This is a genomic window from Rhodococcus sp. IEGM 1306, assembly GCF_036541985.1.
Taxonomy (GTDB): Bacteria; Actinomycetota; Actinomycetes; order Mycobacteriales; family Mycobacteriaceae; genus Rhodococcus_F; species Rhodococcus_F qingshengii.
On sequence record NZ_JAZHFF010000001.1, the window covers coordinates 672,722 to 730,392 of the forward strand.

The 57,671-nt window shown below is 62.2% G+C and carries 48 protein-coding genes, 1 pseudogene and 2 riboswitches (2 of these 51 running past the window's edge); of the genes and pseudogenes, 17 read left to right on the forward strand and 32 right to left on the reverse strand.

Annotated elements, in window-relative coordinates; translation table 11 throughout:
* The 5 genes from V3587_RS03385 to V3587_RS03405 all read right to left on the reverse strand — a co-directional run.
* Window positions 1–97, reverse strand: the 5' portion of a protein-coding gene (locus V3587_RS03385) for an organic hydroperoxide resistance protein (RefSeq protein WP_003939720.1). Its footprint begins 332 nt before the window's first position; 97 of the gene's 429 nt are visible here — the first part of the coding sequence; the start codon lies at window positions 95–97; its stop codon lies off the left edge, out of view.
* The gene (locus V3587_RS03390) at window positions 94–555 is read right to left on the reverse strand and encodes a MarR family winged helix-turn-helix transcriptional regulator (protein ID WP_003940568.1); all 462 of its coding nucleotides are present in this window, start codon (window positions 553–555) and stop codon (window positions 94–96) included. The genes V3587_RS03385 and V3587_RS03390 overlap by 4 nt, the downstream gene beginning before the upstream one ends.
* 78 nt (window positions 556–633) lie before the next feature.
* Entirely contained in the window at window positions 634–2,016 is a 1,383-nt protein-coding gene (locus V3587_RS03395; protein WP_050654765.1) for a condensation domain-containing protein, read from the reverse strand.
* Window positions 2,016–3,482, reverse strand: coding sequence for a condensation domain-containing protein (locus V3587_RS03400; RefSeq protein ID WP_283376121.1), 1,467 nt, complete (start codon window positions 3,480–3,482; stop codon window positions 2,016–2,018). The genes V3587_RS03395 and V3587_RS03400 overlap by 1 nt, the downstream gene beginning before the upstream one ends.
* Window positions 3,415–4,929: a condensation domain-containing protein gene (locus V3587_RS03405; protein ID WP_081558339.1), complete on the reverse strand. Its 1,515-nt coding sequence runs from the start codon at window positions 4,927–4,929 to the stop codon at window positions 3,415–3,417. The genes V3587_RS03400 and V3587_RS03405 overlap by 68 nt, the downstream gene beginning before the upstream one ends.
* A gap of 470 nt (window positions 4,930–5,399) precedes the next feature.
* Between V3587_RS03405 and sthA the strand changes: the two genes are divergently transcribed.
* Both sthA and V3587_RS03415 read left to right on the forward strand, forming a co-directional pair.
* Window positions 5,400–6,812 (forward strand): Si-specific NAD(P)(+) transhydrogenase, encoded by a 1,413-nt coding sequence (sthA, locus tag V3587_RS03410; protein WP_050654762.1) that lies wholly within the window; start codon window positions 5,400–5,402, stop codon window positions 6,810–6,812.
* A 151-nt stretch (window positions 6,813–6,963) separates the two neighbouring features.
* Window positions 6,964–7,866, forward strand: a complete 903-nt coding sequence (locus tag V3587_RS03415; protein WP_003940348.1) for a hypothetical protein — start codon at window positions 6,964–6,966, stop codon at window positions 7,864–7,866.
* A 325-nt stretch (window positions 7,867–8,191) separates the two neighbouring features.
* Here V3587_RS03415 and V3587_RS03420 read toward each other — a convergent pair whose 3' ends face one another.
* The 3 genes and pseudogenes from V3587_RS03420 to V3587_RS03430 form a co-directional block, all read right to left on the reverse strand.
* Complete coding sequence (locus tag V3587_RS03420) at window positions 8,192–8,449, reverse strand: hypothetical protein (RefSeq protein WP_054827151.1); 258 nt, start codon at window positions 8,447–8,449, stop codon at window positions 8,192–8,194.
* Between the two features lie 50 nt (window positions 8,450–8,499).
* Window positions 8,500–9,012 carry a helix-turn-helix transcriptional regulator gene (locus V3587_RS03425; protein ID WP_283376122.1) on the reverse strand — a complete coding sequence of 171 codons (513 nt, stop codon included), beginning with the start codon at window positions 9,010–9,012 and terminating at the stop codon, window positions 8,500–8,502.
* A 125-nt stretch (window positions 9,013–9,137) separates the two neighbouring features.
* Window positions 9,138–9,341, reverse strand: a pseudogene (locus tag V3587_RS03430) (helix-turn-helix domain-containing protein); the annotation flags it as partial.
* A gap of 523 nt (window positions 9,342–9,864) precedes the next feature.
* Between V3587_RS03430 and V3587_RS03435 the strand changes: the two are divergent.
* A complete protein-coding gene (locus V3587_RS03435) occupies window positions 9,865–12,384 on the forward strand; it encodes a helix-turn-helix transcriptional regulator (protein WP_283376123.1) in 2,520 nt (839 codons plus the stop codon).
* A gap of 6 nt (window positions 12,385–12,390) precedes the next feature.
* On the opposite strand, the gene V3587_RS03440 is transcribed toward V3587_RS03435, so the two are convergent.
* Window positions 12,391–13,146 carry a MerR family transcriptional regulator gene (locus tag V3587_RS03440; protein WP_030535291.1) on the reverse strand — a complete coding sequence of 252 codons (756 nt, stop codon included), beginning with the start codon at window positions 13,144–13,146 and terminating at the stop codon, window positions 12,391–12,393.
* A gap of 321 nt (window positions 13,147–13,467) precedes the next feature.
* On the opposite strand from V3587_RS03440, the gene V3587_RS03445 reads away from it, so the two are divergent.
* Window positions 13,468–16,923, forward strand: a complete 3,456-nt coding sequence (locus V3587_RS03445; RefSeq protein ID WP_042921773.1) for an indolepyruvate ferredoxin oxidoreductase family protein — start codon at window positions 13,468–13,470, stop codon at window positions 16,921–16,923.
* Between the two features lie 94 nt (window positions 16,924–17,017).
* On the opposite strand, the gene V3587_RS03450 is transcribed toward V3587_RS03445, so the two are convergent.
* The 3 genes from V3587_RS03450 to V3587_RS03460 all read right to left on the reverse strand — a co-directional run bounded on the left by V3587_RS03450 (window position 17,018) and on the right by V3587_RS03460 (window position 20,705).
* A complete protein-coding gene (locus V3587_RS03450; protein WP_003940243.1) occupies window positions 17,018–17,677 on the reverse strand; it encodes an LppP/LprE family lipoprotein in 660 nt (219 codons plus the stop codon).
* 93 nt (window positions 17,678–17,770) lie between these two features.
* Window positions 17,771–19,438, reverse strand: a complete 1,668-nt coding sequence (locus V3587_RS03455) for an amidohydrolase (RefSeq protein WP_283376124.1) — start codon at window positions 19,436–19,438, stop codon at window positions 17,771–17,773.
* A gap of 16 nt (window positions 19,439–19,454) precedes the next feature.
* A complete protein-coding gene (locus V3587_RS03460; protein WP_003940508.1) occupies window positions 19,455–20,705 on the reverse strand; it encodes an MFS transporter in 1,251 nt (416 codons plus the stop codon).
* 216 nt (window positions 20,706–20,921) lie between these two features.
* On the opposite strand from V3587_RS03460, the gene V3587_RS03465 reads away from it, so the two are divergent.
* Window positions 20,922–21,551 (forward strand): TMEM175 family protein, encoded by a 630-nt coding sequence (locus V3587_RS03465; protein WP_003940262.1) that lies wholly within the window; start codon window positions 20,922–20,924, stop codon window positions 21,549–21,551.
* Here V3587_RS03465 and V3587_RS03470 read toward each other — a convergent pair.
* Window positions 21,548–22,132, reverse strand: a complete 585-nt coding sequence (locus tag V3587_RS03470) for a CGNR zinc finger domain-containing protein (RefSeq protein ID WP_283376125.1) — start codon at window positions 22,130–22,132, stop codon at window positions 21,548–21,550. The genes V3587_RS03465 and V3587_RS03470 overlap by 4 nt on opposite strands.
* Before the next feature lie 102 nt (window positions 22,133–22,234).
* Between V3587_RS03470 and V3587_RS03475 the strand changes: the two genes are divergently transcribed.
* The 4 genes from V3587_RS03475 to V3587_RS03490 all read left to right on the forward strand — a co-directional run bounded on the left by V3587_RS03475 (window position 22,235) and on the right by V3587_RS03490 (window position 27,399).
* Complete coding sequence (locus V3587_RS03475) at window positions 22,235–23,137, forward strand: NAD(P)-dependent oxidoreductase (RefSeq protein WP_283376126.1); 903 nt, start codon at window positions 22,235–22,237, stop codon at window positions 23,135–23,137.
* Window positions 23,134–24,333 (forward strand): MFS transporter, encoded by a 1,200-nt coding sequence (locus tag V3587_RS03480; RefSeq protein ID WP_283376127.1) that lies wholly within the window; start codon window positions 23,134–23,136, stop codon window positions 24,331–24,333. Before V3587_RS03475 ends, V3587_RS03480 begins: the two co-directional genes overlap by 4 nt.
* A gap of 12 nt (window positions 24,334–24,345) precedes the next feature.
* Window positions 24,346–24,861 (forward strand): hypothetical protein, encoded by a 516-nt coding sequence (locus V3587_RS03485; RefSeq protein WP_019745018.1) that lies wholly within the window; start codon window positions 24,346–24,348, stop codon window positions 24,859–24,861.
* Window positions 24,862–24,975: 114 nt separating this feature from the next.
* Window positions 24,976–27,399 (forward strand): ATP-dependent Clp protease ATP-binding subunit, encoded by a 2,424-nt coding sequence (locus V3587_RS03490; protein ID WP_007733608.1) that lies wholly within the window; start codon window positions 24,976–24,978, stop codon window positions 27,397–27,399.
* Between the two features lie 50 nt (window positions 27,400–27,449).
* Here the strand turns inward: V3587_RS03490 and V3587_RS03495 are convergent, their stop codons facing one another.
* The 5 genes from V3587_RS03495 to V3587_RS03515 all read right to left on the reverse strand — a co-directional run bounded on the left by V3587_RS03495 (window position 27,450) and on the right by V3587_RS03515 (window position 33,432).
* Entirely contained in the window at window positions 27,450–29,342 is a 1,893-nt protein-coding gene (locus V3587_RS03495) for an FAD/NAD(P)-binding protein (RefSeq protein ID WP_317829730.1), read from the reverse strand.
* A gap of 4 nt (window positions 29,343–29,346) precedes the next feature.
* Window positions 29,347–29,440, reverse strand: a riboswitch (SAM riboswitch).
* A gap of 78 nt (window positions 29,441–29,518) precedes the next feature.
* A complete protein-coding gene (gene fahA / locus V3587_RS03500) occupies window positions 29,519–30,709 on the reverse strand; it encodes a fumarylacetoacetase (protein WP_151098149.1) in 1,191 nt (396 codons plus the stop codon).
* Window positions 30,706–31,575 carry a hypothetical protein gene (locus V3587_RS03505; RefSeq protein WP_283376129.1) on the reverse strand — a complete coding sequence of 290 codons (870 nt, stop codon included), beginning with the start codon at window positions 31,573–31,575 and terminating at the stop codon, window positions 30,706–30,708. The genes fahA and V3587_RS03505 overlap by 4 nt, the downstream gene beginning before the upstream one ends.
* The gene (locus V3587_RS03510; RefSeq protein WP_030535304.1) at window positions 31,572–32,771 is read right to left on the reverse strand and encodes a homogentisate 1,2-dioxygenase; all 1,200 of its coding nucleotides are present in this window, start codon (window positions 32,769–32,771) and stop codon (window positions 31,572–31,574) included. Before V3587_RS03510 ends, V3587_RS03505 begins: the two co-directional genes overlap by 4 nt.
* A gap of 109 nt (window positions 32,772–32,880) precedes the next feature.
* Entirely contained in the window at window positions 32,881–33,432 is a 552-nt protein-coding gene (locus tag V3587_RS03515) for a MarR family winged helix-turn-helix transcriptional regulator (RefSeq protein ID WP_003939926.1), read from the reverse strand.
* Window positions 33,433–33,536: 104 nt separating this feature from the next.
* Between V3587_RS03515 and V3587_RS03520 the strand changes: the two genes are divergently transcribed.
* Window positions 33,537–34,151 carry a TetR/AcrR family transcriptional regulator gene (locus tag V3587_RS03520; protein ID WP_003939912.1) on the forward strand — a complete coding sequence of 205 codons (615 nt, stop codon included), beginning with the start codon at window positions 33,537–33,539 and terminating at the stop codon, window positions 34,149–34,151.
* A gap of 174 nt (window positions 34,152–34,325) precedes the next feature.
* Window positions 34,326–35,924 carry an ABC transporter substrate-binding protein gene (locus V3587_RS03525; protein ID WP_063315878.1) on the forward strand — a complete coding sequence of 533 codons (1,599 nt, stop codon included), beginning with the start codon at window positions 34,326–34,328 and terminating at the stop codon, window positions 35,922–35,924.
* 58 nt (window positions 35,925–35,982) lie between these two features.
* Here V3587_RS03525 and metE read toward each other — a convergent pair whose 3' ends face one another.
* The 7 genes from metE to V3587_RS03560 form a co-directional block, all read right to left on the reverse strand.
* Window positions 35,983–38,247, reverse strand: coding sequence for a 5-methyltetrahydropteroyltriglutamate--homocysteine S-methyltransferase (gene metE / locus V3587_RS03530; protein ID WP_283376130.1), 2,265 nt, complete (start codon window positions 38,245–38,247; stop codon window positions 35,983–35,985).
* 159 nt (window positions 38,248–38,406) lie between these two features.
* Window positions 38,407–38,631: riboswitch (cobalamin riboswitch) on the reverse strand.
* Window positions 38,632–38,712: 81 nt separating this feature from the next.
* On the reverse strand, window positions 38,713–39,150 hold the full coding sequence (locus V3587_RS03535) for a helix-turn-helix domain-containing protein (protein ID WP_003940179.1): 438 nt from the start codon (window positions 39,148–39,150) through the stop codon (window positions 38,713–38,715).
* A gap of 219 nt (window positions 39,151–39,369) precedes the next feature.
* Window positions 39,370–39,999, reverse strand: a complete 630-nt coding sequence (locus V3587_RS03540) for a response regulator transcription factor (RefSeq protein ID WP_003940330.1) — start codon at window positions 39,997–39,999, stop codon at window positions 39,370–39,372.
* Window positions 39,996–41,120: a sensor histidine kinase gene (locus tag V3587_RS03545; protein ID WP_054831249.1), complete on the reverse strand. Its 1,125-nt coding sequence runs from the start codon at window positions 41,118–41,120 to the stop codon at window positions 39,996–39,998. The genes V3587_RS03540 and V3587_RS03545 overlap by 4 nt, the downstream gene beginning before the upstream one ends.
* Window positions 41,121–41,915 (reverse strand): ABC transporter permease, encoded by a 795-nt coding sequence (locus V3587_RS03550; protein ID WP_019745005.1) that lies wholly within the window; start codon window positions 41,913–41,915, stop codon window positions 41,121–41,123.
* Complete coding sequence (locus V3587_RS03555) at window positions 41,915–42,871, reverse strand: ABC transporter ATP-binding protein (RefSeq protein WP_042921758.1); 957 nt, start codon at window positions 42,869–42,871, stop codon at window positions 41,915–41,917. Before V3587_RS03555 ends, V3587_RS03550 begins: the two co-directional genes overlap by 1 nt.
* 45 nt (window positions 42,872–42,916) lie before the next feature.
* On the reverse strand, window positions 42,917–43,864 hold the full coding sequence (locus tag V3587_RS03560) for an EamA family transporter (RefSeq protein ID WP_003940332.1): 948 nt from the start codon (window positions 43,862–43,864) through the stop codon (window positions 42,917–42,919).
* 68 nt (window positions 43,865–43,932) lie between these two features.
* Here V3587_RS03560 and V3587_RS03565 point away from each other — a divergent pair, with 68 nt between their 5' ends.
* Complete coding sequence (locus tag V3587_RS03565; RefSeq protein WP_003939872.1) at window positions 43,933–44,478, forward strand: CGNR zinc finger domain-containing protein; 546 nt, start codon at window positions 43,933–43,935, stop codon at window positions 44,476–44,478.
* A gap of 113 nt (window positions 44,479–44,591) precedes the next feature.
* A complete protein-coding gene (locus V3587_RS03570) occupies window positions 44,592–45,890 on the forward strand; it encodes an NtaA/DmoA family FMN-dependent monooxygenase (protein WP_058226146.1) in 1,299 nt (432 codons plus the stop codon).
* Here V3587_RS03570 and V3587_RS03575 read toward each other — a convergent pair.
* Entirely contained in the window at window positions 45,887–46,852 is a 966-nt protein-coding gene (locus tag V3587_RS03575; protein ID WP_003940479.1) for a proline dehydrogenase family protein, read from the reverse strand. The genes V3587_RS03570 and V3587_RS03575 overlap by 4 nt on opposite strands.
* The gene (gene pruA, locus V3587_RS03580) at window positions 46,852–48,513 is read right to left on the reverse strand and encodes an L-glutamate gamma-semialdehyde dehydrogenase (RefSeq protein WP_283376131.1); all 1,662 of its coding nucleotides are present in this window, start codon (window positions 48,511–48,513) and stop codon (window positions 46,852–46,854) included. Before pruA ends, V3587_RS03575 begins: the two co-directional genes overlap by 1 nt.
* A gap of 195 nt (window positions 48,514–48,708) precedes the next feature.
* On the opposite strand from pruA, the gene V3587_RS03585 reads away from it, so the two are divergent.
* Genes V3587_RS03585 through V3587_RS03595 form a run of 3 tightly spaced genes read left to right on the forward strand, consistent with a single transcriptional unit; the run spans window position 48,709 to window position 51,793 of the window.
* Complete coding sequence (locus tag V3587_RS03585) at window positions 48,709–50,379, forward strand: PucR family transcriptional regulator (RefSeq protein ID WP_047270998.1); 1,671 nt, start codon at window positions 48,709–48,711, stop codon at window positions 50,377–50,379.
* Window positions 50,376–50,693: a nuclear transport factor 2 family protein gene (locus V3587_RS03590; RefSeq protein ID WP_007733586.1), complete on the forward strand. Its 318-nt coding sequence runs from the start codon at window positions 50,376–50,378 to the stop codon at window positions 50,691–50,693. Before V3587_RS03585 ends, V3587_RS03590 begins: the two co-directional genes overlap by 4 nt.
* Window positions 50,693–51,793, forward strand: coding sequence for a DNA alkylation repair protein (locus tag V3587_RS03595; RefSeq protein ID WP_283376132.1), 1,101 nt, complete (start codon window positions 50,693–50,695; stop codon window positions 51,791–51,793). Before V3587_RS03590 ends, V3587_RS03595 begins: the two co-directional genes overlap by 1 nt.
* Before the next feature lie 11 nt (window positions 51,794–51,804).
* Here the strand turns inward: V3587_RS03595 and V3587_RS03600 are convergent, their stop codons facing one another.
* From V3587_RS03600 to V3587_RS03610, 3 genes are all read right to left on the reverse strand, one after another.
* Complete coding sequence (locus V3587_RS03600; RefSeq protein ID WP_003940294.1) at window positions 51,805–52,251, reverse strand: DUF2752 domain-containing protein; 447 nt, start codon at window positions 52,249–52,251, stop codon at window positions 51,805–51,807.
* Window positions 52,252–52,301: 50 nt separating this feature from the next.
* Window positions 52,302–52,592, reverse strand: a complete 291-nt coding sequence (locus tag V3587_RS03605) for a CD225/dispanin family protein (protein ID WP_003940575.1) — start codon at window positions 52,590–52,592, stop codon at window positions 52,302–52,304.
* Window positions 52,593–52,758: 166 nt separating this feature from the next.
* The gene (locus V3587_RS03610) at window positions 52,759–53,826 is read right to left on the reverse strand and encodes an ABC transporter substrate-binding protein (RefSeq protein WP_193595005.1); all 1,068 of its coding nucleotides are present in this window, start codon (window positions 53,824–53,826) and stop codon (window positions 52,759–52,761) included.
* Between the two features lie 355 nt (window positions 53,827–54,181).
* On the opposite strand from V3587_RS03610, the gene V3587_RS03615 reads away from it, so the two are divergent.
* On the forward strand, window positions 54,182–55,270 hold the full coding sequence (locus V3587_RS03615) for a 3-deoxy-7-phosphoheptulonate synthase (protein ID WP_030535319.1): 1,089 nt from the start codon (window positions 54,182–54,184) through the stop codon (window positions 55,268–55,270).
* A 54-nt stretch (window positions 55,271–55,324) separates the two neighbouring features.
* On the opposite strand, the gene V3587_RS03620 is transcribed toward V3587_RS03615, so the two are convergent.
* Window positions 55,325–56,128: a sugar phosphate isomerase/epimerase family protein gene (locus tag V3587_RS03620; RefSeq protein ID WP_283376133.1), complete on the reverse strand. Its 804-nt coding sequence runs from the start codon at window positions 56,126–56,128 to the stop codon at window positions 55,325–55,327.
* Window positions 56,125–57,671, reverse strand: the 3' portion of a protein-coding gene (locus tag V3587_RS03625; RefSeq protein ID WP_283376134.1) for an FAD-dependent oxidoreductase. The gene runs 181 nt beyond the window's last position; 1,547 of the gene's 1,728 nt are visible here — the last part of the coding sequence; the start codon falls outside the window, past its right edge; its stop codon occupies window positions 56,125–56,127. Before V3587_RS03625 ends, V3587_RS03620 begins: the two co-directional genes overlap by 4 nt.

The following is a 57,671-nucleotide window of genomic DNA, read 5'->3' on the forward strand; positions in this document are numbered from 1 at the left end:
TGGCGAGGCCGAGATCGAGGCGTCCGTCCGAGGTGCGAGCGTGACCGTTGCGGCCTTCGCCGGTGGCAAGTGCTTCTGCGGTGTAGACGATGTTCATGACTTCTTCTTTCCGTCGGAGTGGGCGTTGGATGCTTGAAGTGACTCACCGAGACGAGTGAGAACGTCTCGGAGTTCGGTGAGTTCGTCGTTACTCAGACCAGTGGCGCCTGCGAGCTTGGCCGGGATGTCCTCGGCCTTGCTACGCAAGGTGGAACCCGCCTCGGTCAGGTGAATCTCGACGCGACGCTCGTCGGTGGTGAGGCGTCGGCGCTCGATGAATCCCAGACCCTCGAGCCTCTTGAGCAGCGGCGACAGAGTTCCGGTATCGAGATCGAGTGCCTCACAGATCTCACGCACCCCGCGGCCGTCTCGTTCCCAGAGTGTCAACAGGACGAGGTACTGGGGATACGTGATTCCCAGGTCGTCGAGCATCGCCCGGTACGCGGCCGTCGTGGCCCGCGACGCCGAATAGAGGGCGAAGCAGACCTGGCGTTCGAGGGCGAGTGGGTTGGTCACGAGAACAACTGTAGCGCACAGTTAAGTTGTGCACAACAAAGAAGTGTCAAATAGATCTACGGATAGGCGGCCGTTCGTCTACGGCGTCGACAGGATCTCGGAGACATGCGAGAGGAAGGTGTGCACTGTCCGGGTAGCGGGCGCAGGAAACCTGGTCCGCACTGCCAATCCGTCGTGAGTTCGTGAGAACCAGAACTGAACGTCGTCGGCGTTCGAGACGCGACTGAGTTGCTGCGGATTGATCGGCGCAGGCTGTGATTCGCTGGACTTTGATTTACGGGGGCGAGATCCACCGGGCATGGTTCGGTAGTCGGCGTAGGACACCGAGAAGATGTCTCTGCGAGTGGGCGAAACCTCGGGCCCCAAGCTCCGCAAAACCTGCCTCGACGACACGGACGACAGTGAAAGTGACTCGTGGAAAGCGAGATTGACTGCCCGGGCAGTGCTGTGAAGATTGTCCATGCTCGTCACGGTGATGGGCGCATTGGCTACCAGCCATCCGAAGGTGTGGTTGTGTCGCGGTTCCCGACGCGTGTGAACAGGGAACAGTAGGTGCGTGTCCCTCTTGCCGGTCAATTGTGTTGTGGCCAAACCGATCGACGCAAGAATTGCACCGAACGAGGAGTGTCGATGATCGGCGCAGTTCTGGTCGAACAGCTCTGCTTCGTCGGCGTCGAGGAGCATTCGGGTGTCTGTGCCCTGGGGCGACATCGCCCCGGCGGGCAGTCCCAGATCTACGGGAAAATGGGGAGTGTCACCCCCGCATGCTCGGAGGAAGGACCGCCAACCCGCAATCCGGTGGTCGCCGGGCTCTGGATCCGCGGTTGCCGATTCCCGGAAGCAGTAGTTGAGGAAACTCCCGGGCTCCGGAAGGAGATCAGACGCGATCGGATCACGGTCCGCCCGCGTGTATTCGCGATACAGAGTGCTGATCTCGGTAATTGCGATGCTCATGGACCAGCCGTCGCAGATGGCATGGTCGAACCCGCAGACCACTGTCGACTGGTCCTCGCGGGTGATGGCACCGAGAAAGTACGCGGGAAACGCGAAAGGATTGCACCATCGATCCAAGCGCTCGCCCAAGAGTTCTCGCACCTGCTCCGGTGTTCTCGCGTCAGCCACTGTTTCCTCACGCAGGCGCAGATCGCCGACGTCGGCGACGTCGACGAACAGTGCCGAGGATTCACCCGATTCTTCGGCCTGGGAGAACGAGCACGACAGGGCGTCGTGACGGGACGTCCATTCCTCGAAGCTGGCCTTGAGTGCGTCCGTGTCGATGGGGCCGGGAACGTCGAAAGTGGCAGCGAGCCAAGTCGTATCGCCGCGGCTGCCGGCAAGATGCAGCTGCTGATTGGAGGTCGGGGGAACCGGATACGTCGTTCCGGTGGAGATTTCGCTCGGCGTCCACTGCAGAATGCGGCCCGGCCGTGCCTCGAACCTGTCGAGAAACGTGATGTGCATCAGGCGGTCTCCACTTCCTGACGTGCATCCGCCTGACGCACGACACGGTAGTCGCCGGTATCAGTGACCGTTCTCAGGACGTTGCGAAGGTGTCGTAGGTACCGATTCACCGATGTGTGCGCCTGCTCGGTGTCCGGAAAACTGACCATCACGTACGTACGGTCTTCCTTCCGGTTGATCCACATCGACAGATCACCCGTCGTTCCTGGCCCACCCAGTGCCCGCGCCTCGAGTTCGTCATGGTGCTCGGCACCTGGAATCAGGCGCATGTCGATGTACGACACCATCGGCGGGACCGAGGTTCCACCGATGTCGGATCCGGTCAACTTCGACACCTGGGCGATCACCGAGTGAATGGACACGTCCGCGAGTCCCTTCACCGCAGCGCGAGCAGCGTGGGCAAGGGGGAGTGCATCGGTAAAGTTCGTGACACCGCTCAGCGTGAACGAGACCGGGACGAGATTGATGAACCAGCCTTGGGAATAGAGGTATCTCGGATCGGAGCGAGTGCCGACTGCGTTGAGCGCGAAGTAGTTCGCTCGATCCGCAACTTCGATCTCGGTGAGGGCGAGGGCTGCGAAGATCCCCGTGGAGAAGCCGACGCCATTGGACTTGCACAGCGCTGCGAACGCGGCTGACTCGTCGCTGTCGAGAACGTCGATGTGTGTGCGGGTCGACCGGGCCTGTTCGCCCCGCGCGACACCGAGGTCGAGGGGGAACGTCGGGAGTTGGCCGGCGTTGGCGGCGAGAATCGAAATCCACTGCTGCACAGGCGCTGCGGCCAGGTCGAGGTTCCCCGCGGATGTCCGTTCCTCGCCGCTGTACTCGACGTAGCTGCCGGGAGAGGGAAGTTGAGCCTCGATGCCGGCGCTTTCGGCGATGTACAGCGCACGAAGTTCTTCGACGCCCAGCATCAACGACAGGCCGTCGGTGTGCGAGTGATCGACGCCGTAGTAGACGGTGAAGCCGGCGCCGTGCTCGACGACGCCACTGATGAACGAGGGCCATTGCAATGGGCTGGTATCGCCGGCGAAACTTCGGCTCACATGCTCGCGAACCGCATCTGTCGTGTTCAGAGAACCGACGCTGTGCGGCGTGAGTTCGATCGTCGACGCATCCACCACGTGACGGTCGATGACCCCGCTACCGTCGGGATCTTCGGATGATCTCACCTCGAACCAACTGTGCAGTGTGTTGTGCCGCAGGACAAACGCCCGGACCGCCCGACGCAGTGCCTCCCGATCGAGATCACCGGGCAGAGTGAACGTGAATCCGATCCACGGTGACCAGTCGACGCCTTGTGCGCGCTTGTGATCGGCGGTACGAATGTGTCCTTCCTGTAGGAACGAGAGCGGTTGGTCGCTCCGTGGTGCCCCGGATGCCGCCGCCAGGGATTGTTCAGTAGGCCTGAACTCGGTGAGCGTCCCGGCTTTCGGTGCCCAGAGATCGATGGGTGTCATTTCCATGAGAGTTCTCCTCGATCGGTACAGCGGTATTGATCGGTACGGCGGTGTTGGTCGGAGGTGCGAAAGTGTCGGTCGAGAAGGCAAAGTCCTCCATTTCGCGGCGTAGGAGTCCCGCGAACTGATGGATGTGGCGGCTCGTGCGCGCGTTGCCCGGGTGGCGTATGGCCAGATTGAGCCCTTCGGGAGTCCGCGTGAGCCAGATGTAGACGTCGGTTCCCGAATGATCTCGACTACGAAGGCCCCTGGTCTGCCAGCTCGTCCATTGCTCGGCACCAGGAACGTGACGAACGTCCATGTACGAGAGCACGAACGGCAGGTGCTGCGGGGAGTCGATCAGCTCGCACACTTTCGAATACGGCAGTGCCGCGGCGGGGCGGACGCGCCGTATCTCCGTGCCGGCAACCTTGGCCAGATCGCTCACGGTTGCGGCGGGGGCAATCGGAATCCTCACCGGCACAACACCGATGAACCATCCCAGCGACGCGGCCCATCGAAGCTCCGAACGGGTGTGTTGCGGCACGACGACGCGGAATTCGTCTGCACCGGTGAGATCGCCGGTCACCTTGGCCGCGCACGCGAGTATCGCGGCCAGGAATCCTTGGTTGCTGCGCTTGCTCGCTTCTGCCAGGCGTTCGGCTCCCCGGGCGCTCAGAAGCCAGGCAGACAGGCTCTGCTGAGGGACTCGGCGTCCGGTGACCGGTTCGGGTAGCGCTGGAAAGTACGGAGCCTCGCCCTGCGCGTAGAACTCGCGCCACGTCTGCACTGCCGGGTGAGAGCGGTCCGCGTGTCCCACGAGATCTCGTTCCTTGGTGCCGAAGTCGATGTAGCTTCCGGTCTCCGGCGGCGAGGGAGGGCTTCCCTCGCTCAACGATCGGTAGATCGTCTGCAGTTCGTGCGCGGTCAACGCCACCGAATATCCGTCCAGCAGAGCATGATCAGCGGCAAAAACCACGGTGAAGTGGTTGGGGCCTTCGATCGTCGCGAACTGATACGCAGGCCAGACAAGTGGATCGGTCGATCGGTCGAGCAGTTGCTGCAGATGCGTGAAGACAGACATCGAGGACGCAAGGTGTCCGACCTCGGTGCCCAGAATCCGGACGTCTCCAGACGCCGCGGTGCGTCGGACTATCGTTTCGCCCTCCACGGCGACGTGTGTTCGGAGCACTTCGTGGCGATCGATCCAGTGATCGAGAGCGGCCGCCCAGATCCTTCGGTCGAGTCGGTCGTGGATGCGAAACGAGGTACCCAGCCACGACGGAGTGCACACGTCGGTCTGATGGTGCACCTGCCGTTTCGCCTGCTGGGCATGTTTCAAGTGTGCCTCGTGTATGTAGCTGGCGGGACGCTGGTCGACAGGCCACAGTTCGGGCGGATTCACCGCGGCGGGAGTCCACTCGGTGACGGTCCCTGGAGGTAGGGGATAGTCGGCAAGTTCCGTGAATTCCATTGGGAAACCTGATCTCTCGAGATGGCGAAAGGTGGGGATCGTGAACGGGGCGGATGTTTGTAACCGAGAGTGACAGATGATTAGTCAAGGCAAGTAGAACGCGGCCCGAGGCTCCGCGCAACTGCTTCGGTGCGGGATGTGACGAGGAACATTCCGCTCGTTATTTCGGACAATTCGAATACTGGACATCCGGTTTACGGCCCTGGTCACCTGTCAGTTGATCGATCAATCACTCTGTGGTGAAACAAATTTCAACAGACCGTTGTGAATTCCGTCGGCGACGAAGCATGTGCGCATGCGAACGTCGGAATATGTTTATGTGTAGCAAGTTTCGTATGGATTCGGCTGTATCTCTTTTAATTGCAACAGGGTTCGTGTACTGCCGTCGTGTCGTTTCGGCGCGCGGATTGTTCACCGAGTATTGACATGCTCGGCATCTGCCGGTCGTATGCAGACGGTATTTCTAAGCGATGACTGATCCGATGGAATACGACCTGGTTGTGATCGGCTCCGGCCCGGGTGGGCAGAAGGCTGCCATCGCGGCGGCCAAGCTGGGTAAACGGGTAGCGATGGTCGAGAAAGGCAACATGCTCGGGGGAGTGTGCGTCAACACCGGCACCATTCCGTCGAAGACGTTGCGTGAGGCGGTTCTCTACCTCACCGGGATGAACCAACGCGAACTGTACGGCGCGAGTTACCGCGTCAAGGAGAACATCACTCCGGCCGACCTGCTGGCGCGAACCCAGCATGTCATCACCAAAGAAATCGAAGTCGTTCGATCTCAGCTCCTGCGCAACCGCGTCGAATTGTTGATAGGGGTCGGCTCGTTCGTCGACGAGCACACCATCCTCGTCGAGGACGCCTCGCGCGGAGACAAGATGACGATCACGGCGAAGTTCGTCGTGATCGCGACCGGAACGTTGCCTGCTCGCCCGGCGGGGGTGTCCTTCGACAGTCACCGGGTGCTCGACTCCGACGGGATCCTCGATCTGACCTCCATCCCGACCACCATGGTCGTCGTGGGCGCGGGAGTGATCGGTATCGAGTACGCATCGATGTTCGCGGCACTCGGCACCAAGGTCACCGTCGTCGAGAAGAGGACGTCGATGCTGGACTTCTGCGACCCCGAGGTCATCGAATCGCTTCGATTCCATCTACGCGATCTGGCGGTCACTTTCCGATTCGGTGAAGAAGTGACGGCCGTCGACGTCGGAGCGAACGGAACGCTCACGACGCTGCGCAGCGGCAAGCAGATTCCAGCCGAGACCGTGATGTACTCGGCTGGACGGCAAGGCCTCACGGCGCCACTCGCGCTGGAGAACGCCGGGCTCGAAGCCGACGAACGTGGCCGTATCTACGTCGACGACAATTTCCGCACCAAGGTCGAACACATCTACGCCGTCGGTGACGTCATCGGATTCCCGGCGTTGGCGGCGACGTCGATGGATCAAGGTCGACTCGCGGCCTATCATGCCTTCGACGAACCAGGCGCGAAGCTGATGGATCTGCAGCCGATCGGCATCTACTCGATTCCCGAGGTGTCGTACGTGGGCGCCACCGAGGTCGATTTGACCAAGGAATCGGTGCCGTACGAGGTTGGCGTTTCCCGATACCGCGAACTCGCACGCGGGCAGATCGCAGGCGACACCTACGGGATGCTCAAGATCTTGGTGTCGACGGATGACCTGAAACTGCTCGGTGTTCATATCTTCGGCTCGGGTGCAACGGATCTCGTGCATATCGGCCAAGCGGTGATGGGGTGCGGCGGGACCGTCGAATACCTTGTCGACGCCGTCTTCAACTATCCGACACTGTCCGAGGCGTACAAGGTGGCGGCGCTCGACGTCATGAACAAGATCAGGGCTCTCAAGCAATTCCACTAGGGGTCGGGGTGTCCCCAGGTACCGGTCAGGGGCGGTCGGTGTACTTCTCGGGTAGCACTTGTTCGAATACCTGAGGGTGATGTCAGGCCTGGGGAAATAGGGCAGGGTCTATCTCCATGACCATTGCCCAGGAACTTCGTGTGGAATTTCGATGCTGATCGGACTGATTGCCGCGATCGTGGCTTGCGTCGGGTACGGCGTTGCATCCGTGCTGCAAGCCTACGGCGCGCGCAAGTCGGCAGCTGCCGCCGAGCAGCGTGGCGAGGCCGGACACGTGACGGCGTCGGGTGGCCCGACCTTGCGTTCGACGTTCGCGGCCGCGCTGACGGCGTCGTTCATCCTGGGCACCGTGCTCGATGCGGTCGGATTCGCCGGAAGTGCCATCTCCGCGCGGCTCATTCCACTGTTCTTGTCGCAGACAGTGGTCAGTGCCAATCTCGTCATCACGGCAGTGCTGGGGACCGTGGTCCTCGGCATCCAGTTGCATCGTCGCGACTGGTTCGCGATCGCTGCGGTGATCGGATCGCTCCTGCTGCTCGGATTGTCGTCAGGTCACGCGGGCGGTGGGAGTTCCAACGACGTCGTCCATTGGGGTGTCCTCGTGGGCTCGGCGTTGATCTTGCTGATCGGCATCGGTTTGATCCGATGGTTGGGCTCACGCGCAGCAGTTGTCGCCGGGTTGATCTCGGGTGTGCTGTTCGGCTGTCTGGCCATTGCCGTACGCGTGGTCTACGGAATCGATCCGTTCGAAATCGGTACGATGCTCCGCGATCCGGCCGGCTGGGCGATCCTCGTTTCGGGCCTGGGCGGTTTCTATCTGCACACGGTGGCGCTGCAACTGGGATCCGTCAACGGAGCGACAGCGGCTCTGGTTGTCGGCGAGACGGTGGTTCCGGGAATCGTTGGCGTCGTGGTGCTCGGCGACGCGTCGAGACCGGGCCTGGAATGGCTTGCCGTGGTCGGCTTCGTCGGGGCAATCGCGGGCGCCGTCGCCGTGGCCGTCTTCGGCGCGGCGAGCCACGAGGAGAAACCGGTCGAAGAAGTGACCGTCTGATGCGGTAGCGAAAAGCTGTGCTGTTCGATCGGTCAATTGGTAACGGAAACCGCGTTCTCGCAGATAGTTCCAGCGCGCCCCAACGTCCCGCATACGTTGTGCGGTCACGGGCAGCGGGACGAAGAACGGAGGAAAGTGATGAGCAGCTTGGATATTCAACGCTGGTCGAACGACTTCACCGCGCTGACCAAGGTCATATCGGAAGGCATCGAGCAGTTTGTTCTCCGGTTCATTTCCAGCTGAAGTGATCTGAGCTCGCTGCCTGTCATGGAATTATTGATCTCCACCGCGGTTCGGAGGACGAATCGTGATGAAGCAGAGGTTCTTACGGGGTTTCGGAGGCCTGGGCGGGGGCGAGCAGGTAGGAGAACACGTACGTAACTGCGGCGATGACCGCCAGTACGATCAAGGAGGTCGGGAATCCTCCGGCATCTCGCACCGGGTCACCAGTAGCGACGACAGCCGCCATGAACAGTCCTACCCAGGACCAGGCTCCATCGCCGACTATCGGGATCATCACGGCGACACCTGTGACCGCACCTGTGAGCGCAGCCAGACTCAGTTCCTTGTCGACCCAGCTCATGGATCAACTAGAACACAGGCACGCTCGCGAGGCTGTGGAGTATCTCGGATTCAGGGGCTGAAGAACTCGAGTCGGCGGTGCAGGCGTGCGATCGACGGGTCCCCGATCGTGCGTCTGCCGTCGGTTCGGGCTTGGCTCGGGGTCATCCCGTAGAAGTCCTTGAACGCTCGCGCCAACTGGGATTTCGAGGTGAAGCCGCATCGCAGGGCCAACGCTTCGATCGTTTCGTTCGGCATCTCGGTTCTGGTCAATTCGCGGTAGACGAGTTCGAGACGCTTCCGCCGAATGACAAGAGCTATTCCGCCGTCGGATGCGAATGCGCGATAGAGCTGTGCCCGGGAGACGGACAATGCTGCGCACATGCTCGTCGGGCCGAGCCAGGTCTCCGAGAGATGCTCGGCGATGTAGGCGTACGCACGATCGCGGAGAGAGTGATCGGGCCGCGGCGACAGATCAGGTTCGGCGATACCCAAACTGACACGAAGGAGGGAAGCGACGACGTCCTCGTAGCCGGCCGCAGCATCGGGATCGAGATGCGGTAGCGCGAGTACGACCGATTGCATGCACTGAGCGAGCACGACGGCAGGAACTCCGCGCAGTACCGTCCGTGTAGAGAACGACCCTTCGACTCGGCCTCGACGAGGGAACGCGGTGCGAGGAGCGTGATGGTGCGCCCTGTCGATTCCGCCTCCGCGTCGGCGGTCCAGGTACGCCCGAGGTCGAAGAATGTGACATCGCCTGGACGTGCGACGAAATCGACTCCGTCGGCGTTGCCGCTCAACTGCCCGTCGAGGACGACCTGGACCATGTATTCATCGTCGAGTCCGCTCTCGGCGATCAGCCGATTGTTTCGGGTGTACTTCTGTGTGTTGAAGGTAGTTTGACCGATCAACGAGGTTCCGATGGAAAGCGCTGTGATCGAGCCTTCGAGAGATGTGTCAGGGTCAATTCGGTCGGTGACGAAGAACGGACGTGTGGCACTGCGCCAGAAGTCGTCGGCGTCCGCAGGATCGACCGATCGGGTCGACACGCGGATGCGGGCGGAATTCATCGACACGCGGGCATGATATGTCAGATCCCGCAGGTCGCAGTCACTCTCCCGCAAATAGACGTCAATAGTGACCGAGCCCACATAATGAGACAAATCGGGCGTATTTGTGAGACGGCCAGTGCTCGCGTGTCGCGGCGAAGCTGTCTATGTTGTTCGTTATGGGTGGACAGGTTGGGAGTTCGATGCTCGAACGAAATCTCGAGTTCGGCGGGGATCGACTGCTCGTTTGTCGGCCATCATGACGTCCACTTCGAATCGATCGCAGCTATCTCGAGCAAAGCGAAATCCTCGAGGAAGGGGCACGCTGCAAAGGCGGCTTGCCGGGCGTGGAGCCACGGCGATTCGTCCCCGCCTCCTCGGATTGATGGAACGCTCGGCGGGATTGACTGTCATCGATTCGCCGCTTGGGTTCGGCAAGACGGAACTCGCCGCGTTGTGGCTCACGACTCTCGGGCAGGTGCCGAGCAGACCGGTAGTCTGGGTGCCGGCGCCATCGCATCGGATGACCCCCCTCGAGTACTGGAACACCGCGCTCGCAGTAATTCAGGATTCCCTGGAATCACTCGAGGCCCCGCCACGAATGCGCGAGGATCCAGTGGGCGCGATCGAATCACTCCTTGACTCGTCGCCCGCACCATTCGTGTTGGTGTTCAACCGCATCGACCTGGTTGAGGGTGACGAGGTGGGACGCCGAATCGTGGATCTGATCGTGCGGCTTCCCGGATTGAAAGTAATCGTCACGCTGCAGGATCGGTCTGCGACGGACTTGCTCGAAGACGTCCGCGTGGACGAGTACCTGTGCGCGAACGACCTCAGATACACGCCCGACGAGTCCACCGTTCTGTTCGCGGAGGCAGGGATTCACCTTCCCTCGGGCATCGTCCATTCGATCTGTGAACGCGTCGCCGGCGTTCCCGTGCTGATGAAGGTTGCTCTGAGTGCGGTTGCGGGGCTGAGTGAACCGAGCCGTGGACGCGAACGCGTTCAGCAGCGAGTGGACCAGGCGATCCACGCGTACGTCAGTCGGACCGCTCCTCGGTCGGGCAAGTCGCTCGAGTTGTTCGACTTCGCGACTACGATCGCCGCTGCCCGCACGGTGACACCAGAGATCGCTCGTGTCTTGTCCGACGATCTTGACGTGGAGGGCAAACTGGACTTGCTCGAGTCTTTCGGTCTGATCTTCCGGAATGGTTTCGAGGGAGAACCGTCCTGGTACTTCGCGCCGTCAGTTCGGCTGGCATTCATACAGATACGGGCCGAACAAGGGGATGGATTCGAAGATCCCTTCCAGGTACTCGTCGATCACGCTCTCGGGACTTCGGATATAGCCGGTGCCGTTCACTACGCCTTGGACGGACGCAAGTGGACCAGGGTGCTCGACATACTCGAGCGCCACTGGGCTGATCTTCTGGTCGATCACACCGGATTGGTCCGGACTGCGTTGCAATCCATACCCGGTGACGTACTCAGTTCGAACCCTTCGATTCTGGTGGGTCGTGACCTGCTCGAATCACGTCTGCGGCCGCAGTTGATCAACGGCGATTCATTACCGACGGAACCGGCGGAATTGCGTGCGATAGGTGGTAGTCCGCATGCGCACAGCTTGTTGAACGTCGGAACTGTCCAATCGGTGGTGCTGAGAACGTCCGGTAAGTACCAACGCTCTACCGAGATCACGCGCAAATTGGCGCACGTCGTATACGGACTCGGCGACGAGTCGTTGGGTGCGTTGGGGTCTCAACTGCCCGCCCTGCGGTTGATCTGGGGGGTCTCGCATCAATTGACCGGTGACCTCGGTGATGCCGCGGTGGAATTGCGACTCGCCTATCAAGGTGCGGTGCAACATGGTCCGGAGTTCGTCCTGCGTCACGCCGCAGGCAATGCCGCGCTCAACTCCGCGCTGATCGGGGACGTCGCGCACGCGACGGACTGGCTGCACCTGGAATGCACACACCCGGACGTTTCGGGATGGTTGGGACCGCCCTCGCACATGGGGGGAGCGATCGCGCGGGCACTGGTGGCGTGCGACAGCGTGGACCTGCACGCCGGCGCTGCCGCGATGGACGCACTCGCCGAGGTCACACCGCCGGGCGACCTGTGGGCGTTCGCGGCCTACACTTACACCAGATTTGGACTGCTGCAATCGGACCCGTTCTCGGGGCTGATTTCCCTCCAGCGCGCAGTGGCAACGCACGGGCACGTGAATCCGTGTGAACGATCGCTCGGTGACGCGCTTCTCACCGCGGCACGTATCGATCTTCTGTTGGCGTCCGGGGAGGGTACCAAGGCGCTGGAAGAATCAGTCGCTGCGCCACATACGTTTGCAGTTGTCACGGTCTCCGTGGCGCGGACGCATCTCCTGACCGGGTCGCCGTCCCAGGCATTGGAATTGTGCCGCGAAATCGATTGGAGCGGGCAGTATCTCACGAGGTTTCGGCTCGAATCCCTGCTGATCGAATGCGCTGCTCTGTGTGAACTGGGCAGGATCCCCGCTGCCGCGAGTACATGGGAGGAAGCTCGCGGACTGCTCGAAACCTCCGGTGTCCTGTCGGCCCTGGCGACGATACCGCGTGATCTGATCAGGCAACTCGAAGATGGGGCCGAGGGCTCGAGCAGTGCCGTCGCGACCTTTCTCGAATCCGAAGCGGCGCAGATATATCCGGCGGCCATCGTTCGGGTCCAATTGACGAAACGGGAGATGGACGTTCTCGTGGAACTGGGTCTCGGCATTCCGATCGGTGAGATCGCGCGGCGGTTGTTCGTATCCAACAACACGCTGAAGAGTCACCTCCGAGCCTTGTATCGCAAACTCGGTGCGCATTCCCGGGAAGAGGCTGTCGCGGCAGCGCACCGACACAACCTCCTCGGCAGTGGGCAGGACTGATCGGCGTCAGTGCAGATTGCGCTCGGCGTAGACCTTCATCGCGTCACGGACCAGTGAAGCGGTGCCTTCTCCGTACTTGTCGTAGTTTGCAGTGAAGCGGGGATCGTCGACGTACATCTGGCCGAGTCCGGTGAAGGCGTCGGCGCTGGGAGTCCTTCCCTGCCAACCGATCTTTATCCACTCGAACTGTCTTCGGGTAATCGTCTGGACGTCGTCGCTTTCCGCGGACAGCCCCGCTGTCAGTGCTTTTCCGAATGCCGCTGCGATGTCGGCTTGAGCTTGCAGATGAGCTTTACGGTCCTGCTCCGACATCGACCGCCACCAGTTGTCGCCGCTGGTGTAGGCGTCCTTGCCCCAACGCTCGATGACCTCGTCCTTGTATCGGGTGTGGTCGAACCCGTCGAAAACATCTTCCGGCATGAGTGATTCACCATTCTTCGTCTTGTTCAAGGTCCTGTTGACCGATTCGATCTGTCTCGAGATCCGCGTGCGCTCTTGCTCGAGGAGTTCGAGGTGCGTACGCAGTGCGGCGGCCGTATCGCGTTCGCCGGTGAGGACTTCGGCGATGGCCGGCAATCCGAGTCCGAGTTCCCGAAGTAGAAGGATGCGTTGCAGTCGCACCAGGGCGTCTTCGTCGTAGAAGCGGTAGCCGTTGGCGCCGATGCGACTCGGTTCCAGGAGTCCCAAATCGCCGTAGTGACGCAGCGTTCTGCTGGTGGTACCTGCGGATTTGGCGAGTTCTTGGATGGACCATTCGCTCACGTGGAGTTCCTACTCTCGGATCGGTTGTGCTCATTCAGCATGCAAGTTGACGTTGCGTCAATGTCAAGAAAGTTCTCGGTGTGCATTGTCGGGAACGTTTTATGTCCGTTTCGCCGTATCGCCACGAACGGGTCTCCAACTGATTGATTCGATGACCTAGGTCACGTGATTTGGCTCACAAATTGTCAATTTGAATAGTTGAACAAGCCTCTGTTGACGCTTTCACGTACCTCGACCACGATCATCTGAACAGATCGAGTTACGCGGTTGTTGAAAATGCACGGTAGTTGAAATGCACTGCAGACGGAACGGTGGTCCACGATGACTGAACTGGTGTCGGGCGTAGCCCAGGCCAAGCCCTATGACCTCGATGATCGGTACCGGTCGGGATCGGGACCGGTGTTGCTGACCGGTGTTCAGGCAATTGCACGCGGCTTCGTCGAGCAGCACGTTCGCGACATTCGGGCAGGTAAGCGTATTGCCACCTTCGTCTCCGGTTACCAGGGCAGCCCCCTCGGTGGCGTCGACAAGATGCTTCACGGCATGCCCAAGGTTCTCGCCGAGCACGACATCACCTTCATCCCTGGCTTCAACGAGGAGCTCGCCGCCACGGCGGTATGGGGAAGCCAGACGGATCTCCCTGCCGGAACCGCGACCCACGACGGCGTGACCGGCGTCTGGTACGGCAAGGGCCCCGGCGTCGACCGCGCTACCGACACCATTCGCCACGCCAACATGTACGGCGTGAACCCCAAGGGCGGCGTCGTCCTCCTGGTGGGCGACGACCCCGCGTCGAAGTCCTCCACGGTTCCGGCCGTCAGCGAGCGCTCGCTTGCCGCGATGGGCGTGCCGGTTCTCTTCCCACGCAATGCCGAAGAGATCATCACGATGGGTATGCACGCCGTTGCTCTCTCGCGTGTCTCCGGTTGCGTCGTAGCGCTGAAGATCGTCGCCGACGTCGCAGACGGTGCCTGGACGATCGACGGCAGCATCGCGGACTTCGACATCGTGGTTCCGGAAGTGCAGTTCGAGGGCAAGCCCTTCGTCTACAAGCAGCGTCAGATGGCCGCGCCGCCGGACAGTGTCATCGCCGAGGCCGATCTGTACGGCCCGCGATGGGATCTTGTGCACGCGTACGGAACTGCCAACAACCTCGATGTGATCGAGGTCAACCCCTCCGGTGCGAAGATCGGTATCGCCGCCACCGGTACAACTTTCGACTCCGTCCGACAAGCTCTGGCAGACCTCGGCGTCGATGATGCCGCGCTGCACCGCGCCGGGATCCGTCTCCTTCGCATCGGAATGTGCTACCCCGTCGTGGGCGAGAAGATCAAGGAGTTCGCCGAAGGTCTCGAGCAGATCGTCGTGGTCGAGGACAAGACCGCGTTCATCGAAGCTCAGATCCGGGAAGTCCTGTACGGCACCGACGATGCCCCTCGCATCATCGGCAAGCGTGACGGCCAGGGCCGTCTGCTCATGCCTGCCAGTGGTGAACTGACCGCAGGCCGGCTGCTCGCCCCGTTGCGCCGCGTACTGAAGCCGCACGTCGAACTCAAGCGCACCCTCCCGGCCCCGCTGTCGCTGAACGTGCTCTCCGCCAAGCGAACCGCGTACTTCTGCAGCGGGTGCCCCCACAACCGTTCCACCGCTATCCCCGAGGGTTCCATCGGCGGCGGCGGAATCGGTTGCCACACACTCGTCACCATGTCCGGCCGTGAGGACAGCGCTGTCACCGGCCTGACGCAGATGGGCGGCGAGGGCAGCCAGTGGATCGGGCAGGCACCGTTCACCGACGTGCCTCACCTGTTCCAGAACATCGGCGACGGCACCTTCTTCCACTCCGGTCAGTTGGCTGTCCAGGCATGCATCGCCGCAGGCGTGAACATCACCTACAAGTTGCTCTACAACGAAGTAGTAGCGATGACCGGTGCACAGGACGCGGAAGGTGCCCTCTCCGTTGCTCAGCTCAGCCACAAGCTGACCACCGAGGGCGTCAAGCAGATCATCATCTGCGCCGACGAGCCTTCGCGTCACAACAAGCGCGCTCTGGCCAAGGGCACCAAGCTCTGGCACCGCGATCGCCTCGACGAGGCCCAGAAGGAGCTTCGCGAGATCAAGGGCGTCACAGTGTTGATCTACGACCAGCACTGTGCGGCCGACGCTCGTCGCCAGCGCAAGCGTGGCACGCTGCCCACTCGCAACACTCGCGTCGTCATCAACGAGGCAGTGTGCGAAGGCTGCGGTGACTGCGGTGTGAAGTCGAACTGCCTCTCGGTCCAGCCCGTGGACACCGAGTACGGCCGCAAGACGAAGATCGACCAGACGTCCTGCAACACCGATTACACCTGCATGGACGGCGATTGCCCGTCGTTCGTGACCGTCGAATTGGTACCGGGCAAGAAGGCTCCCAAGGCCGCACGTCCCGTCCCGCCCGTCGTCGCAGACCCCGATTTCGGACCGCTCACCAGCACGCAGAACGTTTTCCTCGCGGGCATCGGCGGCACCGGCATCGTGACCGTCAACCAGGTGCTCGCAACGGCTGCACTGCGCGCCGGCCTCGAGGTGGAGAGCCTTGACCAGATCGGACTGAGCCAGAAGGCCGGACCGGTTGTCTCGCACCTGCGTTTCAGCTCCAGCGCGCTCGAGCCGTCCAACCGCCTCACTCCGGGCAGCGCGGATTGCATCGTCGCCTTCGACCTGCTGACCGCGACGGACAACAAGAACCTCGACTACGGCAACGCCGAGAAGACGGTCTCCATCGCCTCGACGTCGCAGACGCCGACCGGAGACATGGTCTACGACAAGGCTGTTCGCTACCCCGAGGAGACGTCACTCCTCGCCCGTCTCGACAAGGTGTCGCGCACCCTGCGTTCGTTCGACGCACTCGCCGCGGCGCAGGAGTTGTTCGGTAACACCGCAGCAGCCAACTTCCTGCTGATCGGTGCGGCCTACCAGAGCGGCGGACTTCGTCTGCCGGCAGAGGCCATCGAAGAAGCGATCGGCATCAACGGCGTTGCCGTGGACGCGAACATCGCGGCATTCCGTTGGGGTCGTGCAGCAATTGCCGACACCGCAGCGTTCTCGGCCGTCACCACGCCGGCCAAGTCCGTCCGCGAACCCGTTGTCGCACCGGCTCACATGTTCGCCGGAACCACCTTCACCGGTGAAACCCTGCGACTGGTGGAACTGCGTGCGGCGCAGCTCATCGAGTTCCAGTCCGTCAAGATCGCCCAGCGCTACATCGATCAGGTTCAGGCAGTCTGGACCGCTGAACGTGCCGCAACCGAGCGGACCGATTTCAGCGAGGCTGTTGCCCGCGGCCTCTTCAAGTTCACCGCGTACAAGGACGAGTACGAAGTTGCTCGTATGCTGGTCGACCCCGCATTCATCGAGGACGTCAAGTCTCAGGTGCCGGCCGGGGAGAACCTGACCTACAAGCTCCACCCGCCGATCCTTCGAGTGATGGGCCGCAAGAAGAAGATCGGTCTCGGACCTAAGTCGCATGTTGCACTGAAGGTTCTGGCCAAGGGTAAGAAGCTTCGCGGTACCAAGCTCGACCCCTTCGGCTACATGCACGTCCGCAAGGTCGAGCGTGAACTGCTCGCCGAGTACGAGGCCATGATCGCTGACCTCTCTCGTACGCTCGCAACCGACGGATACGATCGCGCCGTCGAGATCGCGGCACTGCCGGACGTGGTTCGCGGTTACGAAGACATCAAGCTCGGCAACATCGAGCTGTACAAGACTCGCCTGCGCGAACTCGGTGTCGGTGAGTAGGAGCGCCGGCGAGTAGATCGAACAAGACTGTGCCCCAGTGACCGTCGTCGCTGGGGCACAGTTGCATTCAGGGCCTTCTCGGACCCAGGCAGGTTCAGGAGGGCGGGAACTGGCCGTCGGCAACCACGGCGCTGCCGTTCCACGTGAAGTTCACTATGTTCGGTCCGCCTTGGGGACAGCAGAATGCATCGTCGTCCAGCAGCCAACGGTATTGGACGGATACCGAATCCTTGTTGCTGTCGATGACGTGTGTGTACGAGTACGGCTCACTGGTAGCCGTGCCCAGGTATGTTCCGTCGTGGAAGAACAGGACGTGTGACTGGTAAGTCGCATCGCCGACGCCGTCGCCGTCCACCGAAACCCAGAGCAGGTCAGGACAATTCCCGATCTGTTCTTCGCTCGCGGATCTCGGTATCCAATTGCCCCCGTTGATGTCGGTGCCCAGCGTGCCGATGGCGTCGGTGACGAGCGAGGAGCCGACGTCGAGACAGGGACCCGAAGCGGGGATTGCTGTCGTAGTCGCCGTCGTGGATGCATTTGTGCGGGTGTTCGATTGTGGCGGGGGAGAGCTCGCTACCGTCGTCTCGGTTTCGTTTGCCGTCGATGTCGCCGACGCCGTTGAACTGGCTGCCGTGGAACTCGCCGCCGCTTCAGGTGTTCCTTCGGTCGACCCACAACCGGCGACCGTCAGGGCAGTGGCCGTCACCAGTGCAGCGGCTGCGACGGCGGCCGAAATCGGAGCTTTCCTGCGCATGCGTCCTCCAGAGTGTATGGGTTCACGTGTTCAAGTCCCTCCTTCGTTCTGTCGCCGGGCCGCATGCGTGCGTTATCGAACAACCGGTAACGATCAGCTATCGGACTCGGTGTTCCGTGCTTCGGTGCTCTTGGCCCCGGCCGCGTCGTATCGCACGGATCCAGCAACGACGGTCATCGCAATCTCTGTGGTCAGGAGAGAATCGACCCCTTCGGTGAACGGATCTTGTTTCAGTACGACGAAATCGGCTGCTTTACCCCGAACCAGCTGGCCGGTCACATCTTCCCACCGGCACGAGTAGGCAGCGTCGCGAGTTGCGTGAGCCAGCGCGTCCGCGAGGGGGAGTGCGTACTTCGGCAGGTTGGGTGCCAGTGACGGATCGATTGCGGATCGACGGGTGGTGGCGATGAACATGTTCGGCAGCGGCGGGTGGCGAGCGGTCGGAGCGTCCGAACCCAACGCCAGAACCGCTCCGGCCTCGGTGAATTCGGGCCAGGGGTACGCGCGATTGACCCGGTAGTCGCCGAGCATCGCCTGCCAGTTCTCCTGGATTGCAGGGTCAGCGTGAACCGGTTGCATCGAGGCGATGATTCCCAGGCGGGCAAGCCTTTCGACGTTGTCCCGGGTGATGGACTCCAAGTGTTCCATTCGGTGCCTGCGGGGAATGTCTCCGTTGGCGGCGATCGCGTACTCGAGTGCCGTCAATCCGATCTCCGACGCCTCGTCGCCGATCGCGTGCATCGCGATCTGCAGGCCTGCGGCGTCGGCGGCTGTCACGACGGGGATCAAGGACTCGAGATCCCAGATGGGCTCGGCGTTGGTGCCGTCCGAGTACGGCTCTTTCATTGCGGCAGTGCAGCTGTCGATCACACCGTCGATGATGATCTTGATTCCGGCGATACGGAGCCACGGACCTTGGACGCGCTCGTGGAGTTCGATCACGTCGTGAACTTGTCCGACGTTGTCGGCCTCGTTGTCCTCGCGGGTCATCAGCCAGTGAGCCGCGACACGCAGCGGCAGTGTTCCGTCTCCTGCGTCCAATGCTCTTTCCAGCGAGGCTAATTCGTCCGCGCCGAGTGCCATGTCGACCGCACCGGTCACGCCGTCCTCGAGATAGTGGCGGAAGGCGAGAGCGAGGGCGGCGTCCCGGTCTTCGTCGGATGCGAGCTCCGCCAGTTTCGGCCAGACGTAGAGCATCATGGCGGTCTCGTACAGCATTCCGGTGGCTTCTCCGGTGTCCGGATCCCGGCCGATACGACCGCCGATCGGATCGGGAGTGTCCGCGTCGATGCCGAGTTCTCGCAGTGCTGCAGTGTTCACCCAGACCGAATGTACGTCGTTGGCGTCGAGGTACACCGGGCGATCGGGTACGACGGCGTCGATCATCTCTCGCGTCGGGTGCCCTCCATCCAGCGCGGAGAACAACCAACTGCGACCCAGCAGTCGTGGTGCGTCCGGGTTCGATTCCGCGAATTGCTTGATGCTGGACTGAATGTCGGCGAGATCGGTGGCATCACGCAGATCCAACTTCTGCAGCGCGAATCCCATCATCACCAAATGTGTATGGGCGTCGACGAAACCGGGTAGCACGACGGCACCTTCGAGGTCGATCACCTCGGCGTCTGGAGCCAGGATATCGGCATAGACGGTTTCGCCCACGAATCTGAGCTTGTGGTCCTCGACGACTATCGACTCGGCCCATCCGTCGTCGGCAGCCGTGAAGATCTTTCCGTTGCGGTAGTGAGTGATGCTGTCATTCATGACTTCTACGTGATCCTTACGCGATGACGGTAGTAGTGATGGCGGCGCTGTGGTGACGATACGCACCTTCGGTACGTGCGGAGAGTCGGGAAACCAAGGCGAACGGGACCAGTAGAACGAAGCTGATCCCCGAGATGATGACTCCGAAGGTCGGATACCCGAGGCCGGCCGTCACCGAAGTTCCGAACAGCGGCGCGAACGCGGAGCCGATGAGGTAGGTGCCCAGTAGTGGCGCCGACCATCGGCCGGCCGCGTCGAGCGCGGCCGAGATGGCAACCAGGACGATGAACGTGGCCGCGTAGACCGTGTTCCAAGCGATGACCAGCACCAGGTAGATCGTGGGATCGGTGGTGAGGCCGGCAGACAGCTTCAGAATTGCCCCGAGTATCAGTAGCACGGAGATCGATACTGTCCGACTGACCCGAGAACCCAACGCGGTCAAGGTAACAGCCGCGAGCACACCACCCGCCGTTGATGCGCTCAGTGCGAGACTCATTTGTTGATCCGAGAGCCCGGCGTGCTCGGAACCCATGATGCCGAGTACTGCCCACAACGAGTCCTCGCTGATCGCCCAGACTGCAAGCATCGCGAGAAATGCGGTTCCGGCAAAAGTGAGTCGTTTCGCGCTTACTCCGGCGGGGAGAGCTGTGGTCGTATTGGCGGACTTCGCCGTCTCCGGCGACTCTTTCACCGGGGACGACGGCAACCAGGTGACCGTTGCTGCGGTAGCCAGTGCCAGGACTGCGACGATGCCGAATGCGTTGGTCATGTGTGTGCCGAGGATGGGTATGAGAGCGAGGACGGCTGTGACGACGACACGGTTCACGAGGCCGCTGATGCTTGACGCCCGGTCCGGGTTCGTGAGCGCGGCCAGTGCCGCTCCACCAACGGATGCGGATCCACCAGCGCCGATACCGCCGACGATGATCGCGGCGCATGCGATCGTCGTGGACGGTGCGATGGCCGCAACGCCGAATGCGGCTGCCATCGCGATCAGGCTGACGCGGCCGAGGAGATGGCGATGCCGGCCCGAGGCGATTCGGGTGGTGGCGAGGCAGGTGACGGCGCAGACCAGCAGCGATGCGGTCAGAACGGCACCGGCAGCGGATTCGGTGACACCGAGGTCCTCGACCATTGCCACGATCATCAGGGGGATGAGGTTCGCGGTAATGAACCCCATGACGCCGATACTGAAGACGGCAATACCGCGGTTGGCGGTGAGTGGAACCCGGTCGGACTGCGTATTCGTCGAAGCGTTGATCGGCACTAGGGCAACCCCATGTCCTGAAGGGGGTGGCTGAACCGACCCCTGGTGTCGTGATGTGAGTCACTTAATGAATGTGATTCGTTAAGTATGGGGATGAGCTCCGCCACGGTCAAGAGATCTAACGAATTTGATTCGTTAATTGTATGTTTCCGGATACCTGCTTCCGGAAAGTGGCGTCGCCGGTCTGTTTCCTGTTGTGAGGCTTATGCTTCCGCAATGGCTGAGATTGCGGAACGCACCCGCTACTTCGAGCGCTACGTCACTTTCATCGACGCGATTGTCGCCATTGCGATCACGCTGCTCGTCCTGCCGCTGGTCGAACTCACCAGTGACCACCACGGCACCACGTCGGAACTCCTGCGCGATCACGCTGCGCAGTTCTATTCGTTCGCCCTGAGCTTTCTGGTGATCTTCCGTCTCTGGTGGTCGCAGCATCGGCTGCTTCGTTTTGTGGTCGACGGAGACAAGGTGGTCGTTCGCGGGCTGGGGTTGTGGGTGATGACCATCGTGTTCCTGCCCTTCCCGACTGCGCTCGTTGCAGCGCCGTCGCAGGATCTCGGAACCAGGGCTCTCTACATCGGGACAATGGCAGCCAGTGCTGCGTGCCTGGCGGTGGTCGCGTGGGGTCTGGTTCGCAACCCTTCGTTGAGCGAAGAGAATGCGAAGCCGCATTTCACCGCTGAAATCGTCACTTTCCTGATCATGGTGGTGGCGCTGCTCGTCAGTGTGCTCGTTCCGGTGACGTCGTACTTCCCGCTGTTTCTTCTCCTGCTGTCGACGCCGATCGAGAAGCTGTGGAACCGAGTGGCGGCGAAATGGAGTCGTGGTGAAGGTGAGATGAGCTAGTCGGCGCGAGCGGTCATCGCGGATTTCTTGGCTTTGTTTCCGCAGATGTTCATCGAGCACCAGCGTCGGTTGTTGCCGCGACTGGTGTCGACGTAGAGGCCGGTGCACCCGTCGCCCTGGCAGGCTTTGACGCGGTCGTGGTCGGGTCCACCGAGCACCGCGATCGCGTCGGCAGCCACTATCGACAAAGCGTCGCGGATCGGATTGTCTCCGGCTGATTTCCAGAGGGCCCGGCCACTCTCGAGGACGAGGTGGGCATCACCGAGTTCGGATGCGGTGTTGACGATCCCGACATCGGCGCGTGAGACGCGGCGGTCCTCGCATACGGCGGTTCCGATGCGATGAATGGCCTCACGTAAATTCTGCGCGCCGAGGAGGTCGTCTTCTGTCGCGGTTGCGGGGGCGTCCATCAGATCGTTGGCGCGTAACCATAATTCGAGTCGCTGCGGGCTCGTGAGTCGTTCGAACCTCGAGCCGTTCCGATTGGTGAGGGTGGCGGTGAAGCGGAAGGCGAGCGTGTCGTTGTCGAGTCGAAACACGTCCCGAGCGGATTGATCAGCTCCTGCTTCGTTCACTTTCATCCTCCTTCGTGGCGAACCATCTCAACCGGTTCGACAGCAACTGTACCCGTGTGAGAGTCTTGAACCGTCTTAGATGGTTCAGCACTTTCGAGAGGGAAATCCATGACTTCTGTTTCCGTGGTCGGCTTGGGCGCGATGGGTCGTCCCATCGCTCGAAATCTACTGGGCGCAGGCTTCGACGTGACGGTGTGGAATCGCAGCCCTGAAGCGGTAGCCGAACTGGTCGAGGAAGGGGCGATCGGCGCGAAAACCGTTGCCGAGGCATTCCAGTCCGGTGTTGTGCTGTCGATGTTGGCAGATGATTCGGCCGTGTCTTCGGCCATTCTGGATCCCGCCGTCCTCGCATCCGTTCCGAGTGGAACCGTGCACGTCAACATGGCCACCGTCAGCGTCGACCTTGCCAAGCGCGCCGCCGCACTGCACGCCGAGTACGGTATCGGGTACATCGCGGCGCCGGTGTTCGGACGCGTTTCTGTTGCTCAGGCTGGTCAGTTGAACATCATCGCCGCCGGCGACAGTTCCCTCCTCGAGCGAGTGCAGCCCTTTCTCGACGTCATCGGTGCTCGCACGTGGCCACAAGGTGAGCGTCCGGAGCAGGCCAACATCGTCAAGATCATCGGCAATTACCTCATCCTCGCCGCGATTCAATCCTTGGGCGAGGCAATCACATTGGGGGAGAGGTCCGGTGTGGACGGAAGCCAACTCGTAGAACTGCTGACCTCGACGATCTTCCCGGGGCCGGTCTACTCCAGCTACGGAAACCTCGTCGCGACGCGTCAGTACGAGCCTGCAGGATTCACCACAGCTCTGGGCCTCAAGGATTTGAGGCTTGCGCTCGACGCCGCCGGCAGCGTCGATCTGGATTTGCCGTTCGGTGGCGTACTTCGAGGCGTGCTCGCTCAGGCTCTGGCGAACGGTCAGGGCGAGATGGACTGGGCGTCTATTGCAGAACTGGTCCGTTCCGGCCAGTCGGGTGAAGGCAGTCCCGAAACACCGACAAGGTGAGCTCGAACTCGGACGGGACGGCGACTTCGGCACTGGCGGAGACCGATTCCGTCCGGACACTACCGCTGGCCGGGTTGTCGGCACTCGCAATGGCAGGCTTCATAGCGATCACAACCGAAACCATGCCGGCCGGACTACTGGTGCAGATCGGGTCAGGGTTGTCCGTATCAGTCTCCGGCGCAGGGCAATTGGTCACCGCATACGCATTGGGTTCCGTCGTCGGGGCGGTACCACTGATCGCATTGACCCGAGGATTGCGACGGCGTGCTGTCCTGGTGTCGGCGATTCTGGGGTTCGGTGTCTTCAATCTGGTGACAGCGCTTTCGTCGAATCTTGTTCTCACCTTGGGTGTTCGGTTTCTGGCCGGTATGGCGGCAGGTGTGGTGTGGGGGTTGCTTGCCGGGTACGCACGCAGGATGTCGCCCCCTCACCTGCAGGGGCGGGCCGTTGCGGTTGCCTCCGTCGGACAGCCGATCGCGTTGGCAATCGGCGTTCCGATGGGGGCGTGGCTCGGGACCCTGGCCGATTGGCGCGTCGTCTTCGCCGTGATGTCGGTTGTTGCGCTACTTCTGGTCGCGTGGATACTCACGGTGATGCCGGACTTTCCCGGGCAACAAGCGGATCGGCAGCTGCCGGTGCGGAAAGTCCTGGTCCTGCCTGGCGTACGACCGATTCTGTTTGTCGCGTTCTTGTGGATCCTCGCGCACAACATCGTGTACACGTATCTGGCGGCGTTTCTGGATCGCATCGGTTTCGGCGATCGGTTGGGAATCGTCTTGTTCGTGTTCGGACTTTTCGCCTTCGTGGGCATCGGTGTGGTCGGGGTGTTCGTCGATCGGGCCCTTCGAAGTCTCACCGTGCTGAGCTTGGTGGTCTTTGCCGCAGCTTTGACGGCGTTGGGCGTCGGCGGTGACAGCTTCGCTGTGATTGCACTCAGCGTTGTGGCGTGGGGTGTGGCATTCGGGGGCGCTCCCACTCTCCTTCAGACGGCGCTCGCGGATACGACGGGCGACGCTGTGGACACTGCGCAATCGGTTTTCGTGACGATCTTCAATTCGGCGATCGCAGCGGGCGGCGTCGTAGGCGGGCTGATCTTGGCGGACAGGGGTGCGGGAGCGTTGCCGTTGGTTTCGCTGGTGCTGATCGTCGTCGGTGTTCTTGTGGTCAGTATCCGACAATTCGGACATAGCTTGTGATTCACTTCACGCATGCGGAAGTCATTGTTGGTGGTTGCTCTCGTTGCTACGTGGTTTGTCGCCGGAGCGATGCCCGCGGGGGCTGCGGATGCGAATTGGTCCGGTGATTACTCGCTCAAGCGTTTTGCCGCGACCAAGACGGGCACAAGTCTGGCCGCCAGCCAGTGGGAGCCGGATTTCTCCGATACATACACGTTCGAGACGGATTGCTCGAGCGGAGTCTGTATCGCCACAGTGGTCGGCGGTCCGGCTCCCGCCAATCCGACGTTGCCGCAGCCTGCGCGATACACCTGGGACGGAACCAGTTGGGTGCACCCCTATGACTGGGAGTGGGATTGCTACCAGGGGGAAGGCGTGCCCAAGGTGTGGGCACCGGCGCACTCCGAGGCGTATTACACACCTCAGCCCGATGGCAGTCTGAAAGGTTCGTGGCGTACCGACATCGCGAGTGGTCCCTGCGAGGGATCGGTGATCATGCACGTCGAGGCGTACCCGGTCGGTCGATCTACCGGATCCTTCGGTAGTTGAGAACGATCTGTGGCCCGAAGGTGTTGAAACAAATCTGAGGCCGCGGGAATTGATCGAGCCCCATGCACGTTAATTGAGTCAGTAACGCTCAACTTTCTGCAAGGAGGCTTCGGAATGCCAGCATTCTTCGGGCCCGAGGGTCCCGGTCGCATCGATATTTCCCGGCTCATGAGCAGGGCCACCCAGCAACTCATGGCTGACGCTGCACGTGTAGCGGCTGCTCGCGGTGATTCGGATCTCGATGCACTGCACGTTCTCCGCGTCATGGCGGAGCAGGATCCGGTCCGCACGCTCATGCAGCGCGCCGGAGCCGACCCGAAATCCGTGGTCGACGCCGTCGACCTGCGGCTGCCACAAGGCCGTGAGCAGGGGGCCTACTCTGCTCCTGCGCTCAGCAGTGCCGTGAAAACCGCTCTACTCGAGGCTCATCAACTAGCCCGAGCCCTGGGATCGACGTACATCGACCCCGAACATCTCTTCATCGCCCTGGCCGGTGACCCCGATCATGTTCCGGGTCGTCTGCTCGCTTCGGCCGGCATCACGCCGGAGAAGCTGCAGGCAGCGGTTCAGAATCCCGCAGCCGGTCCAGTCGAAGACGAGTCCACCACACCGACGCTCGACAAGTACGGCATCGATCTCACCGATCGCGCCCGCAACGGCGGCGTCGATCCGGTGATCGGCCGCGCCGACGAGATCGAACAGACCATCGAGATCCTCTCCCGCCGCACCAAGAACAACCCGGTCCTGGTGGGTGAGGCCGGCGTCGGCAAGACTGCCATCGTCGAAGGTCTCGCCCAGCGCATCGTCGACGGGGATGTCCCGGAATCGTTGGTGGGCAAGAAGATCGTCCAGCTCGAACTCTCGAGCATGGTCTCGGGTACCCGTTACCGCGGAGACTTCGAGGAACGGCTGACCAAGGTGATCGACGAGATCACCGCACACAAGGACGAGCTGATCGTCTTCATCGACGAGATGCACACCATCGCCGGTGCCGGAGGCGGCGCAGACGGTGCGATGGATGCCGGAAACATCCTCAAGCCCAAGCTCGCTCGCGGTGAACTGCACATCGTCGGCGCCACCACGCTCGACGAATACCGCAAGAACATCGAGAAGGATCCCGCGCTCGAGCGGCGCTTCCAGCCCGTACAGGTCGGAGAGCCGTCGATCGAGGACGCAATCGCGATCTTGAGCGGACTGCGCAGTCGGTACGAGGATCACCACAAGGTGCACTACACCGACGAGGCGATCACCGCTGCGGTGGAGCTGTCGGCACGTTACATCGGCGACAGGTTCTTGCCGGACAAGGCAATCGACCTGATCGACCAGGCCGGCGCCAGGCTTCGCTTGAAGACGGCCACGGTAGACACCGCCGCGCTGCAGCAGCGTCTCGAGCAGCTCGAGAGCGACAAGGAAAAAGCCGTCGCCGACGAGTTGTACGAGAAGGCGTCGACCCTGCGTGACGAGATCAACGGCGTCGCAAAGCGTCTCGAGAAGGCAGGATCCTCGGTTCCTTCCGAGGAAACGCCGGACGTGACCGCTGAACAAATCGCCGAAGTTGTCGCTCGCGCAACGGGTATTCCGGCAAGCCAGATGACTCAGGCAGAGAAAGATCGCCTGCGCCGTCTGGAAGAGGAACTGCACGGTCGTGTCATCGGGCAAGATGACGCCGTTCGCGCCATCGCGCGTGCCGTGCGTCGTAGCCGGACCGGTATGAGCGATCCGGATCGTCCCGTCGGTAGCTTCCTGTTCCTCGGACCCACTGGCGTCGGCAAGACGGAGCTCGCAAAAGCTCTGGCTGCCACACTCTTCGGAGACGAGAACAAGATGCTGCGCTTCGACATGAGTGAGTTCGGTGAGAGGCACACGGTCAGCCGATTGGTCGGTGCTCCTCCCGGATACGTCGGCTACGGCGAGGCCGGACAGCTCACGGAACAGGTGCGTCGTAACCCGTACTCGGTGATCCTGCTCGACGAGATCGAGAAGGCACACCCGGACGTGTTCAACACCTTGCTCCAGGTGCTCGACGACGGCCGTCTGACCGACGGTCAGGGTCGGACGGTGGACTTCAAGAACACCGTCGTGATCATGACCAGCAACCTCGGCTCGGACATCATCTCGAGCAAGTCCGGTGGACTCGGCTTCACCACGGGTGACGCAGAGTCGGCGGAGAAGCCACTGCGCGACCGCGTGATGGCCAGGTTGCGCGAATCGATGCGGCCGGAGTTCCTCAACCGTATCGACGAGATCGTGATCTTCCGCAAGCTCGACACCGAGCAACTGCACCGGATTACTGATCTGCTGCTCGACGACAGCCGGAAGCGGCTGCAGTCCAAGGGCATCGAGATCGAGTTCACTGCCGACGCGGTGGACTGGATCGCCGAGCACGGGCATCAACCCGAGTTCGGGGCTCGCCCGTTGCGTCGTTCGATTCAGCGTGTGGTCGACGACAAGATCGCCGACATGCTGCTCGACGATCTCCTCGAAGAGGGCGGCAGTATCACCGTCGCGGTTGACGAGGGTGAGTTGGTGTTCAGCTAGGGGCACAGCCCCCTGTGAGCGGTTAGGGAGTCCCAGGACTCCCTAACCGCTCACAGGCGCGTAGCGCCCAAAATCTCCACCGCCAGGGCATCGTTGTGCCGGAAGAACCCTGCATTGGTACGGGGACGAGGGAAAGCCGCCGACCAGTTGTGGCCTGCAACCCACGGCCCTGCGGCGAAGGGGCGGGGATGAGCACTGTTGTCCTGAAGAAGAATTCGTGACGTGCCGTCGACGGCGAGCTTCGCCGAACTGTCGGCGGTGGCACGTAGTTCGACTGCCTCGCCCCGACGGTGAAGCGTCCGCAGGAGCAAGTCACCGCTCGCGCTGATGGACGCAACCGGCAAGCGTGCTTCGACGAGGGTGTTCGCGGCCACGATGTCGGTGTGCGACGCACTGCGAGCGACAAAGATCCCAGCCCCCGTTGCCGGGTCGATCTCGGTGGAGAACGCTGAATCCGGCCCGAGGAACTGGACGATGCCCGCCTCGTTGAGGGCGATCAACTGTTCCAGTCGCTCGGGCGGCGGACCACTGGCGATGAAGCTGAAGAACGAATGAAGCCAACCCTCGACGTCCTTGGCGACGGATTCGGCCGGGATTCTGCCGCGCCGCAACAATTCTCCGACGGTCATGTACGTCGACAGCAGCGCTGAGAAGACAGCCGCGTCGGCGCTGAAATACGGGTCCGACCTCCGCGCGACATCCGCCGAGATGTATTCGGTGATCCGGGACTGGACCTCGGCAAGCCCGTCGTAGCGCTCACCGCCGAGTGGGCGGTTCAGCCGCTCGAGATCGATACGGTCTTCCGGCTTCGGGACTGCGTTCTCGACCAGTTCCTGCAATCGAGGCGATCCCCAAGCCAGCGAGGCGAATTCGGCGTCGAACTCCTCCCAGGTGCCCACTGTCCGATCCGGGTGAGATGCAAACAGCTCGTGATAGTGGGCGCCTGCCAGTTCTTTCGACGCCAAGGGCCAGATGTCGTTTCGGAAATCCAACGGTCCGTCGCCGGGAACGAGATCAGCGGTGAAGAACCGCGGTAGCGGTGGCCGCGCGTCAGCGATCGAGTACGAAATCTTGGAATGATACGGCACTCCGCGACGAGATCCGGCATACAACAGGGGTTCCCGACCCGAGGGAGCGTAAGTGAGGACGCCGTCTTCACCGCGTTCGAAGATGCCGCCACGGCTCTCGGCGAGGAGAACCATCCAGTCGATGAAAGCCAGCCCGAGTCCGGCGATCAGAACCGGTTCGCCTTCGGGAATGACATCGGCGTCGAGATCGGCAGTGTAGCCCGGACCCACATACGTCAACCCGTGATCGGACGCGAAGCTGGTCAGCGCGGTTTCACGTGGGGCAGGCAACGCATCGGGGTGCCCTTGTGCGAGAAGGACGGTCGTCGCGTCGATGACAGCTCCGTCGTCCAGATGAACCGTCTGTGTCTCGCTGACGTTCACGATGTCGACCACGGATCGTCGATGAACTCGAACGTCGACGTGCGCTGGCGCGGAGTCGACTGCAGTCTCGAACACCCAGTTCAGGTATCGGCTCTGCAGTGACCTCGATGCAAACGACGACGGGGTGATCGTCGGAACTTCTGCTGCGATTTCTGGGAATTCGGCAAGCTCAGCCGAGCGCTCGGCGACCCATTCCGCGAGGGTCGGACCCGGCAGCACCGGGCCGGTCACGGCGGTGGTCTCGTCGGTGAACATCGTGACGTCCGCGGTTGTCGAATTCATCCACAGAAGCGGCGCCTGGCTGCCTCGCCAAATACGGCCGGCGCCTGCCGGATACGGGTCGACAACGTGAATGTCGATCGGTGTGGGATCGGCGTTCACCGATTCGTGAGCGAGGATCCGCTCGAGTACGCCGGTCCCGCGGGGTCCACCGCCCACGATCACGATGACAGCTGCTGTCCCCACTGAGGTACGGGGTCGATCGCCTGGCACGAGTCCTCCATCGGACCTGGCAGAAAGCACCCGCACCTCAGCAGAGGGGGTTGCTGCGACGTCACGGAGCCAGGACTCTCGATCGCTCTGGATGGTTAGTCCAGCTTATCTTCGGAGAATCGTGAGGCAAGGAATTCCGGACATCAGATCAGCGTGAATCAAACAGTTGTCAATCACTATCTTTCGGTTTGCGTTGCAGGCAGGATCCGAGCGTGAACATCCCCGAAGCCGATTCGTGATCCGCCGACGCCGGGAGCGGTGGCTGAGATGGCGATGGTGTCGCCGTCTTCGAGAAAGGTACGGGTCTCGGAGCCCACAGCTACGGGTTCCTTGCCGCCCCACGTCAGCTCGATGAAGGCGCCGCGCTGATCTTTGTCCGGTCCGGAAATGGTTCCGGACGCGAAGAGATCGCCGGTGCTCGCTGCTGCGCCGTTGATGGTGGTGTGCGCGAGCATCTGCGCAGGCGACCAGTACATCTGGGCGTAGGGCGGCCGGGAGACGACGTGACCGTTCCATTCGACGGCCAGGTCGATGTCCAGCCCCCACTTCTCTTCACCACGCAGATAGGAAAGCGGTTCGGGATCCTGCACCGGAGTGTCGATTCGGGCTGCTTCGAGAGCGAGCAAGGGTACGACCCACGGTGAGATGGAGGTCGCGAAACTCTTCCCCAGGTTCGGACCGAGGGGCACGTATTCCCACGCCTGGATGTCTCGGGCAGACCAGTCGTTCACGACGACGGCGCCGAAGACGTGCTCGGCAAATTCGTCCGGGGTGATGGAATCGCCCATCTTCGAGGGAGTTCCGACGATGAATCCCATCTCGGCTTCGATGTCGAGGCGCCGGGACGGTCCGAAGTCCGGGCTTTCCTGATCGGGTGCCTTCCGCTGTCCGCAGGGACGAACGATGTCGGTGCCGGAGACGACGACGGTGCTCGAGCGCCCGTGGTATCCGACGGGAAGATGCTTCCAGTTCGGCATCAAGGGGGCTGCGTCCGGGCGGAACAACCGCCCGAGGTTGGTTGCGTGATTCTCCGAGGCGTAGAAGTCGACGTAATCGGCCACTGCGATCGGCAAATGCATTGTCACCGAATCAACGGAAAACACTGCATTCGAGTCTATTTCGCTAGTCACGAGCTCCGTGATCCGGTTTCGCACCGATACCCACTGATCTCGTCCCTGAGCCATGAACGCGTTCAAAGTCGGTTCGGAGAAGATGGAATCACCCAGTGTCGCTGCGAGATCGACCACCGATTCGGCGACGCGCACACCGACACGCGGTAACCCTCCCGCGGGGGAGAAGACCCCGTACGGCAGATTGTCGAGACCGAACAGTGAGTCCGCGGGAATGTCGATGGTCGTGACAGTCATACGAGAGTTCCTTCGGTTTTGTCGGAGCGGACGATCAACCCGAGGCCTTCCAGCTCGGTCAGAGGGTCCGAGATGCTGCAGGTACCGAACGAGAGGAATTGGCGACGCACCTCGCCGGCCTCGTCCTCGGTGAGGTCGGCCAGGGCTTGCGCGATCGATTTTCCATCGCGCTGAGACAGTGCAGCAACAATTTCCGAACGATCGGCGCCCCGCCTCGCCGCGTCGACGGCCACCATGATGTTGAGGAAGCCGTGTTGCTCGAAGCCTGTTTCCGGATCGGTGTTGCGCACGCCGTGGTGCAGTCCCGCAGTCGCCTTGAACGGGATATTGGCTCGGACAACGGATATCACCGCATCGGCGAGCTCTTCCTCGTTCGGGTACGCCTCGGCGACAATCCCGCCGGTGCGAAACTTTGCGGAATGCCCGGCAGTTTCGAGAGCTGCCAGATAGCCCGCGCGCCGATCACCTCGAGGCACCTCGACAAAAATGTCGACGTCGGGATGAGCGGCATGGACACGAGAGAGTTCCTCGAAGGCCGCATCGGCGTCCAACCCGTCAGGAATTCCCACCTCGACGGCGGCGACGTGAACACCAGGGATGGCGAGTGCGTTCGAGAGTGCGGCCGCCGTTTCGGATGGGCCGGCCGGCACGGTCAGACTCAGCGTCACCGGGCTGTCCGCTGAAACGTACGCAGCCAGTTCGCTCAGTCGCGGCGCGGGAAAAACGAAAGGCCCGACCAGTGCGTCGTAATCTGCCTGCAGGTAGGCGGCGTGGGCCGGAATTGCTTCGGTGAGAGGAGCATTGCCGGGTGGGAAAAGTGCTGCGTCGTCGCACAGGCCGCGCAGGAGTGGGGAGATGATCGTCATTGCCGAGGCCCCCGCCCTGCCCAACTCCAGGCGTACGCTTCGTCCTCGCAGGCAAGGGCTCCCTCACCCAATTCGAGGGGCCGGAACGTATCGACCATGACGGCGAGCTCGTCGAAGAACTCGGCGCCGATGCTCCGCTCGTAGGCGCCGGGTTGTGGGCCGTGGGCGTGGCCGCCGGGATGAATCGATATCGAACCCTGTCCGATGCCGGAACCCTTGCGTGCCTCGTAGTCACCGCCGCAGTAGAACATGATCTCGTCCGAGTCGACGTTCGAGTGGTAGTACGGCACCGGGATCGACAGGGGGTGGTAGTCGACCTTGCGCGGAACGAAGTTGCAGATCACGAAGTTGTTCCCCTCGAACGCCTGGTGCGCCGGCGGCGGTTGGTGAACACGGCCCGTGATCGGCTCGTAGTCGGAGATGTTGAAGGTGTACGGGTACAGGCAGCCGTCCCAGCCGACGACATCGAAAGGGTGCGTGGGATAAACCATTCGGGTGCCGACGATGCCCGCCGACGTTCGGTGCTTGACCAGTACCTCGACGTCGGTTCCTTCGGCGATCATGGGCGCGATCGGTCCGTGCAGGTCTCGTTCACAGAACGGTGCGTTCTCGAGCAGCTGGCCGAAGCGGGAAAGATAGCGCTTGGGCGGGACGATGTGACTGTTCGCCTCGATGGCGTAGGCACGAAGTGGCTTGTCACCCTTGGGGATCCATCGATGCGTTGTGGACATCGGGATCAGGACGTAGTCACCTTCACTGGCCTCGAGTGCACCGAAGACGGTCTCGACGGTCGCCTCGCCAGATTCGATGTAGACCATCTCGTCGCCGATTGCGTTGCGATACAGGGGAGATGGCGCTGCCGCAACGACGTAGGACAATCGCACGTCGGCATTTCCGAGGATGAGACGACGGCCGGTTACCACGTCGGTCTCGTTCCAGGTGCTTTCGGGAAACAGCGTGTGGAGTTTCAGATGGCGCGGTTTGAGGGGATGGTTGGGGGTTGTGCTCTGATCGCGCAGTTCCCAGACCGTTGCGTCGACGATGGCCGACGGGATCTCGCGGTGGTACAGCAACGAAGAATCCGAGGAGAAACCTTCCTCTCCCATCAGTTCTTCGTAGTAGAGGTTGCCGGACTCGTCACGGTGTTGGGTGTGACGCTTCGGTGGGATGTTGCCGAGTTGTCGATAGAACGCCATGACGGGGCTCCTTCTGTGCTGTTCTGCCTGGCTCACCTCCACCAGATAGTAAACACATTAACTAAAATGATGTGATGAGCGCAACCCTCCAAGGGGGTTCGGGTCTATGTCAGTTACGTCCGCGTACGTCGAACTGGCTGCGGTTGGTGATCAGTTTGTCCAGGAGCATGACAAGAATTCGCTGTTCGGCCTCGCTCAGGACGCTTACCCAGGCGTGTTCGCGTTCGTTCTGCTCGCGAAAGGCTTCGACCATGGCTTCTCGGCCCTTGTCGGTCAGGTACAGCTGGACGGAACGGCCGTCGTTCTCGGTGGGCCGACGATCGATCAATCCGTCTGCCAGCAGCGACTTGGACAGATTGGAGACCGCTGCCCTACTCATGCCGGTGAGCTCGGCGGCAGCCTTCGGCTCGATCGGACCGGCCAGCCAGGTGACGAACAACAGCCTGAAGGAGGACCATGACCAGCCGCGAGGGCGGTGGATCGACGACTCGAGATCGTAGGTGACCACGTTGGAAGCCCGATTGAGTGTCAGTAGTACCTCGGTGGCCAGCTGGTCGCGAAAGCCGTGTTCGGTGGCCAGTCGCTTGTTGGCCAGTTCGATGAACGACCAGAAGTTCAGCACGCCGACGGTTGGCTGGTCATCGGTTGTCCGGTCAGTCATGGACTAACCCTAGCGCGATCTGCAGTTGATTAATCCGTGTATTAGATCTCGGGGATACGATGAAACTTCGCAACCCGGCACTGCGGTCAGGATTCTGAACTATCGTGACGCGCGTGACTGCGCGCAGCGACGAGTTTCCCTTGGACGTCGACCTCATGTCGGTGGGGCAACTCGAGCGGAGAGGACGACTGACCACGGCGGTGGTCGAGATGCTGGCCGAGATGCCGTCGGATCGAATCCAGATGAAAGACGTCTCGGAGCGTTCAGGCGTCGCACTCGGAACGCTGTATCGCTACTTTCCGACCAAACAGCAACTTCTGGCTGCGGCGATGACGGCGTGGAGCGGTCTCGAATCGGTCCGTCGTCCTGAGAAGTTGCGGGCAGACGGTGGTGAGAACAACGCGTACGAGCGGGTTCTGGCACTTCATCGCCGCGAGATGAAGGCATTCGAGCGTAGGCCCTACTTCGCTCGGTTGGAGATCGAACTCCATTCGTCCTCGGATCAGTTCGTGATCGAGTCGTTGGATCTGCGCGCAGCGGCACATCGGAGAATGCTGTTCGAGTTGATGGACGGCGTCCCGGCCGAGACGGCGAGGGTTGCGGCCGTGGCAATAGGCGGCACGATGCTGACGGCCCTTGCGCTGTGGACCAGTGGCCGGATCGGATTCGCAGAGGCCCAGCGGAACGTCGAAGACGTCATCGGACTGGTAATTCGCTGAACGGTTGCAACCTAGAATTCAGTTCTTGTTTCTGCTGTCATGAACGCGAATTATCGCTTCGGCTTTGTGAAAACGAAGACGCAGGACGAGACCTTACCTAGAATTCACTTACAAATATGTCGGGGTGTCCGATCCAGGGATCGACGTATCCGTGAACTGTGAAAGTGAGTCGCAATGAAGCGCTCGTACCGAGTCCGCGCTCGAATCTGGATGGTTGTCCTGGCGTCGGCGACGCTGGTGGTGACGGGGTGCGCCGGTAGCAGCCAAGGTACGACCACGGATGCATCGGACGTGACGGTCGGAGTTGTCGGTGACCAGAACAACGGGGGAGAGCCGCGATCGGGTGGCACCGTGTCGTTTGCCACCTACAACGGGATCAGCAGTCTCGATCCGGCTGACCGTCAGGACGGCGGCGCTACCGGTGGTAGCGAAATGGCAGCCATCTACGACCTTCTCATGCGCTTCGATACGTCGGCGGGTGAATACGTCCCCCACTTGGCTCAGTCGTTGTCGGCCAACGGCGACAACACGGTGTGGACACTGAAATTGCGCGACGGCGTCACCTTCAGCGACGGCACTCCGATGGACAGTGCGGCAGTCCTGTGGAGCATCGATCACTATCTGCAGAAGAAGGGAACTCACGCGCTGGTGTGGAAGACCGCTGTGCGCGAGACGAATTCACCGGATCCGAGTACGGTCGTCTTTACATTGGCGCAGCCGTGGGACGAGTTCCCGATCATGTTCACCACCGGTCCCGGCATGATCGTCGCGCCCTCGTCGATGGCTACCGGCACGTTCACCCCGATCGGGGCAGGCCCGTTCACCGTCGAGAAGTTCGCCTCCCAGGACGAATTGGTGCTCGCTGCCCGTCCGACGTACTGGGACGGGGCGCCGTACCTCGAGAAGTTGCGCTTTCCGGCAATCGTCAACGAGAAGAGCAAACTGGAAGGATTGCACACCGACGGAATCCAGGTTGCCTATCTGAAGTCTCCCGACTTCATTCACGAGGCTTTCGAAGCCGGTGATCCCGGATTTGTGTACTCGGCCAGCATGGCCGGAGTTCTGGCAATCAATCAGCGCGACGATCGGGCAGCGAAGGACGAGCGCGTGCGTAAGGCGATTGTCGCTGCGGTGGACCCGAATACGTTCAACGAGCGAGTTCAGGGCGGCTTCGGCGAACCCGGCACCGACATGTTCGCGTCGTGGTCGCAGTGGCACGGATCGGTGGCCGGGAACGGCTTCGACCCCGAGGCGGCCAAGAAGTATCTCGCCGAGGCGAAGGCGGACGGTTACGACGGAAAACTGACGTACGTCGGGATGAACGATCCGGCGACGCAGCGCAGCGCACTGACGTTTCAGTCGCTCTTGCAGGCAGTGGGTTTCACGGTCGACATCACCTACGCAACCAGCATCAACGATCTGATTTCCATGCTGTACGCAAAGCACGACTACGACGTGTCCTACTTCGCGTTCAACGTGCTGGAAGAGTCACCGTTCGTGCGTATGTACGGCAACCTGTTCAGCGAATCGCCGTCGAACATCCTCGGTTACAAGAACGCTCGGATGGACGAGTTGCTCGGCAAGCTGCAAACAGCGTCGGGCGAGGATGAGCGGCGAGCCGTCATCGACGATATTCAGACCGTGGTCAACGAGACGGCGCCGATGGCCGTGGTCAACTCCGGCAAGGTCTTCATCCCGTGGCGCGAGAACGTGCACGGAGTGACCCCGAGTGCGGACGGGATTCTGCTCTTCGGCAATACGTGGTTGAGCTGACCCCCGTGCGCCTTTTTGGTAGTGCCCACTACCAAAAAGGCGCACAGGGGCTTTGCCCCTATAGCTCCGCTCGTACCAACTTCGCGGCTTCGACGAGGTTACGCAGTGACGCCTCGACCTCGACGGAACCGCGGGTCTTCAAACCGCAGTCCGGGTTGACCCACAACCGCTCGACAGGAACAGCTTTGAGTGCCTCACGCAGGGATTCGGCAATCTCGTCGACGCTCGGCACCCGCGGCGAGTGGATGTCGTAGACACCCGGGCCGACGCCGAGGTCGAACCCGACCGAACTGAGATCGTCGAGGACCTCCATGTGTGAGCGCGCCGCCTCGATGGACGTGACGTCCGCGTCGAGGCCGGCGATGGCGCCGATCACCGCTCCGAACTCGGAGTAGCACAGGTGCGTGTGGATCGCGGTGGAATCCGCGACGCCCGAGGTAGCCAACCGGAAGGCGCCGACCGACCAGTCCAGGTAGGCGCGCTGATCCTCGGCACGCAGTGGGAGTAGTTCTCGTAGAGCCGGTTCGTCGACCTGGACGATTCCGATTCCGGCGGCCTGCAGGTCGACGGTCTCGTCTCGAATGGCCAGTGCGACTTGATTTGCCGAGTCGGCGAGGGGTTGGTCGTCGCGGACGAACGACCAGGCCAGAATGGTGACGGGTCCGGTGAGCATGCCCTTGACCGGCTTGTCGGTCAGGGACTGCGCGTACGTGATCCAGTCGACGGTCATCTGTTTCGGGCGGGAGACGTCGCCGTACAGAATCGGCGGACGCACGCAGCGGGTGCCGTACGACTGGACCCAACCGTTGGCGGTGGCGAAGAATCCGTCCAACTGCTCCGCGAAGTACTGGACCATGTCGTTGCGTTCCGGCTCACCGTGAACAAGAACGTCCAGGTCCAGCTTTTCCTGGAGCGCAACAACTTCGGCAACTTCGGCGCGCATACGGTTGACGTACTCGGCTTCGTCGATCTCGCCCGTGCGCAGTGCTGCGCGAGCGATGCGGATCTTCGAGGTTTGCGGGTACGAACCGATAGTCGTCGTGGGCAGCGGCGGCAGAGAAAGCAGTTCGTCCTGGGCAGCGCGACGTTCGGCGGCGGGCGCGCGACCGGTCGCCGAGTTCAGCACGGCGGCCAGGCGTCCCCGAACACTCGCATCATTGAGTCTGCGATCGTCCTTGCGGGTCGACGCGGCCGCTCGTGCCAGAGCGAACTCGTCCTCCACCGACTCTCGGCCCTGTGTGAGAGCGGTTGCGAGAGTTACTACTTCCTTGACCTTCTCGGTGCCGAACGCGAGCCACGTGCGCAGGGCCTTGTCGACATCGGCCTCTGCGTCGAGAGTGTACGGAACATGCAGCAGGGAGCACGATGTGGAGACGGCAAGAGTATCCACGCTGCCCAACAGAGCACCCAACGTGCTCAGTGCCGAATCCAGATCCGACCGCCAGATGTTTCGTCCGTCGACCACACCGGCGACGACCAGTTTGCGGGCGAGTTCGGGGACGGAGCCGATCGAATCCTGACCGGCCACCAGGTCGACGGCAAATCCTTCGACGCCGGTGGACGCAAGCGCGGGCAGCGCCTCACGCAGCGAACCGAAGTACGACGCCAACAGGATCGACGGCCGCTCGGACAGCGCTGAAAGCTGTTCGTACGCAGCGCGTGCCGCTTCGATTTCCTCGTCGGTGCGATCGCCCACGAGGGCCGGTTCGTCGAGCTGAACCCAGCTCGCACCGGCCTTCGCGAGCTGACCGAGTAGATCCGCGTAGAGGGGGAGTAGTTCGTCGAGTCGCGAGAGCAGCGGCTCGTCGGTGCCGACAGCCTTCGAGAGCAGCAGGAAGGTGACCGGTCCGATGACGACCGGGCGGGCTGCAATGCCGTCGGAAAGTGCTTCTGCCAGTTCGGACAAGACCTTGGACGGGTCGAGTGCGAACGTGGTGGACGGCGAGATCTCCGGCACCAGGTAGTGGTAGTTGGTGTCGAACCACTTCGTCATTTCGAGCGGCGCGATGGTGTCCGTCCCACGGGCAGCGGCAAAGTAGCGGTCCAACGGATCGGCGACCGACGCGACGCGGTCGGGCAGCGCGCCGAGAAGAACTGCGGTGTCGAGCATCTGGTCGTAGAAGGAGAAGGTATTGACCGGGACGGAGTCGAGGCCCAGGTCACGGAGGTCGGCCAAGCCCTGCCGACGGAGGTCACGGGCGACAGCCTGCAGGGCGTCGGCGTCGATGCGCCCTGCCCAGTAGCTTTCGGTTGCCCGCTTGAGTTCTCGATGAGGACCGATGCGCGGTGAGCCCAGCACGGTCGAAGTGAATGTTGTTGTCACGGAGTTTCTCCAGATTGCCAATGCACTGATGGCCACTGCCGGCAGACGGGTATACCTCACGAGACCCCGAGTTTCAGCGGGCAGCACTGCCCGCACCGCACACGAGGTCCGATGGAGATCTACACGCCCATTCCACGAGGCGGTGGACCGTCGGGCACGGCGTGCCCGACACAGTCGGCAGGTCTTCGGACTCGCGGGCACTCGATCGAGTTGGATCGAACCTACTGGCCGTCGCTTCCCAGGCGGATGCCCAGTGCACATGAACGGCGGTCGTTCCTGCTTACCGCTGCGGGACAGTCCCGGATTTTCACCGGGTTCCCTCTCACCCCGACAGCTTGCGCTGACGGAGCTTCGACGCCGGGACCGGTCTTCGGGGCTCCTCATGACCGTGCCGGGCGAACCAGCTGCATCGACCAGCATAAGGCCAACCCTCCCTGAACAGTCAAGGAGAGTCGGCGAAGGGCGCTATGCGCGTGACATGTAGGAATTCGAGTCCGGTGGTACGCGCGGAAGATTTTCGGAGGAACGTAGATTCTCCGCCATTTCGACAAGCAGATCCTGTGAAGACGGTGAGAGGTCGACGACACGGGAGGTGAGGTTCCGCAGGCGCACGTTGTGCAGCTGTTCGAGGAGGGAGAGGTCTGCCTCGCCACCTGAGATCGCGGGCGGAGTGTGATCGGACGGGGCGTAGAAGTAGTCCGGATGGACCTTGAAGAAGTGGGCGAGGGCGGCAACCACTTCGGGTGACGGATTGGTTCGGACGCCGGTGCGCAGTTGCGACAGGTACGGCGTCGAGATACGGCAGCCGAACTCGGTCATGCCGCGAACGACCATCGCGTTGGTGACGTGAAAGTCGGCAGTCTCGAACAGCGAGTTCAAGCGATCGTTGAACTGGTTCGACATGAGACGTCCCTTCCCCCGCTACGCACAGGCTCCGTCGATTCAATTAACTGCATCATAGCCAGGTATCGAACGATTAGCTGTTTCGGATTCTCGCGAAGCGGTCGTTTGCAGGGAAAATCCCTAGGGTAGAAGGTCCCTACTTTGAGTGATCTGGACAAATCGCCATCACGAATCGAACGGCGAACTATTTGCCGGGGAAGGCTATTCCAGACGCGCGGATCAGAGCCAGCCGTTCGACTCGGCGATTCTGACGGCTTCCGCGCGCGTCGACGCACCCGTCTTACCCATCGCGGATGACAGATGATTTCGAACTGTCCCGGCAGACAGGAAGAGCGCCCCTGCGATGGCTGCCACGGGTGCGCCGTCGTGAGCGGCGCGCAGTACTTGGGTCTCACGCTCCGTCAGGGGCGACTCGCCGCTGACGAGGCTGTCGGCCGCAAGGGTGGGATCGACGACGCGCAGTCCGGCGTGGACACGCCTGACCGCGTCGGCAAGCTGCCTGGCGGGGGTGTCCTTGACGACGAACCCGCCGGCCCCGGCGTGCAGGGCTTTACGAAGAAATCCGGGACGGCCGAACGTGGTGACGATCAGAACCCGGGTGTCGGGCGCTGCCTCGCGAAGGGCCGCCGTCGCGGCGATTCCGTCCATGCCGGGCATCTCGACGTCCAGAAGCGCGACGTCCGGGCGGTGTTCGAGAACGGCGGACACCACCTCGTCGCCGCGACCGACCTCGGCCACCACGGACAGGTCGGATTCCAGATCGAGCAGCGCGGCCAAAGCTCCTCGCACGAGCGCCTGATCGTCCGCCAAGAGCAGCCGTATGGTTGCTCGATCGCCCTGGCTGTTCACTCTGTCTCCTGTTCGACTACCTGAAGTGCAAACCCCTGCGGCTGGGGATGAGTGATGATCACTCGTGCGCCCGACGCTCCGGCGCGCTCGCGCAATCCGATCAGACCGTTTCCGGAAGACGTCGACTCGGCCCCTCGTCCGTCGTCGACGACCGACGCACTATTTTCGTCGACCGTGATCCGGCAGTGGGTCGCACCGCTGTGTCGAACGACGTTGGTGACGCCCTCACGGATCGTCCATGCAAAGAGTTCCCGAAGACGCGTGGGAACCATGTCGGTACTGCTCGGCACCTCGTCCTCGATACCAGCCGCACGCAATGCCTCTCGCGCTCGGGCTATCTCGACGGGAAGAGAAATCCCACGAAATCCTTCGACGGCCGAGCGCACGTCTGCCAACGCGTCACGCGAAAGTCTTTCGAGGTCGTCGAGTTCGTTGCGCGCACGTTCGATATCGACATCGAGTAGGCGATTGGCCAGTTCGGCTTTGATCGTGATGACGGTCAGCGAGTGCCCGAGGATGTCGTGCAGATCGCGCGCCATCCTCGTTCGCTCCTCCATGATTGCCCGCTGCTCCTGCTCTTCGCGTTCATGGAGTATGGCGAAGTTGCGGCTGATCAGGGACATGATTCCCCAGGTCGCGAACGCGGCCGCGCAGACTCCGAGTGAGAGTCCGGAGTAGTTTCCCCATCCGGACGAGAGGCTGACTATCTCCACGGAGGCCGCGAACACCAAAGCGAGAATGCCGCCGGCGACGGTCGGCAACAGCGTCACCGCTGTCACCGCGAGGTACGGTGCTGCTGCCAAACCTGTCGGCCCGACGCTCACGATCATCACAGCGGCCAACGCGGTCAAGGCGGACAGAGCCAGTGCAGCTTCGCGAATCGTCGGCCGAGTCATCGTCATTCGACGCCGCTGCTGCGTTGTGGCGAAGGTGTAGAGGTAGAGGGCACTGAAGGCGATCGTCGCGAGAATCCCTGTCCAGCCGCGCAGTTCGTCGCGTAGATTCCATCCCTCGATCAGCGGCCCGCCGAGAAATACCATCCAGACCGCCGCGAAGAGAACGCCGAAACGATTCCGCCGCGGGAGCGCGACGGAATCTTCTCGGTCAGTCGTTTGCGACAACTACACACGCTCCGTATCTCGTTGGAACCGCCAGATCGCTCCGCCGGCGAAGATGGCGAACCACACCAGGATATTGACGATCCAGGTCCAGTGAATGCTATTGCCCGTCAACGGTGCGTGGGCGAGGGCGTTGATGCCGAACATCGGGGTGAACTGTGCGATGGTCGCCCATACGGAACCGTCGGTGAGTGGTACGAAGAGTCCGCCGCCGAATGCGAGCAGAGCCAGTCCCGGTCCGAGCAACTGCATGACGTTCTCACTGGGGAGTAGGTACCCCATGAACAGGCCGAAGGCCGCGAAGATCGACGATCCCAGCCAGGCGATCAATGCCGTTGTGAACCAGAGTGATCCGTCCATCTGCGCCGAGGTGAACGCGCCGACGACGTAGACCACGAGAATCGAGACGAGACCGAGCAGCATCGCCATGATCAGTTTGACGGCGATGTAGGCGACCGGGGTCAGGGGAGTCAGCCGAAGTTGTCGGCTCCACCCGGACGCTCGTTCGATCGAGACCATCGCGCCGCCGCTGGTGGTGGCCAGCATCGCGCCGTACAGGGCCATGCTGATCATGATGTACGCGGCGACATTGCCGTGCCCGATCCCGTGGTCGTCGTCGCCTTGACCGAGACCGAAGACGAGGAAGAAGACAACCGGCATGACGAGCGTGAAGATCATCGTGCGCCGGTTGCGAGTCAGGCGACGAAATTCCAGTCGCAGTAGCGTCGTGTTGAATCCGCCGAGAGGTACGACGGTTCGCTCGGCTCCGTAGGTATTCGCTTCGGTTGCAGTGGTCATCACTTCTGTCCTTCGGAGTTGTTCGACGTGAGTGCGATGAATGCGTCTTCGAGGCCACGCGAGACGATTTCGAGATCGCGAGCCTGCGTATTGGTCAACAGGAACCGTGCAACGGCATCGGTGTCGCCCGAGTGCACGAGCAGCGACTCACCGCGCACCTCGACGGCGTCGGAGTTCGGTATGGCTCGCAGGAGTTCGTCGGTGATGCCTGGAACAGTCGCGCGCAGGGTGCGTCCGGACGCCATCGCCTTGACCTCGGCGGTGGTCCCGTCTGCGACCACGGTGCCTTGCCTGACCAGGATGATGCGGTCGGCGTAGACATCGGCCTCTTCGAGGTAGTGCGTCGCAAAAAGCACAGTGCGACCGTGATCTGCGTCGGCGCGGATGGCGGACCAAAAGTCCCGACGCCCTTCGACGTCCATGCCGGTGGTGGGCTCGTCGAGAATGAGCAATTGCGGGTTCGACAGCAACGCCATCGCAAATCGCAACCGCTGTTGTTGTCCGCCTGAGCATTTGCTGACCAGGCGATCGGAGATGTCGAGGATTCCGGCTCTCCCCAGCACTTCGTCGACCGGACGGGATTGGGAGTACAGGCTGGCGGTCAGCTGCACAGTCTCGGCAACCGTCAGCTCTTTCAGTAGTCCGCCGGTCTGCATGACTGCCGAGACGAGTCCGCGGGCAATCGCCGATCGAGGTGACATTCCGAAGACGCTCACCTCGCCTGACGTCGGCCGGGACAGGCCGAGGATCATGTCGATGGTTGTCGTCTTGCCTGCGCCGTTCGGGCCGAGGAACGCGACGATCTCGCCGGGGCGGATGCTCAGGTCGATACCTTTGACGGCGTCGACGGTTCCGAAACTCTTGCGAAGTCCGGTCAACCGGACGGCGTCGTGTGCCGATCCTTCAGTGCGTGTATGCAGTGCCTGTGGTGAATGCCGTGCCTGTGTTGAGGTCATACATAGAATCTGCTCGCTTCGAGGTCGTGATCCCTCGTCTGTCCGTCATTCTTCTGCCATGACATTTGTCATCGGGTCGGCCGGTATCTGTTTCGGTGCAACCTGACCGAGGCGCGCGAGGACCAACCCCGCGATGATTGCTGCGCCACCTACAGCTTGGAGTGCGGTGACGGATTCCCCGACCAGGATCCACGCGGCGACGACCGCGCACAGCACTTCGGTCAGCGCTACCAGAGACCCGATTGTCGGCCCCAGCAGCGTGATCGCGGCGATGCCGGTGAGATAGGCAATGACAGTGCTGACCAGGACCAGGACCACCACCGGCAGCCACACGTTCACCGAATGGTCTGCCACGACTGCGTTCGAGGCCGAGAACTGGAGGGGGAGGACGCCTACGAGTCCGAGCGCGCCGATGACCACCGCACTGACCGTGAGCCCCGATGCCGCGAGCACAACTGGATGGAGATCACCGTCCGCACGTTCGGAAATGACGAAATAGACTGCAAGGCATGCCGCGGCGGCCAGTCCCCAGGCGACTCCGACGGCACTGATCTCTGCCGATCCGAAGACGTCGATCACCACGGCGGCGCCGATCAAGGCCACCGCCGCACCGAGAAGCGTCTGCACGCTCGGACGCGCGCCCTTGGTTATCCACACCCACCCGATGACGATGATCGGTGCAAGGTACTCGAGAAGCAATGCGACGCCGACCGAAAGATGTTGCACGGCATTGAAGAAGCACAGTTGAACGCCCGAGATCGCGAACACCCCGTACAGCAGTACCGTTCGCGTGTGGGTGCTCACCTGTCGTAGGCGAGGCCATTGGGTGGCTACGGCGATCACCATCATCACCAGTGCGCCGCCGGCAACGCGCGCGAACACTGCGCCGCCGGGGGACCACCCTGATTCGATGAGAGATTTCGCGAACGGGCCCGATACGCCGAACGTTGCCGCGGACAGCAGAGCGAAGATCAAGCCGTTGCGAGAGTTCACGTCGTCACCCGTCAGGAGTAAAAGCGATTACGATGCTGACATTAGGTTGATACGGCTCAGGAGTCAAAGTGCATTTTGCTGGTGACACGGAATCGGCGCTCGTCTTCGCCGCGTCGTTGGTCAACACGGCCCGCGGCGGGGCCGAACTGCTTCCGGATCAAGAGGAGCTGACACGGTTTCTCGACGCGGATCGCTGGACCGGCAGGCGGGACGGCACACCGGAGGAATTGACGGCGGTTCGTGCGCTGCGTCCACGACTGCGAAAGTTCTGGGAAGCCGCAGGAGTGGACGACGCCGTCGAGGTGGTGAACACACTGCTACTCGAATCGGGCGCGAGGCCGCGGCTCACCAGGCACGACGACCTCGGCTGGCACCTGCACGTCACCGCTGACGATTCGCCACTGGTGGACCGGATGGCCGCAGAAGCGGCGATGGGTGTGCTCGATCTGATCCGAACCGACGAATTCTCGAGGTTGCGATGGTGCGAGGCCCCGGACTGCGAAGCGGTCTTCGTGGATTTGTCGCGCAATCGTTCGAAGCGATACTGCGACACCGGGAACTGTGGGAACAGGGCGCACGTCGCCGCCTATCGTGCCCGTAAATCCGGGGCGTGACCAAGCGGCGTTCGGAGGGATAGAACCAGGCTGAGTGAATACCTTGTCGGGAGCCAGGATCGGTCTAGCGTTGTGAATTCGGAACAGATTTCGCGAAGCCAGGAGGATGGTCGGTGGCCGATCGTAGGCGTCCACTCAAGACGGTGACCGGTGTCAGCGGGGCGGTGAGTATCTACGACGCCGCGATCGATCCGACGACTTCGACGGTCGCGTCCGCGATCGACGTCGCAAAGACGGCCGAGGCGAACAAGATCGACGGACTGTTTGCCGCCGACCTGCTGAGTTTCGGTGCGCAGGGCGCGATCGGTGCGCAGGAGCCGTTGATCTTCCTTGCCGCGCTGAGTGCGGTCACCACCCATGTGGGGCTCATCGCCACCGTCACGACGACGTTTCATCACCCATTCAACCTGGCACGGTTGTTCGGCACCCTGGACCACGTCAGCAATGGTCGAGCCGCATGGAATGCCGTCACTTCCTCACTCGGAGAAGAGAACTACAGCGACCTGGACCTGCCGAGTCCGGAGGAGCGGTACGCCCGAGCGGCCGAATCGCTCGAGGTGGTCAACGCGCTCTTCGACAGCTGGAAGCCCGGCGCCTTGATCCGGGGAGAGGGCTCTGCGGTGCTAGATCCGTCGAGGGTGGTCCCCATCGAGCACCGAGGCAAGTACTTCACCGTGCAGGGGCCGTTGAACATTCCATCCCTGCCGCAGCGTCGTCCGGTCCAATTCCAGGCAGGCCAATCTGCCGGAGGTATCGAACTGGGTGCTCGCTTCGCCGAGGTCGTATTCACTTCTCTCGCAACCTTCGAGGACGCGGTCACCTACACGAAGACCATCCGCGCCAGGGCGGCAGAGTTGGGGCGTGGGGACGAACTGCCACTGATTTTCAGCTCGTTCCACGCAACGTACGGCGCTACCGAAGCCGAAGTCGAACGATTGGTCAGAGAAGCCGAGGAATCGACGGACTTCGACGCCGGACGCACCAGGCTTGCCGACATGTTCGGCGGTGACGTGGATTTCTCGGAATTGCCGCTGGATCGGCCGATCCCGGAGTCGTTGTTGCCGGACCCGTCGTCGGTGAATCGACGACGGGGCCGGGTCGAGATCTTCGGCAAGCTCGCATCACAAGGAAAGACTCTGCGTGAGTTGATCATCGCGTCCAAGGACACCGGCCACTGGGCAGCGGCGGGCACCCCGGAACAGCTCGCGGACGCGATCGAGGAACGATACGACGCGGGCGTACTCGACGTCATCACGCTCGGTGACCTTGCCGATCCGCGTACACGCGATTTCGTCACGAACGGGCTGCTGCCGGAGCTGCGCAAGCGCGGAATCGTGGGATCCGACTACGTCGGCGGTACCTTTCGCGAAAACCTCGAGTTGCCACCGCTGCCACCGGTTTCCGGTGTCTAGTTGTTGGAAGCGAGTGAGCGCATGAAGAACATGAGGTTGGCCGGTCTTTCCGCGAGGCGACGCATGAAGTAGCCGTACCACTGGCTGCCGTAGGGAACGTAGACCCGCAGGTGATTGCCTTCGGCTACCAATCTGCGTTGTTCGCCGTCGCGGATGCCGAAGAGCATCTGGAACTCGAAATCCGCGGCTGTCCGCTCGGTCAGTGTGGCGAGTCCGAGGGCGGCGTCGATCATGGTGGGATCGTGGGAGGCCACCATCGGGTATCCGTCACCTTCCATCAAGACCTTCAGGCAACGCACGTACGACGCGTCGACTTCGGCGGCCTTTTGGAACGCGACGCCGGCCGGTTCCTTGTATGCACCCTTGCACAGCCGAATTCGTGAACCTGATCCGGAGAAGTGCCGGCAGTCGGCCTCGGTGCGGTGTAGGTACGCCTGCAGGACCGTGCCGAGCGTCGGGAAGTCGCGGCGCAACTCTTCGACGATGGACAGTGTCGAGTCGGTGGTGGTGTGATCCTCCGCATCGACGGTGACCCACGCGCCCACTTCGTCTGCCGCTGTGACGATTCGGTGAGCGTTCGCCAGGGCGATCTTCTCGCCGTCACCGGGAAGTGACTGCCCCAACGCGGAGAGCTTGAGCGAAACCTCCAGGGAGTGTTGCGTCCCGGCAATCTCGGAAAGCGTTGCGTACGAGCGGAGAAGGGAGAGATAGGCATCGACGGTAGCTGTTGCCTGAGCCGGATCGGTGGTGTCCTCGCCGAGGTAGTCGACCGTCACGAACCGGCCACTGGTGAGGATGTCGCGCACCGCTGACATCGCTGCGGGTTCCGCGTCCCCGGCGACGAACCTGTCTACAAGCTTGCGGGTCAAGGTCATCCCGGAGACTGTCTTCTCCAGTCGCGACGAGCGTGCCGCCGCGAGGAGCACCGGGCGCAGTGGGTTGCTCAGCGAGACGGCACTCATCAACGGTTCTCGGTCTCGGCTGGATCGACGTCTTGGTGGGGGTAACGATGATCGGTGGGAGGAACGAAGGTTTCCTTGACGGTGCGTGTCGACGCCCAACGGAGCAGATTCTGCGGCGAACCGGCCTTGTCGTTGGTACCCGAAGCCCGCGCACCTCCGAAGGGTTGTTGTCCGACAACCGCTCCCGTCGGCTTGTCGTTGACGTAGAAGTTTCCGGCGGCGAACCGCAGACAATGATGAGCTTGATCGACGGCCGCACGGTCGGTGGCGATCACGGCGCCGGTCAGGGCGTAAGCGGATCCGCTGTCGACGCGCGCGAGGACGTCGGCGTAGGCATTCGGTGCGGAGTCGTCGTAGACGTGAAGCGAAAGGATGGGACCGAAGTACTCGGTGCTGAAGGCTTCGTCGCTCGGGTCGTCACCGAGTAGGACCGTCGGTGAGATGAAGAATCCTTCACGGTCGTCGTAGTCGCCGCCTGCTGCGATGGTGAGGCTGCTGGTCGACTTGGCGCGGACGATCGCGGCGGCGTTGCGGTCGAACGAACGCTGGTCGATGACGGCGCCGCCGAAGTTCGTCAGGTCCGTGACGTCGCCGTACTTCAGTGACGACACTGTGTCGATGAACGTGTCGCCCATCTTGGCCCACACCGACTTCGGGATGAACGCCCGTGACGCGGCCGAACATTTCTGGCCCTGATAGTCGAAGGCCCCGCGAATCAATGCCGTCGTGAGTACGTCCGGGTCAGCGGAACTGTGTGCGAGTACAAAATCCTTGCCGCCGGTTTCGCCGACGAGACGCGGATACGTCCGGTAGTTCGAGATGTTGGCTCCGACCTCACGCCACAAACGCTGGAACGTTGCGGTGGATCCGGTGAAGTGGATACCCGCCAGTCGGGGGTCGGCAAGCGCGACCTCGGACACCAAGGGGCCGTCGCCGAGAACAAGATTGATCACCCCGGGCGGGAGGCCGGCAGCTTCGAGTAGTTGCATCGTCAGGTACGCCGCGACGGCCTGCGTCGGTGACGGCTTCCAGATCACGGTGTTGCCCATCAGGGCCGGTGCTGTGGGGAGATTTCCGGCGATGGCGGTGAAATTGAAGGGAGTGATCGCGTAGACAAAACCTTCGAGTGGACGATATTCGACGCGATTCCACACTCCCGGAGCGGAAACGGGTTGGTCGGCGAGTATCTGACGTGCGAACGCGACGTTGAAACGCCAGAAGTCGATCAGTTCGCAGGGCGCGTCGATCTCGGCCTGGTATGCGGTCTTCGACTGGCCGAGCATTGTTGCGGCGGCGATGGTTTCGCGCCACGGGCCGGAAAGTAGATCGGCGGCGCGGAGGAAGACCGCAGCGCGGTCGTCGAACGAGAGGTCGCGCCAGGCCGGGGCGGCGAGTGCGGCGGCGTCGATGGCATCACGAACGTCCGAGTGGGTTGCGCCCGCATACGATCCGAGCACCGAACTGTGACGGTGTGGTTGAACAACGCTCTCTCGCTTACCTTCCGCAGTTCGGTGGATGCCGCCGATGACCTGCCTGATGTCGGTCGGCGATTCGGCCAGTTCGGTCAGTTTCGTACGGAGGCGCGATCGTTCCGGGCTTCCCGGCGCGTAATTGTTCACCGGCTCGTTGGCTGGGTGGGGGACATTGGTAACGGCGTCCATGACGATCCTTCGGCAGACTCAGGAGTGGGCAGTTGTCGTGTCGTGAACCAGTCAAGCCGAAAGGAGTCGGCGAGTAATCCGCTGAGCGGCCAAACATCGGTGTCCGTGTTTGTCCGATCGGCTGAACCGTTTTCGCAGGAAAATGCACTATTCTCGAAGTTGAGGCGTTGCGACGGTCCGGGGAGTGGGTGGTACGTGTCTATCCGTGGGGTCAGGCTCGACGCGGTCCTTCGGGCGCTGGGCGGAGCTTTTGTCGAGCTCGTCCTCGCGCCGTCGGGTGATGACGTCTTCGTCGACTCCGTGGTGTTCGCAGAGGTCGGGGACCTCACGCGCCCCAGAACCGCGGCCGTCGAATCCTCTGAGCTCTGGCTCGCTGTCGGTATCGGCGCAGCCGAATTGGCGGCCTGGCTGAACCGCCTCGATCAGAAGGGATCAGCGCCTCGGGCCGTCATGTCGAAGGAGGCCTCGGACACGTCGGTGCGTGCGGCGGCACAGCGCGCCGGGATCGCCTTGATAGCGGTCCATCCGGATGCTCGTTGGGATCGATTGTTCACGACCATCCGGGGCGTGCTCGATCATTCGGTGTCCCGACAGGATTCGGACGACATCGTATTCGGTAGTGACACAGACTTGTTCGAGCTGGCGCAGAACGTCGCCGCAATCACGCGGGGGATGGTCAGCATCGAGGACGAGCATTCCCACGTCTTGGCCTATTCGGCATCGGGAGATGCTGCGGACGAGCTACGTCGGCAATCAATCCTCGGCCGCGAAGGACCTCGCGAATACCTCAGAAAGCTACAGGAGTGGGGCGTCTTCGAGAGCCTGCGGCGAAGCGACGACGTAGTGGAGGTGCCCGCTCACGACGACCTTGCGATCAGGCGACGGTTGGTGGTTCCGATTCGGAGAATATCCGACAATGTCAAGGGGGAGAGCGGTTTCAGCTCTGATCTTCTCGGCACGATCTGGGTGCAGGAAGGCCCGGTTCCCATTGCCGGCGATGCCGACAGCGTGCTCCGCGGTGCCGCGGCCGTTGCTGCTCGGCTGATTTCGCGCATCCGAGACGCGCCGAGTAACGAGGCGATACAGATTCAGCGGTTGCTCGGGGTTCGCGGCGGCGGTGTCGACGTTCCTTCGCTCGCGGCCTCGTTGACCATCCCGATGTCCGGACCGGCGATGGTGGTCGGAGTGGCGAGTATCGGAAACGGTGGGCTGCCGTCTTCGGGCGAACTCGTGTCGTCTTTGCGACTGCACGCCAGCGCCTTTCAGCGTGAATCGCTGGTGAGTGCCGTCGGCACCCGGATCTATGTGCTGTTTCCGCGAACCCAATCCGTGAAATCCACAGTCTCGTGGACCCGCGAAGTTGTCGCGCGTTTGGACAAGGTGTCGCCTTCGGGGCTACGGGCCGCGGTCTCGTCGCCGGTTTCGACGCTTGCGGAGGTGGCCCAGGCTCGGGCCGAAGTGGATCGGGTCTTGGACGGAACGTCGGGGGATGTTCGTGTGACCACCCTCGCGGACTCGCGCACACCGGTGCTGCTGGGCGAAATCATGGACACCATTGCGGCCGACGAGCAACTGCACGATCCGAGAGTCGACGCCCTGGACGTCTACGACAGACGCAACGGGTCGAACATGCGCGAAAGCATCTCCGTTTACCTCGCACATTCGGGCGATGTCCGACGTGCATCCGAGCAGCTTCGGATTCACCCGAACACCCTCAGGTATCGGATCAAGAGGGTCGAGGAGATCACGGATACCGACCTCTCCGAGCCGTCGGCCAGGCTGTTGATGGAGATTCAGTTGGCGGCGTCTGCTCGGGCAGTGAGTTCGCCGAACCTGTCGGACCCCAGTAGTACTCTTCGCGAATGATCGACTCAGCGAAGGTGCCAGGCGCAGCGCGCGCGTATTTCGACGGCGGCGACGTCCGCGGCGTTTTCACCGAAGACGCAGTGGTTCGTGACGACGGCCGGACGTATGTCGGGATCGAAGAAATCGTGGCGTGGAAGTCCGCCGTGTCGACGGCGTTCACCTTCACCCAGAAGATCGAGTCGGTCAACACCCCAGGCTCGGCCGTTGTCGTGTCGGTGAAGGTCGAGGGTGATTTTCCCGGAAGCCCCGTCCAGTTACATCACCATTTCACTCTCGACGGTGATCGGATTTCCGCTCTCACGGTGTGCCCCTGATGCCCACCGCTGACGAACTGCTCGCGAAATCCGTCGTCGCCGATCTGGCAGGCTGTCTAGAGCGAGCCTCCGGTCACACACGCCTCGCCCTCGTTCGGGGTAGTACATCCGAATTCGACGGTATGAGTCTCGGCGAACGTACGCGCGTTGTGCGGGACGCGATGACTGCCGAACTGCCTCAGGATCTTCCGGCCTTCGCCGAGATCATCCGCCGTGCGCTTTCAGAAGAGACCTTCACCGGTTGGATGATCTGGCCGGTGACCGAAGCCGTCGCCGTCACGGCGACACGAAGTGGCTCCGAGTCGGATTTCGACGAGGGAATGGCTCTGCTTGCCGAGTTGACGTCGCGTCTGACGGCCGAATTCGCAATTCGCTCATTTCTCGAAACGAACCTTGACCGTTCGCTGGCGATCGCACTCACCTGGACCGGCCATGAAGACGAACACGTCCGGCGCTTGGCGACCGAAGGCACTCGTACTCGTTTGCCCTGGGGAAGACGAGTGAAAGAATTGACGGCGCGTCCCGAGTCGACAATCGTCATTCTCGACGAGCTGTATCGGGATGATTCGGAATATGTACGACGTTCGGTCGCAAACCATCTCAACGATCTCAGTCGTGCTGACGCTGGGCTCGCAGTATCGACTGCGAAGCGTTGGCTGCAGACACCGGATGCCAACACACTGAAAATCGTCAAACATGCATTGCGGACGTTGATCAAGGCCGGCGATCCAGATGCTCTGTCCCTCTTGGGGTTCTCGCCGCCCACCGACGTCGTGGTCGAGGGGTTCGTCATCGACCGCGAAACAGTTGATGCGGGTGGAGAACTCACCTTCGACTTCGCCGTCACGAACAATGGCAGCGAGTCCGTCACCGTCGTGATCGATTACATCGTCCACCACGTGAAGGCCAACGGGCAGACGACGCCCAAGGTCTTCAAACTGACAACACGAACGCTGGAACCCGGGGTGCCGGCCCGTATCGCGAAGAGGCATTCCTTCAAACCGATCAGCACCCGGAAGTACTACGCCGGCGAACATGCCGTCGAGGTGCAGATCAACGGCGTACGCCAGGTGCGAGGTGTATTCCGTTTGGACGCGTGAGGAGATCCGGCCTAGACGCGGAGACCGGCAAATATCGGGATCGGGGCTATGCGGACCGTCGTCCAGATCAACACGAGTGTCAAGATCACAGCCGGTGACCAGCGCAACTGATGCCAGAGCACGACGGGTCTTCCACGGGTGCGGGCGGTCGTCCACGAGACGTACGTGAACGCCAGTGCAAGCAGCATCACGAGGCCAAACGCATTGAAACGCATCGCTGCACCGAAATCGCCGTGGATGAGGCTGTACACCATCCGAGTGCTACCGCAACCGGGACAATTGACGTTGAACAGCGCTTTGGTCGGACAAACGGGAATGACCCCACCAGGTGTGGTGGGGTCACTCCAGGAGATGAAGGCGCACAGCGCAATTGCCGTGAACGCAACTGCCGCTGGCGCCTTCAGTGCGGCGAGTCGTGATATGTCATCGTTCTCGGTGTCACCACAATTCGGTGTCATTGCAGTTCGGTGTTTGGCCGTCGATCAGTGTCGCCGGTCGGCGTCGGCGGTCACAGGGAACTCGATCCGGCAAGGACGACGACAAAAAGGAAGTACAGAACAGCGACGGCAACACCTGCGCCGACTGACCACAAGGCGAACTTCTTGGCATCGTCAGCTGATTTTCGCGCAGCGTCGAACTGACCTTGCGCCCACAAAGTGTTGACCTGGCTTGATTTGACGATCGAGACGATGCCGAGCGGGAGGCAGCAGAACACTGTCACGAGAATCGCCCAGACCAGATTGTTGTCCGGCGGAGGGCCGACCGGTTGTTGCTGGCCGTAGTACGGGTTCTGCGTCATTGGTCACCTAGCGTTCGGAGAAACAGGGCGTTCGGAGAAACACCCTCTGACGTGCGAAGAGCACGGGCAGGTGACAACATAATCCGTTTCCGAGTGAGTCAGTATCGACTGTTCGTATGACAGAGAATCCGGTTGATTTCTGATTCGGAAGGCGATCCCGAAGACGTCAGCGCATGACCTGTACCTGCTCGGCGATGTCAGCGGCCAGGGCCATCGCAGTCAGAGCGAGGCCGTTGTTGAGGTCATATCGCAGATGCCCGACATGGCCGTCCTGGACAGCGCGGACTCGTTTCCACGTGGGCGACTCGGCTTCCACAGCGTCGGGGTTCTGTAGCAAGACGAAGTCGGCCTGGTCGAAGATCGCAAGCTCCTCGAGGCTGTAGAAAGTCGAATCCCTCCGATCCGGTGCGGCATGGGCAGCGTCGGTCAAGACGTTCAAGCCGAGGTCCTGCGCAACCGAGACGGCGAACGTGTTGTTCTGCAGCCAGATCTGACCGCTGTCTGCGCCGGCGATCGCAATCGACTTGCCTTCGAGGAGACCACCGATCTTGGCCCGCGCTTGTGCAAGTTCGGCGTTGTATCGGGCGATGACGCGTTCGGCGACTTCGCGGCGATCGAGAGCCGTGAGCTGCGCGGTCATGGCCTGCTTCCACGACGAGCCCGTCGTGCCCTCGTCGACGACGAGCACCGGTGCGATGTCAGTGCCGAGCAGGCCCTTGTCCTGGTAGTAATTCCACCAGCCTTTCCCGACGACCAAAAGATCGGGGTCGTGGCTCAGTATCGATTCGGCATTCGGTTCGTTGTTCGTCCCACCGAGGCGAGCCGCGCCGGCGGGTACCTGGCGCATGAGTTGAGACTTCGGATCCCAATTGGTCGCGACGATCGGGTACTCGGCAAGTAGTGCAAAATCGAGGGCGCCTCGAGCTTCGAGCACCACGACACGCTTGGGGTCCCGCGGCAGGCGGTAGGCCTGGTCCGCGACGACGATGTCGACCCACTCGTCCGAGGCTTCGGTGCCGCTGGATTCGCTCGAACATGCAGAGAGCGCGCCTAGTGCACCGAGCGCCGCCGCACCGGCCAGGAATCCGCGTCGTGTCAAGGAATCGATCAGACGGGTGAACTCGCCGTCCACATCTCTTGTCGACTGCAAGGGGGTATCGGTCGCAAAAGGGGACACCGTCGGGTGGAAGGTTTCGGTCGATTCGATCACAGGCATGAGAAGGCGCAGCTCCATCTGATGTTCCGGGCATTGGCAGGTGCCTGACCAACGTATTCGAATTCCGTAGCCGGAGCCTTGCTCGAAAGCGCCAATCGCTCAGCGGATTTGGCCATTCGTCACGGACTCGTGCCACGGGACGCTCCCCTCGGATTCGGCTCGTCGTGGAGGGGCGCGCCCATCTGATCCGAACTCGAGGTATCGTGGCCGACATGCAGCGCGTCTATTTCTGGTTTAGCAGGCCGGCCCCGGGTGGGCCTGCCGGCGTAACCACGCGCTGACAACCTCCACCCAAGAGCCGGACTACAGACCGGCTCGCTGGAGTTTCTCTTCATCTCTGGGGTCGGCCTGAGAACAGGAAACCGAAAACCCCATGACTGTCACCATCGACACCACCACAGCTTCGGACAGCCTCGACGATCAGCGCACTGTGAGTATCAGTCCGCTCGTGTCACCGGCGACTGTTCGTGCTCAGCACGCTCCGGACGAGGTTGCCGCCGCCACTGTGCGCACCGGTCGGGCCGACACCATCAACATCCTCAACGGTGACGACGATCGTTTGATCGTCGTAGTCGGTCCGTGCTCTGTGCACGATCCGGAAGCGGCGATGGACTACGCCCGCCGGTTGGCCGCCAAGGCCGACGAACTGCGGGACGATCTGCACATCGTCATGCGCGTCTACTTCGAAAAGCCGCGCACCACACTCGGGTGGAAGGGCCTGCTCAACGACCCCCACCTCGACGGCACGTTCGACATCAACACCGGGCTCGGTATCGGCCGCAAGTTGCTTCTCGACGTGTCGAGCCTGGGCCTGCCAGTCGGCTGCGAGTTCCTTGATCCGATCATGCCTCAGTACATTGCCGACCTGGTCAGCTACGGTGCGATCGGCGCCCGGACCGCCGCCAGTCAGGTTCACCGTCAGCTGTGCAGCGCGCTGTCCATGCCCGTCGGTATCAAGAACTCCACCGAAGGTGACGTGCAGGTAGCCGTCGACGGCACCCGCGCCGCGGCAGCGAGCCACGTGTTCCCCGGAACGGACCTCGACGGCCAGGCTGCCTTGATCCGTACCGCGGGCAACCCCGACTGCCATGTCATTCTTCGTGGCGGTAGCGACGGACCGAACTACGATGCCGAGACAGTCGCGGACACCCTTGCCCGCCTGCGTAAGTCGAACCTGCCCGAGCGCGTGGTCATCGACGCGAGCCACGGTAACAGCAGCAAGGACCATGAGCGTCAGGTCATCGTGCTCGACGACATTGCCCGACGTCTGACCGAGGGCGAGCAGGGAATCGCCGGCGTCATGTTGGAGAGTTTCATCGAGGCCGGCCGTCAGGACCTGACCTTGGGCAAGGCGGACGAGCTCACCTACGGCCAGTCGATCACCGACGCGTGCATCGACTGGTCCACCACCGCAGCGCAGTTGGACCGTCTGGCGCAGGCCGTTGCGGCTCGGAGGGGCTGACGCCCCCGTGCGCCTATTTGGTAGCGCCAACTACCAAAAAGGCGCACAGGGCCGCTAGGCCAACACTTCTCGCGTGGCCTCGACCAGGCGTTCCAGCCAGGCATCCGTGCCGACGGCCTGACGCAGTGGCTCGTTGGGCAGTTCGATGCTGACCGGCAGTCCGGCAGGCAAAGTCGACCAGATGTCGGCCAGGGCTATGCCGCCGGTGCCGGGCACCAGACGCTCCTCGCGGGCCTGACGGATCAGCTCTGCGTCCCCAGTGGGAGCGGGGGTCGAACCGTCGCACATCTGGGCGTAGTGCAACCACTCGCGCGGGATGGACGCAAGATCCTCGAGCGTTGTCGCCGAGCGGTCGGTGTGCAATGCGTCGACGAGGACACTGCGAGCCGGACCGTCTGCCGCCGAGACGATCTCGATGGCCGCACGCGCATCGGGCACCGCAGTCCACGGCATGAATTCGAGCGAGGCGACGATGCCGTAGTTCGCGCACAGTTCAGCGAGGCGGGCATAGGAGTCCGTGAGCCGAGCGCGGTCGCGGTCGTCGCCGCCCACCAGAACGGCTTTGGCTCCGAGCTGTGCGCCCGCTTCGAGCAACGGAGCGTAGTCGGTGGGGTCGAAGTCGGCTGCAAGACGGATGATTTCGAGGTCGAATACCTCGACCGGTGAATCGTCCAGTCGACGCACCAGTTCGTCCAACGACTGCTTGTCCTCGTGCAAAGGGTAGGCCGTCGTACCTGGTGCCGCGGGCATCAGACGGATACCGATGGTGTCGAAGCCGTGCTTTTCAGCCAGGTCGACGTGCTGCATCGGTGCGGTGTCGAGCACTGTGAGGGCTGCCAGCCCGAGTGAGAGTGTCATGCGTGCGCTCCAACTGTCTTGGCTCCGGCCAGTTCCCGGCCGGCCAGGTAACCGAATGTCATGGCCGGTCCGAGGTTGATGCCCCCGGACGGGTAGTGCCCGCCCATCACGCTCGCCTGATCGACGCCGACGGCGAGCAACCCCTCGATGGGGCGGTCGTTGTCGTCGAGTACATGCGACGACGAGTCCGTGACCAGTCCGGCGAAGGTGCCGAAACTCCCTGGCACGACTTTCACCGCGTAGTACGGGCCCTTCTGCAAGGGCGCGAGCGACGGGTTCGGCCACGGATTGGAAGCATCTCCGGAACCTCGGTTGAACGGTGTTGTACCGCGACTGAACTCGGGGTCTTTACCGGCCACGGCCCCGATATTGAAAGCTGCGACGGTTTTCTCCAACTGCACGGGGTCGACGCCGATCTTCTCGGCCAAGTCCCGAAGAGTGCGCCCACGCGTGAGGTACCCCGAGCGCAGGTACGGCTGGATCGGGATCGGCAAGGGCTTCGCCATGCCCAGCGGGAGGTATCGCACATACTGTTGATCGGCAATCAACCACGAGCACACCTCTTCGCCCTCGGGAACCTGCTCGACCATCGCGAGTGTGTAGTCGTGATAGCCGAGTGCTTCGTTGACAAACCGCTTGCCGTTCGCGAGAACTCCGATGACACCGGGCTTTCCGCGATCGAGGATGTGCGGGAACACCCCTTCCTTGCCGTTGCGGTAGCGAACGATGGAGACGGGGCAGTACGCGACGGGGGAGGCGAGGGTGCGGTCGAGGCGACCACCCACGGATTCGCCGAGGGAGATGCCGTCGCCGGTGGTTGTCTTCGGAGTGAGTGACCAGTGCTCGTTGCCGGTGGGGGTGCGCGGGAACAGTTCGCGTCGTCGGTCGATGTCCTGTGCGAAGCCGCCGGTGGCGAGTACGACACCACGTCGGGCAGTTACCGAGTACGCGCCGTCCGGACCTTCGAGGCGGACGCCGACAACGCGGCCGTCGTCATCGGTCTGCAACGCGGTCGCGGACGTCTTCACCCGAAACTCGACGCCGAGATCGAGCGCTGAGCGAAGCATCATGCCGACAAGCGCAGTGCCGTTGACGAGTTGCTGACCACGACGCTTGGTGGCGAGATCGAACATGTGCTTAGTCACCCGAACACCACAGTGCACAAAGGCTTTTGGTGAGCGGGTCGAGTGCAGGAAAGCCTGCAGGTCGGGCCCGGCCATGATGCCCATACCGAGGAACGACGTTTCGTGCAGCTGACGACGCAGTAGCGCCGCGACATCTGGTCCGAGCTTTCGCAGACTCACCGGTTTCGGTCCGACGGAACGGTGACCCGTGCCGGCGCCCGGTGTGTCACCGTGAATATCGGCGATCTTGGCTCCGGGCACGAACTTCAGAGCAGTCTTGCGTTCGAAGAACTCGACCATCTCCGGGGCGCCGTCGAGGAGTGCATCAACTTTGGCGGCGTCGAAGTTGTCGCCGAGTCGGTTTTCCAGATATGTCCGCGGTGCCGAGCGATCCTCGACAACCCCGTCGGCGATGGCAA

Coding starts and splice junctions, on each gene's coding strand:
- V3587_RS03395 (WP_050654765.1), bottom strand. CDS start 2,016: ATGCACATCACGTTTCTCGACAGGTTCGAGGCACGGCCGGGCCGCATT.
- V3587_RS03400 (WP_283376121.1), bottom strand. CDS start 3,482: ATGGAAATGACACCCATCGATCTCTGGGCACCGAAAGCCGGGACGCTC.
- V3587_RS03405 (WP_081558339.1), bottom strand. CDS start 4,929: ATGGAATTCACGGAACTTGCCGACTATCCCCTACCTCCAGGGACCGTC.
- sthA (WP_050654762.1), top strand. CDS start 5,400: ATGACTGATCCGATGGAATACGACCTGGTTGTGATCGGCTCCGGCCCG.
- V3587_RS03415 (WP_003940348.1), top strand. CDS start 6,964: ATGCTGATCGGACTGATTGCCGCGATCGTGGCTTGCGTCGGGTACGGC.
- V3587_RS03420 (WP_054827151.1), bottom strand. CDS start 8,449: ATGAGCTGGGTCGACAAGGAACTGAGTCTGGCTGCGCTCACAGGTGCG.
- V3587_RS03425 (WP_283376122.1), bottom strand. CDS start 9,012: ATGCAATCGGTCGTACTCGCGCTACCGCATCTCGATCCCGATGCTGCG.
- V3587_RS03435 (WP_283376123.1), top strand. CDS start 9,865: ATGGAACGCTCGGCGGGATTGACTGTCATCGATTCGCCGCTTGGGTTC.
- V3587_RS03445 (WP_042921773.1), top strand. CDS start 13,468: ATGACTGAACTGGTGTCGGGCGTAGCCCAGGCCAAGCCCTATGACCTC.
- V3587_RS03450 (WP_003940243.1), bottom strand. CDS start 17,677: ATGCGCAGGAAAGCTCCGATTTCGGCCGCCGTCGCAGCCGCTGCACTG.
- V3587_RS03455 (WP_283376124.1), bottom strand. CDS start 19,438: ATGAATGACAGCATCACTCACTACCGCAACGGAAAGATCTTCACGGCT.
- V3587_RS03465 (WP_003940262.1), top strand. CDS start 20,922: ATGGCTGAGATTGCGGAACGCACCCGCTACTTCGAGCGCTACGTCACT.
- V3587_RS03470 (WP_283376125.1), bottom strand. CDS start 22,132: ATGAAAGTGAACGAAGCAGGAGCTGATCAATCCGCTCGGGACGTGTTT.
- V3587_RS03475 (WP_283376126.1), top strand. CDS start 22,235: ATGACTTCTGTTTCCGTGGTCGGCTTGGGCGCGATGGGTCGTCCCATC.
- V3587_RS03485 (WP_019745018.1), top strand. CDS start 24,346: ATGCGGAAGTCATTGTTGGTGGTTGCTCTCGTTGCTACGTGGTTTGTC.
- V3587_RS03490 (WP_007733608.1), top strand. CDS start 24,976: ATGCCAGCATTCTTCGGGCCCGAGGGTCCCGGTCGCATCGATATTTCC.
- fahA (WP_151098149.1), bottom strand. CDS start 30,709: ATGACTGTCACGACCATCGACATTCCCGCGGACTCACTGTTCGGTCTC.
- V3587_RS03505 (WP_283376129.1), bottom strand. CDS start 31,575: ATGACGATCATCTCCCCACTCCTGCGCGGCCTGTGCGACGACGCAGCA.
- V3587_RS03510 (WP_030535304.1), bottom strand. CDS start 32,771: ATGGCGTTCTATCGACAACTCGGCAACATCCCACCGAAGCGTCACACC.
- V3587_RS03515 (WP_003939926.1), bottom strand. CDS start 33,432: ATGACTGACCGGACAACCGATGACCAGCCAACCGTCGGCGTGCTGAAC.
- V3587_RS03525 (WP_063315878.1), top strand. CDS start 34,326: ATGAAGCGCTCGTACCGAGTCCGCGCTCGAATCTGGATGGTTGTCCTG.
- V3587_RS03535 (WP_003940179.1), bottom strand. CDS start 39,150: ATGTCGAACCAGTTCAACGATCGCTTGAACTCGCTGTTCGAGACTGCC.
- V3587_RS03550 (WP_019745005.1), bottom strand. CDS start 41,915: ATGACCACTGCAACCGAAGCGAATACCTACGGAGCCGAGCGAACCGTC.
- V3587_RS03555 (WP_042921758.1), bottom strand. CDS start 42,871: ATGACCTCAACACAGGCACGGCATTCACCACAGGCACTGCATACACGC.
- V3587_RS03575 (WP_003940479.1), bottom strand. CDS start 46,852: ATGAGTGCCGTCTCGCTGAGCAACCCACTGCGCCCGGTGCTCCTCGCG.
- pruA (WP_283376131.1), bottom strand. CDS start 48,513: ATGGACGCCGTTACCAATGTCCCCCACCCAGCCAACGAGCCGGTGAAC.
- V3587_RS03590 (WP_007733586.1), top strand. CDS start 50,376: ATGATCGACTCAGCGAAGGTGCCAGGCGCAGCGCGCGCGTATTTCGAC.
- V3587_RS03595 (WP_283376132.1), top strand. CDS start 50,693: ATGCCCACCGCTGACGAACTGCTCGCGAAATCCGTCGTCGCCGATCTG.
- V3587_RS03600 (WP_003940294.1), bottom strand. CDS start 52,251: ATGACACCGAATTGTGGTGACACCGAGAACGATGACATATCACGACTC.
- V3587_RS03605 (WP_003940575.1), bottom strand. CDS start 52,592: ATGACGCAGAACCCGTACTACGGCCAGCAACAACCGGTCGGCCCTCCG.
- V3587_RS03610 (WP_193595005.1), bottom strand. CDS start 53,826: ATGGAGCTGCGCCTTCTCATGCCTGTGATCGAATCGACCGAAACCTTC.
- V3587_RS03615 (WP_030535319.1), top strand. CDS start 54,182: ATGACTGTCACCATCGACACCACCACAGCTTCGGACAGCCTCGACGAT.
- V3587_RS03620 (WP_283376133.1), bottom strand. CDS start 56,128: ATGACACTCTCACTCGGGCTGGCAGCCCTCACAGTGCTCGACACCGCA.